50 protein-coding genes and 2 tRNA genes (1 of these 52 running past the window's edge) are annotated in these 57671 nt (G+C 39.9%); 36 read left to right on the top strand and 16 right to left on the bottom strand.

What is annotated here, in order from left to right; translation table 11 throughout:
* From ACTH6U_RS10760 to suhB, 5 genes are all read right to left on the bottom strand, one after another.
* On the bottom strand, positions 1-168 hold the beginning of the coding sequence (locus tag ACTH6U_RS10760) for a fimbrial protein (protein WP_441832172.1). 909 nt of this gene lie to the left of the window's left edge; the window shows 168 of its 1077 coding nt (coding positions 1-168); the start codon lies at positions 166-168; its stop codon lies off the left edge, out of view.
* 11 nt (positions 169-179) lie between these two features.
* On the bottom strand, positions 180-2690 hold the full coding sequence (locus tag ACTH6U_RS10755; RefSeq protein WP_441832171.1) for a fimbria/pilus outer membrane usher protein: 2511 nt from the start codon (positions 2688-2690) through the stop codon (positions 180-182).
* Between the two features lie 14 nt (positions 2691-2704).
* Positions 2705-3397, bottom strand: a complete 693-nt coding sequence (locus ACTH6U_RS10750; RefSeq protein WP_294110588.1) for a fimbrial biogenesis chaperone — start codon at positions 3395-3397, stop codon at positions 2705-2707.
* 49 nt (positions 3398-3446) lie between these two features.
* The gene (locus ACTH6U_RS10745; protein ID WP_294110589.1) at positions 3447-4034 is read right to left on the bottom strand and encodes a fimbrial protein; all 588 of its coding nucleotides are present in this window, start codon (positions 4032-4034) and stop codon (positions 3447-3449) included.
* 573 nt (positions 4035-4607) lie between these two features.
* Positions 4608-5411 carry an inositol-1-monophosphatase gene (gene suhB / locus ACTH6U_RS10740; RefSeq protein WP_294110591.1) on the bottom strand — a complete coding sequence of 268 codons (804 nt, stop codon included), beginning with the start codon at positions 5409-5411 and terminating at the stop codon, positions 4608-4610.
* 126 nt (positions 5412-5537) lie between these two features.
* Between suhB and trmJ the strand changes: the two genes are divergently transcribed.
* The 22 genes from trmJ to rluF all read left to right on the top strand — a co-directional run bounded on the left by trmJ (position 5538) and on the right by rluF (position 33051).
* On the top strand, positions 5538-6269 hold the full coding sequence (gene trmJ / locus ACTH6U_RS10735; RefSeq protein WP_336431048.1) for a tRNA (cytosine(32)/uridine(32)-2'-O)-methyltransferase TrmJ: 732 nt from the start codon (positions 5538-5540) through the stop codon (positions 6267-6269).
* Positions 6270-6376: 107 nt separating this feature from the next.
* Positions 6377-6874, top strand: a complete 498-nt coding sequence (iscR, locus tag ACTH6U_RS10730) for a Fe-S cluster assembly transcriptional regulator IscR (RefSeq protein ID WP_294110596.1) — start codon at positions 6377-6379, stop codon at positions 6872-6874.
* A gap of 236 nt (positions 6875-7110) precedes the next feature.
* A complete protein-coding gene (locus ACTH6U_RS10725; protein WP_441832170.1) occupies positions 7111-8325 on the top strand; it encodes an IscS subfamily cysteine desulfurase in 1215 nt (404 codons plus the stop codon).
* A 23-nt stretch (positions 8326-8348) separates the two neighbouring features.
* Positions 8349-8735, top strand: a complete 387-nt coding sequence (iscU, locus tag ACTH6U_RS10720) for a Fe-S cluster assembly scaffold IscU (RefSeq protein WP_294110601.1) — start codon at positions 8349-8351, stop codon at positions 8733-8735.
* A 211-nt stretch (positions 8736-8946) separates the two neighbouring features.
* Complete coding sequence (gene iscA / locus ACTH6U_RS10715) at positions 8947-9270, top strand: iron-sulfur cluster assembly protein IscA (protein WP_294110603.1); 324 nt, start codon at positions 8947-8949, stop codon at positions 9268-9270.
* A 162-nt stretch (positions 9271-9432) separates the two neighbouring features.
* Positions 9433-9954 carry a co-chaperone HscB gene (gene hscB / locus ACTH6U_RS10710; RefSeq protein ID WP_294110604.1) on the top strand — a complete coding sequence of 174 codons (522 nt, stop codon included), beginning with the start codon at positions 9433-9435 and terminating at the stop codon, positions 9952-9954.
* A 12-nt stretch (positions 9955-9966) separates the two neighbouring features.
* Positions 9967-11817 (top strand): Fe-S protein assembly chaperone HscA, encoded by a 1851-nt coding sequence (gene hscA / locus ACTH6U_RS10705; protein ID WP_441832169.1) that lies wholly within the window; start codon positions 9967-9969, stop codon positions 11815-11817.
* 2 nt (positions 11818-11819) lie between these two features.
* Positions 11820-12155, top strand: a complete 336-nt coding sequence (gene fdx / locus ACTH6U_RS10700; RefSeq protein WP_294110606.1) for an ISC system 2Fe-2S type ferredoxin — start codon at positions 11820-11822, stop codon at positions 12153-12155.
* A 354-nt stretch (positions 12156-12509) separates the two neighbouring features.
* Positions 12510-12710 (top strand): Fe-S cluster assembly protein IscX, encoded by a 201-nt coding sequence (gene iscX / locus ACTH6U_RS10695; RefSeq protein WP_336431049.1) that lies wholly within the window; start codon positions 12510-12512, stop codon positions 12708-12710.
* 173 nt (positions 12711-12883) lie between these two features.
* A complete protein-coding gene (gene pepB / locus ACTH6U_RS10690; RefSeq protein WP_294110609.1) occupies positions 12884-14179 on the top strand; it encodes an aminopeptidase PepB in 1296 nt (431 codons plus the stop codon).
* 131 nt (positions 14180-14310) lie between these two features.
* Positions 14311-14763 (top strand): enhanced serine sensitivity protein SseB C-terminal domain-containing protein, encoded by a 453-nt coding sequence (locus ACTH6U_RS10685; protein WP_294110611.1) that lies wholly within the window; start codon positions 14311-14313, stop codon positions 14761-14763.
* Between the two features lie 229 nt (positions 14764-14992).
* Complete coding sequence (locus ACTH6U_RS10680; RefSeq protein WP_294350069.1) at positions 14993-20032, top strand: MG2 domain-containing protein; 5040 nt, start codon at positions 14993-14995, stop codon at positions 20030-20032.
* 67 nt (positions 20033-20099) lie between these two features.
* Positions 20100-22421 carry a peptidoglycan glycosyltransferase PbpC gene (gene pbpC, locus ACTH6U_RS10675; protein WP_441832168.1) on the top strand — a complete coding sequence of 774 codons (2322 nt, stop codon included), beginning with the start codon at positions 20100-20102 and terminating at the stop codon, positions 22419-22421.
* A 237-nt stretch (positions 22422-22658) separates the two neighbouring features.
* On the top strand, positions 22659-23084 hold the full coding sequence (gene ndk, locus ACTH6U_RS10670) for a nucleoside-diphosphate kinase (protein ID WP_294110618.1): 426 nt from the start codon (positions 22659-22661) through the stop codon (positions 23082-23084).
* Positions 23085-23361: 277 nt separating this feature from the next.
* Entirely contained in the window at positions 23362-24543 is a 1182-nt protein-coding gene (locus ACTH6U_RS10665) for a bifunctional tRNA (adenosine(37)-C2)-methyltransferase TrmG/ribosomal RNA large subunit methyltransferase RlmN (protein WP_336431050.1), read from the top strand.
* 196 nt (positions 24544-24739) lie between these two features.
* Positions 24740-25708 carry a cytoskeleton protein RodZ gene (gene rodZ, locus ACTH6U_RS10660; RefSeq protein ID WP_441832167.1) on the top strand — a complete coding sequence of 323 codons (969 nt, stop codon included), beginning with the start codon at positions 24740-24742 and terminating at the stop codon, positions 25706-25708.
* 160 nt (positions 25709-25868) lie between these two features.
* On the top strand, positions 25869-26990 hold the full coding sequence (gene ispG / locus ACTH6U_RS10655) for a flavodoxin-dependent (E)-4-hydroxy-3-methylbut-2-enyl-diphosphate synthase (protein ID WP_294110623.1): 1122 nt from the start codon (positions 25869-25871) through the stop codon (positions 26988-26990).
* Positions 26991-27252: 262 nt separating this feature from the next.
* On the top strand, positions 27253-28530 hold the full coding sequence (gene hisS, locus ACTH6U_RS10650) for a histidine--tRNA ligase (RefSeq protein WP_441832166.1): 1278 nt from the start codon (positions 27253-27255) through the stop codon (positions 28528-28530).
* Positions 28531-28540: 10 nt separating this feature from the next.
* On the top strand, positions 28541-29164 hold the full coding sequence (locus ACTH6U_RS10645) for a YfgM family protein (protein WP_441832165.1): 624 nt from the start codon (positions 28541-28543) through the stop codon (positions 29162-29164).
* Between the two features lie 20 nt (positions 29165-29184).
* Positions 29185-30357, top strand: a complete 1173-nt coding sequence (bamB, locus tag ACTH6U_RS10640) for an outer membrane protein assembly factor BamB (protein ID WP_294110629.1) — start codon at positions 29185-29187, stop codon at positions 30355-30357.
* A gap of 140 nt (positions 30358-30497) precedes the next feature.
* On the top strand, positions 30498-31976 hold the full coding sequence (der, locus tag ACTH6U_RS10635; RefSeq protein WP_434719248.1) for a ribosome biogenesis GTPase Der: 1479 nt from the start codon (positions 30498-30500) through the stop codon (positions 31974-31976).
* Positions 31977-32190: 214 nt separating this feature from the next.
* Entirely contained in the window at positions 32191-33051 is an 861-nt protein-coding gene (rluF, locus tag ACTH6U_RS10630; RefSeq protein WP_294110633.1) for a 23S rRNA pseudouridine(2604) synthase RluF, read from the top strand.
* A 190-nt stretch (positions 33052-33241) separates the two neighbouring features.
* Here rluF and ACTH6U_RS10625 read toward each other — a convergent pair whose 3' ends face one another.
* Positions 33242-34375: a M4 family metallopeptidase gene (locus ACTH6U_RS10625; protein WP_441832164.1), complete on the bottom strand. Its 1134-nt coding sequence runs from the start codon at positions 34373-34375 to the stop codon at positions 33242-33244.
* A 159-nt stretch (positions 34376-34534) separates the two neighbouring features.
* Complete coding sequence (gene hemF / locus ACTH6U_RS10620; RefSeq protein WP_294110637.1) at positions 34535-35452, bottom strand: oxygen-dependent coproporphyrinogen oxidase; 918 nt, start codon at positions 35450-35452, stop codon at positions 34535-34537.
* Between the two features lie 136 nt (positions 35453-35588).
* Between hemF and ACTH6U_RS10615 the strand changes: the two genes are divergently transcribed.
* The 8 genes from ACTH6U_RS10615 to cysM all read left to right on the top strand — a co-directional run bounded on the left by ACTH6U_RS10615 (position 35589) and on the right by cysM (position 43299).
* Positions 35589-36020, top strand: a complete 432-nt coding sequence (locus ACTH6U_RS10615; RefSeq protein WP_294110639.1) for a GNAT family acetyltransferase — start codon at positions 35589-35591, stop codon at positions 36018-36020.
* A gap of 91 nt (positions 36021-36111) precedes the next feature.
* On the top strand, positions 36112-36750 hold the full coding sequence (locus tag ACTH6U_RS10610; protein ID WP_441832163.1) for an RpoE-regulated lipoprotein: 639 nt from the start codon (positions 36112-36114) through the stop codon (positions 36748-36750).
* Positions 36751-36965: 215 nt separating this feature from the next.
* Positions 36966-37862: a Dyp-type peroxidase gene (locus ACTH6U_RS10605; RefSeq protein WP_294110642.1), complete on the top strand. Its 897-nt coding sequence runs from the start codon at positions 36966-36968 to the stop codon at positions 37860-37862.
* Positions 37863-38220: 358 nt separating this feature from the next.
* Positions 38221-39243: a sulfate ABC transporter substrate-binding protein gene (locus tag ACTH6U_RS10600; RefSeq protein WP_441832162.1), complete on the top strand. Its 1023-nt coding sequence runs from the start codon at positions 38221-38223 to the stop codon at positions 39241-39243.
* Positions 39243-40073 carry a sulfate/thiosulfate ABC transporter permease CysT gene (gene cysT, locus ACTH6U_RS10595; RefSeq protein WP_294110646.1) on the top strand — a complete coding sequence of 277 codons (831 nt, stop codon included), beginning with the start codon at positions 39243-39245 and terminating at the stop codon, positions 40071-40073. The genes ACTH6U_RS10600 and cysT overlap by 1 nt, the downstream gene beginning before the upstream one ends.
* Complete coding sequence (gene cysW, locus ACTH6U_RS10590) at positions 40073-40933, top strand: sulfate/thiosulfate ABC transporter permease CysW (protein WP_441829939.1); 861 nt, start codon at positions 40073-40075, stop codon at positions 40931-40933. Before cysT ends, cysW begins: the two co-directional genes overlap by 1 nt.
* A gap of 2 nt (positions 40934-40935) precedes the next feature.
* Positions 40936-42024, top strand: coding sequence for a sulfate/thiosulfate ABC transporter ATP-binding protein CysA (cysA, locus tag ACTH6U_RS10585; protein ID WP_441832161.1), 1089 nt, complete (start codon positions 40936-40938; stop codon positions 42022-42024).
* Between the two features lie 390 nt (positions 42025-42414).
* Positions 42415-43299 carry a cysteine synthase CysM gene (gene cysM, locus ACTH6U_RS10580; RefSeq protein ID WP_434719242.1) on the top strand — a complete coding sequence of 295 codons (885 nt, stop codon included), beginning with the start codon at positions 42415-42417 and terminating at the stop codon, positions 43297-43299.
* A gap of 146 nt (positions 43300-43445) precedes the next feature.
* On the opposite strand, the gene crr is transcribed toward cysM, so the two are convergent.
* The 5 genes from crr to cysZ form a co-directional block, all read right to left on the bottom strand.
* Positions 43446-43955, bottom strand: a complete 510-nt coding sequence (crr, locus tag ACTH6U_RS10575) for a PTS glucose transporter subunit IIA (protein ID WP_294110655.1) — start codon at positions 43953-43955, stop codon at positions 43446-43448.
* 302 nt (positions 43956-44257) lie between these two features.
* Positions 44258-45985, bottom strand: coding sequence for a phosphoenolpyruvate-protein phosphotransferase PtsI (gene ptsI / locus ACTH6U_RS10570; RefSeq protein WP_294110657.1), 1728 nt, complete (start codon positions 45983-45985; stop codon positions 44258-44260).
* 137 nt (positions 45986-46122) lie between these two features.
* Complete coding sequence (gene ptsH, locus ACTH6U_RS10565; protein WP_294110660.1) at positions 46123-46380, bottom strand: phosphocarrier protein Hpr; 258 nt, start codon at positions 46378-46380, stop codon at positions 46123-46125.
* A 356-nt stretch (positions 46381-46736) separates the two neighbouring features.
* The gene (cysK, locus tag ACTH6U_RS10560; protein ID WP_294110663.1) at positions 46737-47690 is read right to left on the bottom strand and encodes a cysteine synthase A; all 954 of its coding nucleotides are present in this window, start codon (positions 47688-47690) and stop codon (positions 46737-46739) included.
* Between the two features lie 431 nt (positions 47691-48121).
* A complete protein-coding gene (cysZ, locus tag ACTH6U_RS10555) occupies positions 48122-48886 on the bottom strand; it encodes a sulfate transporter CysZ (protein WP_294110665.1) in 765 nt (254 codons plus the stop codon).
* 218 nt (positions 48887-49104) lie between these two features.
* Between cysZ and zipA the strand changes: the two genes are divergently transcribed.
* The 4 genes from zipA to ACTH6U_RS10535 all read left to right on the top strand — a co-directional run bounded on the left by zipA (position 49105) and on the right by ACTH6U_RS10535 (position 53934).
* Complete coding sequence (gene zipA / locus ACTH6U_RS10550) at positions 49105-50145, top strand: cell division protein ZipA (protein WP_294110667.1); 1041 nt, start codon at positions 49105-49107, stop codon at positions 50143-50145.
* 57 nt (positions 50146-50202) lie between these two features.
* Positions 50203-52239, top strand: a complete 2037-nt coding sequence (gene ligA, locus ACTH6U_RS10545; RefSeq protein ID WP_441832160.1) for an NAD-dependent DNA ligase LigA — start codon at positions 50203-50205, stop codon at positions 52237-52239.
* Between the two features lie 225 nt (positions 52240-52464).
* Complete coding sequence (locus ACTH6U_RS10540) at positions 52465-53649, top strand: NupC/NupG family nucleoside CNT transporter (RefSeq protein WP_294110670.1); 1185 nt, start codon at positions 52465-52467, stop codon at positions 53647-53649.
* A 69-nt stretch (positions 53650-53718) separates the two neighbouring features.
* The gene (locus ACTH6U_RS10535; protein ID WP_294110672.1) at positions 53719-53934 is read left to right on the top strand and encodes a DUF3820 family protein; all 216 of its coding nucleotides are present in this window, start codon (positions 53719-53721) and stop codon (positions 53932-53934) included.
* A gap of 11 nt (positions 53935-53945) precedes the next feature.
* On the opposite strand, the gene ACTH6U_RS10530 is transcribed toward ACTH6U_RS10535, so the two are convergent.
* Positions 53946-54362 (bottom strand): MarR family winged helix-turn-helix transcriptional regulator, encoded by a 417-nt coding sequence (locus ACTH6U_RS10530; protein WP_294110674.1) that lies wholly within the window; start codon positions 54360-54362, stop codon positions 53946-53948.
* Between the two features lie 134 nt (positions 54363-54496).
* Here ACTH6U_RS10530 and ACTH6U_RS10525 point away from each other — a divergent pair, with 134 nt between their 5' ends.
* Entirely contained in the window at positions 54497-55249 is a 753-nt protein-coding gene (locus ACTH6U_RS10525) for an SDR family NAD(P)-dependent oxidoreductase (RefSeq protein ID WP_441832159.1), read from the top strand.
* Between the two features lie 80 nt (positions 55250-55329).
* On the opposite strand, the gene ACTH6U_RS10520 is transcribed toward ACTH6U_RS10525, so the two are convergent.
* The 3 genes from ACTH6U_RS10520 to gltX form a co-directional block, all read right to left on the bottom strand.
* Positions 55330-55405, bottom strand: a tRNA-Ala gene (locus ACTH6U_RS10520).
* Between the two features lie 65 nt (positions 55406-55470).
* Positions 55471-55546: transfer RNA gene (locus ACTH6U_RS10515), tRNA-Ala, on the bottom strand.
* A gap of 192 nt (positions 55547-55738) precedes the next feature.
* Positions 55739-57160 carry a glutamate--tRNA ligase gene (gene gltX, locus ACTH6U_RS10510; protein WP_294350066.1) on the bottom strand — a complete coding sequence of 474 codons (1422 nt, stop codon included), beginning with the start codon at positions 57158-57160 and terminating at the stop codon, positions 55739-55741.
* 84 nt (positions 57161-57244) lie between these two features.
* Between gltX and ACTH6U_RS10505 the strand changes: the two genes are divergently transcribed.
* Positions 57245-57439, top strand: coding sequence for a hypothetical protein (locus ACTH6U_RS10505; RefSeq protein ID WP_441829673.1), 195 nt, complete (start codon positions 57245-57247; stop codon positions 57437-57439).
* The last annotated feature ends 232 nt before the right edge of the window (positions 57440-57671 follow it).

Below are 57671 nucleotides of genomic sequence, written 5' to 3'. Positions count from 1 at the left end.
GGTTCTGCTATTTTTTGTTACTGTGGTTGATGTGCTAGTGAGTTCTGTGGATAAATCGAATGAGAGTGCTGGAGCTGTCACCGTAGAAACTGGCCTACAGCTTGCTGATGCATATTGGCTCGTCGCTAACAGAGCAGATATTAGAAGCGCAAGTGTTATCTTTTTCATTGCTTTTTCCTTTATCGACAGAAGTTACGGTTTTTAGTCATCGTATTAATTGGGTTATTGATGACGCACTCATTTTTACCATTAGGGCCAAGTTTGATATGTAAGCTTGAAGGTAACTGCTCGCCTTTTAGATAAAGCACACCTGATTGCCCAACATAGCCAATATTTTGTTTTTGGTTATCAGTGACTTCTGTACCAAAGGGCAAACTGTCCCCATTAGCAAGAGATGCTCTTAATAAATAAGTTTGGCGGGTATCGGTTTCTAGTTTGATATAGTTAACGGCACCTTGATAGGGACTGACATTTCCCATATTTCCTATAACGTCAGCACCTGAGGTGGTATCTGTATCGGAAAGCGTATAAGTATTGGTTCGATAAGGTGTTGAATTTGCAAGCAGAACGACGCCTTGCTGGTTAGTCAGTGCAGTTTTATCGGAATTGACCATCATATGGTTCGCCATTGGAGCATCAATAATGGTGTAGGTTTGCCCTGTTTCCCCTGAAAAAACAATATGTTCAGGGATGGCGATAACAGTTCCTCTCGCCCCTAACCCTGCTTGTCGGTAGTTATTAGCTTCAGTATAAGATCCTGACACTGTACTGTATGGGTGCTTATAACTGATATTAGTCCCAATTAAATTATTTCCGCCTGTTTGGTTTGTTGCCGTAACGGTATAATTTATTTGGTCATTTCTACCGGTAATTCCACTCAGACTCATTGCAGTTTGCTGATAGTGTGCATCAGTAAAATAAGTCCCCATACTGATGTTGGCACGCTTCTCAAATAGATCTATAGGGACGTTGATATTCACGTAATAGCGAGTTTCTTCATTGTTATCATTATTACGAATGCGAGAAGCTGACAAACTGTATGAAATATCATTAAAATTATTGGAATAACCTATTTGATACTCTCGGCTATTACCGTCTGTATTCCAGTAATCACGATGAGTGCCTGAAACAAAAATAGAACCTAATTCATCACTTAATCGTTGGTTTAGATTGATAGTAAAGGTGTTTTTAGCGCGTGAACCCCGCAATGCATCAAGGTTTGTTAATGACAAATCAGTACTGTTGTTATTATTAGGTTGATTAGAAAGCGCTTCTTGATAATTTTTCCAAGCTTGGTAATTATCATGGGAATATATTGAATCAATAAAACTATAGTAACCGCTAGTCGAATAGCGGTAAGTCGCAATCGATAAATTTGTTGAAGTGGCATTAATGTATTTGCTATAGGCTAAGCGGTAGCTTTGTCCATTTTTGTCACCTGAATCAAGTTGGGTATTAGCATGGGTTACATCAGCTGAAATTGCACCAAAACTGAAATTCCATCCACTTCCAATCACCGCTGAATGATAATTTTCACTCATGAGTGCACCAGTGTACAGAGTGACTAAATTATTTAAACCGTAATGAATTTCACCTTGGACAAATTTCGGTTGATAGTGCGTATTATCAATTTTAGTTTGCCCCGCTAATACATTGTAATTATAAATACCTTCTTTAAGCATGTCAGGGACTGTGGAATAAGGAATGGTAAATGATTCAGTGCGCCCATCAGCTTCTTGAATACTGACCGATAAATCGCCGCTACCTGCACTTGGTTGAATATCATCGAATAAAAACTCACCCGGCGGTACATTTTCTTGAAAAACTAAATTTCCATTTTGATAGACACTGACTAGCGCGTTTGTTTGAGCAACTCCTCTAATCACTGGTACAAAATTTTGGCTTGAATTTGGTAACATTCCCATTTCGGTTGCCAGAGCGATACCTCGGATACGAATGCTATTAAAAAGGGCCGCTGGTGTATAGAAGTCACCGATTTTTAACCCAGAATTAATTGTGCTAATCGGTCTGTAGGCATAACGCGTATTATTTTTCCATTTTTTTTCGCCATGGCTACTATCGCTATAATTAGATTCATCTCTAAATTGCCAAGCACCTAAATTAACACCTGAATTTAGAGTGGCATAAAAGTTATCATTATTAATTTTTTGGTTTTTCTTTTCTTTATAACTATAGTAATTAGCATTATAAGCAAAAATAATAGCGGGAAGTCCATAATTCCAAAGGCTAGGGTCCACATAGCTTGCGTCAGATTGTTTCACTGCAATTTGAGGAACTGAAATATTGAGCTGTAGATCATTCACGTTAAGTTTGTAATGAACATTTGAAACTAAATCATCAATAGGAACCCACTGTGTTTCCTTTGATTGCTCCAAAACCGTAGCTGCTAAATTTAAACCTAGCTTTTGAATATCATTAGCAATAAGACTAATTTTTTTTCCATTATCCTTTACGTCAACAAGAAATTGACCTTTCCATGATTGATTAACATAAACATCGACAAGTTGTTTACCTGATGGAATATTGCTATCCATGGTGAATCGTGAAATATCTCCTTGTGCAGATTTTCCAACCAATAAGGAAGTTTCAAATTCATCCGCTATAGAATTTTTTATATTACTCTGTAACCCTATTAGGATTAGAATATAGAGATAGTTTTCTTTTTTCACGATGATTTCTTCTTTTAAAGTTTGATATCTTTGTATTTGAAAACACCATAATCATCAACGTAACTAATAGTAATATTATTATTTTTTAATTTATTTTTTAATGGAATTTCTTGGCTTGATAATGGCGCAATCATTGCTGAATCAACGAGCGAAATATCTTTATTTTCATTTGTTGTTATTGACGCTAAAGTAAAGTGATATTGAGAGTTATTTTTTACTAAGACAGTATTATTAATTAATTGAAAAATTACTTTTTCAATAGACTCACTAGGTAATTCAGTTAATCCTTTTGGACGATAAAATAGTTTAATTCTTGAACGTGTTGCTAACTGTATGGCATTTTTTCCTTTTGCTGCATCAGCAGTTTTCGGTATATCTAGTACATTAAGATAAAATACACTTTCAACATTATCAGGGAGTTGGTTTTCCATCTTTTTAATCTTTAATTGTTGCCCTTGTGATCCTTCAATTTTTACGATGGGCGGATAAAGATAAAAGGGAGAATCAGATGTTTCAGGGGTAGAATCTATGTCTCCGTTGTCTATCCACGATTGAACCAAGGAAGATGTCTTACTGTTATTTGCTAACTGTATAGTCACGCTATCAATATCTTCAGGATAAATTATTCGAGTGCCTGTAATGACTACATTAGCGAGCACATATTGGGAAAATAAAATCCCTATTAGGAATAACAAAAAGTTTTTCATAATTAATATCCACAAAAAAGTCAGACTCATATGAGCCTGACTTTTAAAGTTAGAGATAAGATACAGTATAAATAACATTCGACTGTAAAAGACCTACTTTTGCAGCAGCGGTATTCGTTTTGTAATAACTCGCAATCAAGTTTAAAGTTTCACTATTAGGTGCGGCTAGATTACCAACAAGGCCAGTATCAAATACTGTATTTAGTGGAATAGCGACAGTTGGGGTTGCCGTTTTGGATAAACTAAAGCCTACGTTCTTAGCTACAGTTGTATCATTTTCATTCACTGAGGTATTTACTAAATATAATCCGGACGATGAGATATTGCTGGAGGAATAAAAATGAACTTTCAGATTGCTTGCTGGAAGTCCTGCTGGAGCGCAATCAGAAAATGTTAATGAAAATTGTTTTTGATTTTTCGTAATTACTGAATTGGCCGTAGTTCCCGCATCTGTAATAGTTATTGGATCTAATACAACGGTAAAGTCAGCGCTATTACCACCATTGATGGTACAGGTTGTGTCACTAATTGCTCCAGAAAGTGAAATGACGCCACCAGCACTATTTGTTATTGCAAGTGCTGAACCTGATATAACAGTTAAAGAAAGTAATGAAAGACGCAATATATATCTAGACATAGTTAACCCCATTAATGTTAGGGAGTAGAATATAAGTTCATATGTTTTTAAGTCAATAGACTGAGTGAATAGTCAGTCTTATTTGATGTTAGATATAGTTTTAAATTATTTCAAATATAAATTTAAAAAATAATTAATGAGATTTGAGTCTTTTTTATCTTTATGAAAATTATTATTTTTATTTTTTAAAAATAATTTTTATATTTTTGATTTACTCGTTTTGTTTGTTATTTATTTTAATTGATAACGATATGAAACTTTATTTGTTTATTTATGTGAGTGTAATTATTATTTTTATCAGTGTCGTTATTGTTTTTTTTGAAATTAGTTTGGTTAATTTTTTTTAATTTTAAATTAAATTTAATTATTAACTGAATTTTAATAAATAAAATTATTGATTAATTGTTGGGTGATATTTAACCATGTGAAGATCAGCTAAAATTAGATTGGTTGAGTTGTTTATACTGAATTGCAATATCAATTAAATGATTTTTCGTGAATAGGTTATAAAAAAGGTTATTAAGGGAGAATTAAAGAGATGCTGATATCTTTTCAGCACCTCTTTTGATTTGATTAGCGTTTTAGCGCTTCAGATAATTCGTCTTTCATGACATTCAAAATGTCACGAACAATACGTGGGTTACCTGCAATGATATTACCAGAAGCCAAATAATTATGGTTACCAACGAAGTCTGTCATAATACCGCCAGCTTCACGCAAAATAAGTTCTCCGCCTAAGAAATCCCAAGGCTTCAACCCAATTTCATAGTAAGCATCGACACGGCCAGCTGCAACATAGCATAAATCAAGTGCTGCAGAACCTGTACGACGGAAATCTGCACATTTTTCGAACATCTTATTCATGATATTCATAAATGGCGCGGTATGTTGTTTATGTTTGAATGGGAAACCAGTGGCAATGATTGTACCGTCAAGATCGCGAGTTGCTTCAACACGTAAGCGGTAGCCGTTAAGTTGAGCACCCTGGCCACGTACTGCGCTGAATAATTCGTTACGCATAGGGTCATAAACAACAGCAACCTCTGTACGGCCTTTGACGCGTACGGCGATAGAAACTGCAAAGTGAGGTAGACGTTTTGTGAAGTTAGTAGTGCCATCCAGTGGATCTATTACCCATTGAGTATCATCATCTTTACCTAATAATTCACCACTTTCTTCTGTGATGATAGTGTGATCTGGGTAAGATTTGCGAATGATATCAATAATAAGTAACTCAGATTCTTGGTCAACGTTAGTCACGAAGTCATTGACGCCTTTTTGAGTCACTTTAATGTTGCTTGGCATTTCATAGTTTTTTGCTATGTGATTACCGGCCTTACGTGCAGCACGTATGGCAATATTAAGCATTGGATGCATGGGCTTTTTCCACTGGAATGTTAAAGAACGAAAAACTTGAGTGCGCGGATTATATAGATGTTCGTCACAATAAGCAATTTTGTGTTAAACTATGCCGATAAATTTTTCATAAAAAATGTGTAAACCATGTTAGATAATATTCGTATCGTTCTTGTTGAAACCTCACACACTGGCAATATGGGCTCTACAGCCCGTGCAATGAAAACCATGGGGCTTTCTAATCTGTATTTGGTCAATCCACTTGTTCAACCAGATTCTCACTCAATAGCGCTTTCAGCAGGGGCGAGTGATGTTATTGGTAATGCGACAATCGTAAATTCTCTCGATGAAGCCTTAGAAGGTTGTAAATTAGTTATAGGGACAAGTGCGCGTTCTCGTACACTTTCTTGGCCGATGGTTGAACCTCGTGAGTGTGGAGTAAAAGCGGTCAATCAGGCTAAAGAGTCTCCTGTCGCGATTGTTTTTGGCCGTGAGCGTGTTGGGCTAACCAATGAAGAGCTACAAAAGTGTCAATATCACCTTTATATACCAACGAATCCTGAATATGGTTCGTTAAATTTAGCGATGGCAGTGCAATTAGCCAGTTACGAAATTCGTATGGCTTATTTGGCATTGGATGAAAAAAATACGGTAAAATCAGAAGATGATGAGGTAGAATATCCGCCATCAGAAGATGTTGAACGTTTTTATGTTCATCTTGAAAGTGTATTAAATGAATCTGGCTTTATTCGTAAAGCTCACCCAGGTTTAATTATGAGTAAATTGCGACGTCTCTTTACCCGTGCACATATTGAAACACAAGAGCTACATATTCTTCGGGGTATTCTGACTTCGATGGAAAAATGGGCGAAAAAGTGAGGCTAAAACCGTGAAATAATACTTGAGTAAATTAGTCAGGTAAATAGTTGACTAAATTAGTCAGGAATGACACAATTGTTTCATATTTTACCACGGAGCATTATGCTATGAGACTCACTTCCAAAGGGCGTTACGCAGTAACTGCGATGCTAGATGTCGCGTTACATTCTCAGACTGGCCCAGTACCTTTAGCTGATATTTCTGAGCGTCAGGGAATCTCCCTCTCTTATCTTGAGCAACTTTTCTCTCGATTACGTAAAAACGAACTCGTTTCTAGTGTCCGTGGACCCGGTGGCGGTTATCTCCTTGGTAGAGAGCCCGATCAAATTTTTGTTGCACAAGTTATTGCTGCCGTTGATGAGTCTGTCGATGCAACTCGTTGTCAAGGTAATAAAGAAGGCTGCCAAAATGGCGACCGTTGTTTAACGCATGCTTTATGGCGTGACTTGAGCGATCGAATTACCAGTTTCCTCAGCAGCATCAGTCTTGATGAGCTAGTAAAAAATCAAGAAGTGATGGTCGTTGCTGATAGACAAGATAATGAAAAGCGTAAAACAATGCCTAACGGTATTACGCTTGATTCTATTATTAATGTACGTGCTTAATTAATCTGTTTTTTATTGTTTAAGCTATAACATTGCTGCTTTATTCGCGAGTTATGGCTATCTAACATAAGTTGTAGTTTGAATTATTGGGAACAGATTTAAATTAATTGATATACAAAATATAACAAATTGCAGTCGATACAAAAAGTGGTAGAAATTTGCATAAATAGCTGATTTCACCCAGTATCTTTAGAAAATTAAAGGCAAGTCATCTTGACCTTTGGAGTATGTGAGCAATGAAATTACCAATTTATCTCGATTATTCAGCAACGACGCCAGTTGATCCTCGCGTTGCTGAAAAAATGATGCAATGTCTAACAATGGATGGGATTTTCGGTAATCCGGCGTCTCGTTCCCACCGTTTTGGTTGGCAAGCAGAAGAAGCCGTTGATATTGCACGTAACCAAGTTGCGGAATTAGTCAATGCTGACCCCCGCGAAATCGTTTTTACATCAGGTGCAACTGAATCTGATAACCTGGCGATTAAAGGTGCTGCTAATTTCTATAAAAAGAAAGGCAATCATATTATTACCTGCAAAACTGAGCATAAAGCCGTTTTGGATACTTGTCGTCAATTAGAACGAGAAGGTTTTGAAGTGACTTATTTGGCACCTCAAAGTAATGGTTTGATTAACCTGAAAGATTTAGAAGCTGCTATTCGTGACGAAACCATTTTAATTTCGATTATGCATGTTAATAACGAAATTGGTATTGTTCAGGATATTAGCGCTATTGGTGAATTATGCCGTAGTCGCGGTATTATTTTCCATGTGGATGCTACGCAAAGTGTTGGTAAATTACCGATTGACCTTGCAACATTAAAAGTTGATTTGATGTCATTCTCTGCGCACAAATTGTACGGACCTATGGGGATTGGTGCATTATATGTGCGTCGTAAACCACGTATTCGTCTTGAAGCGCAGCAACACGGTGGCGGTCATGAACGTGGTATGCGTTCAGGTACTTTACCGGTTCACCAAATTGTCGGTATGGGTGAAGCATATCGTATTGCAAAAGAAGAAATGGCTGAAGAGTCCACACGTTTGCGTGGATTGCGTTTACGTTTATGGAACGGTATTAAAGATATTGAAGAGGTTTATCTCAATGGTGATTTAGAAAATGGAGCCCCTCATATTCTAAATGTAAGCTTCAACTATGTTGAAGGCGAATCGTTGATGATGTCATTAAAAGATTTAGCCGTATCATCAGGCTCCGCTTGTACTTCCGCAAGCCTCGAACCTTCTTATGTACTTCGTGCTTTAGGGATGAATGACGAACTCGCTCACAGTTCAATTCGCTTCTCCTTAGGTCGCTTTACGACAGAAGAAGAAATTGACTATGCAATCACATTGATTCATGGCGCAATTGACCATTTACGCGCGCTTTCTCCTTTATGGGATATGTTCAAAGAAGGCGTAGATATCAGTAGTATCGAATGGTCTCACCATTAATCAGATGATTTCAGGAGTTTAAAATGGCTTACAGTGAAAAAGTTATCGATCATTATGAAAACCCACGTAACGTTGGTTCATTCGACAATAGTGATCCAAGCGTTGGCAGTGGAATGGTAGGTGCACCTGCTTGTGGTGACGTCATGAAATTACAGATTAAAGTAAATGATGCCGGTATCATCGAAGATGCACGTTTTAAAACCTATGGTTGCGGTTCAGCTATTGCATCAAGTTCACTAGTGACAGAGTGGATGAAAGGTAAAAGTTTGGATGAAGCAGAGTCAATCAAAAATACAGCGATTGCAGAAGAGTTAGAATTACCACCAGTGAAAATTCACTGCTCAATTTTAGCTGAAGATGCGATTAAAGCTGCTATTGCAGATTACAAAAGCAAACGCCAAAGTAAATAACGTATATTAGCTTATATGGGTTGCTAGCATAAATGCGATAAAAAATAAAAACATGCAGCTCAGTAACTGGTAACTATACTCAAAACAATTCAAGTTTCATGTCTGCGCTTATAGCGGTGTAATTTGAAGTATAAAGAGTGATAATAATTTAAAGGCGGATGCTGCATAATAGCGGGCATCTGCCTTATTTGTTTTAAATGTGAGGTTCGCAATGTCTATTTCTCTTACAGAAAGTGCAGCGCAACGTATTCAATCTTTCTTACAAAATCGTGGTAAAGGTGAAGGATTACGTTTAGGTGTAAGAACTTCTGGTTGTTCAGGTATGGCTTATGTACTTGAGTTTGCTGATATAATCAATGAAGAAGATACCGTTTTTGAAGACAAAGGTGTGAAAGTTATTGTTGATGGTAAAAGTATTGTTTACCTTGACGGTACCGAGCTGGATTTTGTTAAAGAAGGCTTAAACGAAGGATTTAAATTTAATAATCCTAACGTAGGCAGCGAATGCGGATGCGGTGAAAGTTTTCACGTATAATCCCTTCTAATTAGCATAATTTTCGACCAATATATCTAAGGTAGCTAAATAAATTATTGCTCAGTGATACACAATGAGTGAATCTTTAATTAGCATGATAAACAGACTGATTTTATCATTAGATTAGCTGTATTGGTCAATGGTTCGAGATATTGAGCACTTATGGATTACTTTACTCTTTTTGGACTAAGCCCTAACTATACTCTTGATAACGAACAGCTAACGCGTCGCTTTCAAGATTTACAGCGTCAGTATCATCCCGATCGTTTTGCGACCTGCTCTGAGCAGGAGAAAATGCAATCTCTTCAACAAGCTGCAACTATTAATGCGGCGTATCAAACTCTTCGTCACCCACTTAAACGCGCAGAATACATGCTTTTACTTCAAGGCATCGATATCAATAATGAACAACATACAATGCATGATACGGCATTTTTGATGGAGCAATTGGCGCTGCGAGAAGAACTTGATGATATTGAGAATAGCTCAAAAGTGCTTGAGTTATTGACTATATTTATAAAAAACGTCAAACAGATGCAGCAAACACGTAGTGCCTTAATGGTGACTCAACTCAACGCCATGGATTGGGAGCAGGCTGCCGATACCGTACGCAAATTACGTTTTCTCGATAAGTTACAGCAACAAGCTGAGCAGCTCGAAGAACGGTTACTCGACGATTTTTAAGAGAAAACGATCATGTCTTTATTACAAATCAGTGAACCTGGAATGACAGCCGCACCGCACCAACGTAAGCTTGCTGCGGGTATTGACCTTGGTACGACTCACTCATTGATAGCGACAGTTCGTAGTGGTCAAGCAGCGGTTTTACCTGATAATCAAGGCCGCTATTTGTTACCTTCTGTTGTAAATTATCAAATCGATAGCAAACAAGTTGGTTGGGAAGCAAAACAATTAGCTGAACAAGATCCCGTCAATACCATTATTTCAGTGAAAAGAATGATGGGGCGCTCCTTGGCTGATATCCAGCAACGCTACCCTGAACTTCCTTATCAGCTAACATCAAGTGAAAAAGGTTTACCTTTTATTCAGACCATTACAGGTCAAGTTGATCCTATTCAAGTTTCTTCTGATATTTTGAAAACATTAGCGAAAAGAGCAGAAGAAACACTGGGTGGTGAGATGGATGGCGTGGTAGTGACTGTGCCTGCTTATTTCGATGATGCACAACGTCAGGGTACCAAAGATGCGGCTCGTTTAGCGGGTCTTCATGTTCTGCGTTTATTAAATGAACCTACCGCTGCCGCAATTGCTTATGGACTTGATTCAGGGCAAGAAGGTGTTATTGCTATCTATGATTTAGGTGGTGGTACTTTTGATGTCTCCATTTTACGTTTAAGCCGTGGCGTATTTGAAGTGCTCGCGACCGGTGGCGATACGGCACTCGGTGGCGATGATTTCGACCAAGTATTAGCCCAGTGGATTGCAGAACAAGCAGGCTTATCGATACAAGACGATCATCAATTTAATCGTCAGTTATTAAATATTGCGACTGAAACTAAAGTGGCTTTAAGTGATGCAGACAAAGTAGTTATTAACTTGGCTAATTGGCAAGGTGAAATTCGTCGTGAGCAATTTGATGCGCTGATTGAAACTTATATTAAACGCACGCTGATGGCTTGTCGTAGAGCGTTAAAAGATGCACAAGTTGAAATTGATGAAATACTGAATGTCGTCATGGTCGGTGGCTCAACTCGGGTTCCTTTAGTGAGAAATAAAGTCGGTGAGTTTTTTGGTAAACAGCCATTGACCTCAATTGATCCCGACAAAGTAGTGGCTATCGGTGCTGCCATTCAGGCAGATATTTTAGTGGGTAATAAACCGGATAGCGATATGCTTTTGTTGGATGTCATTCCGCTGTCCCTCGGTCTTGAAACCATGGGGGGATTAGTTGAGAAAGTTATTCCACGCAATACCACGATCCCTGTTGCTCGAGCGCAAGAATTTACTACTTTCAAAGATGGTCAAACGGCAATGAGCGTTCATGTGGTACAAGGTGAGCGAGAAATGGTCGCAGATTGTCGCTCTCTTGCACGTTTTGCTTTGCGTGATATCCCTGCGATGGCCGCAGGTGGCGCCCATATTCGAGTCACTTTCCAAGTGGATGCCGATGGGCTGCTTAGTGTGAGCGCAATGGAAAAGTCGACAGGTGTCGAAGCATCTATTCAAGTTAAGCCATCTTATGGATTAACTGACAATGAAATTTCAAACATGATTAAAGATTCAATGAGTAACGCGCAAGATGACCTTAATGCGCGCCGCCTTGCGGAACAAAAAGTTGAAGCGGCAAGAGTGCTTGAAAGTTTAACGAGTGCATTAGAGCAAGACTCACATTTACTGACGCCTACAGAAGAGTCAGAAATTGATAATGCAGTCGATGAGTTAATTAAAGCGATTGAAGGTGTTGACCCAATCGCAATTGAAAATGCCATTAAACAACTGGATAAGCAATCGCAGGAGTTTGCGGCCCGTCGAATGGATTCATCTATTCGCCAAGCGCTGTCAGGCCATTCTGTGGATGAGATATAATTATGCCTAAAATAGTTTTTTTACCTCATAGTGATTTATGTCCAAACGGTGCAGTTGTTGAAGCACAGCAGGGCGAGTCAATCTTAAATGTTGCGCTACGCAATGGAATTGAAATTGAACATGCCTGTGAAAAATCATGTGCCTGTACAACGTGCCATTGTATCGTTCGTGAAGGCTTTGATTCATTAGAAGAAAGTAGTGAGCTAGAAGATGACATGTTAGATAAAGCATGGGGTCTTGAGCCTGAAAGTCGATTAAGCTGCCAAGCGGTTGTGACGGATGAGGATTTAGTCGTGGAGTTGCCTAAATATACTGTTAATCATGCTCGTGAGCACTAAATGCTCGTCATATTTCGTGCTGTAGCGTTGTTGGCTGCTTTCGCTAATCTTAGTCACATACTTATGTATGCTCCTAAGCCTTAGCTCAATTGCCGCCTAGCTACAACCCGAACTATTTAGAGCATTAATTACTAGTTATATTTCGTGCTGTAGCGTTGTTGGCTTCTTTCGCTAATCTTAGTCACATACTTATGTATGCTTCTAAGTCTTAGCTCAATTGCCGCCTAGCTACAACCCGAACTATTTAGAGCATTAATTATTGATATATTCTTAAAATAATCTTGCTGCATATATCATTGCAATGATGCTAAGACGACTATCAAACTGTTACTAACGAATGATTTAGGGGAAAACATGAGCTTAAAATGGTCTAATAGCCGCGAAATTGGCGAAGCACTCTATGATGCATTTCCCGATATCGATCCGAAAACCGTGCGCTTTACTGATATGCACCAATGGATTTGTGAGTTAGACGAGTTTGATGATGATCCACAGAAGTCTAACGAAAAAATCCTTGAGGCCATTTTATTGGTTTGGTTGGATGAATTTGAGTGATATCGCAAATGAGAGCAAAAGCCGAACTACTGTTAAAACAGAGTTCGGTTTTTTATTTAATATCAGCACTATCTTGATATCCCTAGCGCTATTTATCAGTTAATGTAATCACATCGCCGATAGAATTATAGGCTTTTCGGCTGCCTGCAAAAATGGATAAAGAGAGAGAAATAATGACTAAACAAATTATGCCAGTAATGATTTCTTGTGAACCCGCAGCGCCTTGTTGGGGCGAGGGTGCACTACTCAGTTCTGGCAACAATGGGATGACTATTCATCTAAAACATCCAGGTAAATTATGTGCAGTGCAAAGTGCGGGCCGTAAACTAGATGGTCAAGGTATTCGTAATGTTTCGCTAGTAGGCGAAGAGTGGGATTTAGAAAAAAGTTGGGCATTTTGGCAAGGTTTTCGTGCACCCAAAGGTGCGAGAACGATTGAATGGCCAGTATTACCAGAAGCGGAACGCAAAGAGCTAGAAAACCGTATCCGTACGATTGACTGGGTACGTGATGTGATTAATGCCCCAGCAGAAGAATTAGGTCCAGAGCAATTAGCGAAAAGGGCCATTGACTTGCTATGTACCGTTGGCGCACAAGATATTAGCTATCGTATTGTTAAAGGTGATGATTTAGCTCAGCAAGGTTACGCAGGTATTCATACCGTCGGTCGTGGTTCCAGTCGTGCACCTGTCTTTCTTGCTTTAGATTACAATCCGGGTGCTAATCCTAACGCACCCGTATTTGCTTGCTTGGTCGGCAAAGGAATTACATTTGACTCGGGCGGTTACAGTCTTAAGCCGTCTTCATCGATGAATTCAATGAAAGCCGATATGGGTGGCGCGGCGACACTTGCAGGTTCATTAGCCTTAGCAATCAGCCGTGGTTTACAAAAACGTGTAAAAATGTTCCTGTGTATTGCTGATAACATGGTCAGTGGTAATGCATTCAAATTAGGCGATATTATTCGTTACCGTAATGGTAAATCTGTTGAAATCATGAATACGGATGCGGAAGGTCGTTTAGTACTGGCTGATGGTTTGATTGATGCAAGCAAAGAAAAGCCAACACTGATTATTGATGCAGCAACATTGACTGGTGCAGCAAAAACAGCCGTTGGTGGTGATTATCACGCAGTTTTAAGCTTCGATGATAAATTAGTTTCTGAATTAATGAATGCTTCTGATGAAGAATTTGAACTATTCTGGCGCTTGCCATTAGCTGAATTCCATCGCCAACAACTACCGTCAGGTTTTGCTGATTTAAACAATATTGCGGCTCCTTCTCATAGTGCTGGCGCAAGTACTGCGGCAGCATTTTTATCGCATTTTGTTGAAAATTATCGCCAAAATTGGGTGCATATTGATTGTTCAGCAACGTACCGTAAATCACCTGTTAGCTTATGGGCGGAAGGTGCAACCGGTATTGGTGTGCGCACTATCGCTAATTTATTAGTGAGTAAAGCTAAATAAGTCAGTGGTATTTAGCCGTTATAGGCATGAGTTATAGGGCATGGGAAGGCAACTTTTCATGCCTATTTTTTACGTGAATGAAATTGCGAGTATAATACGTAAAATTATTTCTAAATTGCAGAGGATTGGCAATGTCGCAGCAATCAAATGATAAAGCATCTAACTTAGAAAGTGAGATTGAATATACGGAATTAACCGTACCAGAAGGCTCGGCTCTTAAATTAAGTGTGCTTGAGCAAGAGCCTGAAGCGTTAACAACTGCGTTAAGTGAATTCTTTAAACAACATAAAGTCATCAGACGAGCCTTTATTGTTTCGGCGCTCGAAAATGAAGATGGCGAAGAAATGACGATTTTAATGGTTGCATTAGAGTTTGTCGCGGGTGCTGAAAATATTGATGCCATTATTCATGATGCAGGAACACTGGCTTGTGAATATTTAGCAGATGAAGAATCAATTGATTTTTGCTTAGTTAATGAAGAAGAAAAAGGTCTCAGTCACTTTATTACTCAGCATGTTCAACCTTTCTATCAGCGCCGTTTAGGTAGCTTTTTGCGTGATACCATTCCAATTAAAAATACGTAATTAATTCCCTTCTTAAAATAAAGACTGGTTTTTACTGGTCTTTATTTTTCCGTTTTGTCTGATAGGTGTTTTTATAACATTCTGTTAAATTACGTCGATAATTGAAACAATATCGACGGTCTTGGTATATTGATAATATTAAGTTAAATCTAAATCTCTTAAATGTTCAAACAATCAGTTTGAGCTCAATAAACATAATAATTTTAACTCGTTAAAGGATGGGACGGTAATGAAACAACAATCAAGTTGGGCTTCATTGACGGGTCTAAAAACCAAAAAGCGTTATATTGCACTCGCATTAGCATCTGTTGTGGCATTAGCGGGTTGTGATAATACGGAAGAGACCACTAAAAAAGACACCAATGTTTCTTCAACAGCAAGCGAAAATCAAGTCAAAACAGCACCCGTTGCGGAACAAAAGAAATCCGCACCAAAGCTCTCTACTGAAGAGATGGTGAAAAAATACGCAGGAAAAGATCTGGAAATTCTTGATGCTTCTGAGCTACAGCTTGATGGCGCTAGTGCTATGGTTGTCACTTTCTCAGTACCTATTGAGCCTAACCAAGATTTCGGCCAATTTTTAAATCTTGTTGATGTTAAAGCTGGAAAATTAGATGGTGCATGGGAACTTTCGGATAACCAATTAGAGTTACGTTTCCGCCACTTACCACCATCTAAAGAGCTGAACCTATCCGTTATTCCTGGCATTAAAGCGGTTAACGAACGCACGATTACAGCAAACTTTGATAAAAAATTCCAAACTGCACAAATTATTCCAACGGTTGGTTTTGCAAGTAAAGGTTCTTTATTACCAAGTAAAGTTGCACAGGGATTGCCTGTCATTGCACTTAATGTTGATAAAGTCGACGTTAACTTTTTCCGTGTTGATGAAAAACAATTGCCACAATTTTTAGCAACTTGGCAATATCGCAGTAATTACGAATATTGGTATTCAGATGAATTTCTCGATAAAGTTGAGCTTGCCTATACTGGACGTTTTGACCTTAATCCAGATAAAAATACCCGCCAAACTGTTTTATTACCGCTTAAAGATATCAAAGAATTACAGCAAGATGGCGTGTATCTAGCCATCATGCAAAAAGCGGGTAGCTATAGTTATCAGTTCCCTGCGACTGTTTTTACTCTCAGTGATATCGGCGTTTCATTACATAGTTATCAAGACCGTGTTGATGTCTTCACGCAATCCCTTGCAAAAGGTTCCGCCATTAAAGGTGTTGAGCTGCGCATTCTTGATGATAAAGGACAGTTAGTAACGAAAGGCACGACTGATGGTGACGGTCATGCACAATTAGAAAAATTAGCAGGTGGAAAGTTATTACTGGCAACCCATGAAGGGCAAACCAGTATGATTGACTTAACACAGCCTGCACTTGATTTATCTGAGTTTGATATTTCAGGCCCTGCTGGTTTTGCAAAGCAATTTTTCACCTTTGGACCGCGTGATCTTTATCGTCCGGGGGAGTTATTGTTAGTCAATGGCTTGCTGCGTGATGGCGATGGTAATCCAGTTAAATCACAACCCGTTAAAGTTGATGTATTAAAAACGGATGGGCAAGTTGTTCGTAGTTTTGTTTGGCAGCCGCAAGAGAAACAAGACGGCTTGTATCAATATCAATTTGAAATCCCTAAAAATGCAGAGACGGGGGGTTGGTCACTCCGCTTTGATTTAGGTGATGGCTCTCCTTTGCGTTATTACAAATTTAATGTTGAAGATTTTATGCCAGAGCGTATGGCACTTGATATTACGACGAGTGATACCCCAATTTTGAATACTGAATCAGTTGATTTTGATATTCAAGGTCGTTATCTCTATGGTGCACCTGCGGCAAATAATGAGCTGCAAGGGCAAGTTTTGCTCAAAGCAAACCGTGAAGCCGTTGCTAAATTACCCGGCTTTGAATTTGGTGCCATGAATGAAGAAGGTTTACCTCGTAAACTGGATGAGTTTGACCTAACGTTAAATGATAGCGGTGAAACCGTTATCTCACTGCCAAAAAGTAATTGGGAATCTACGCGTTCACCTATTTCTGCAATCTTACAAGCGAGCTTATTAGAAGCGGGTGGGCGACCAGTGACCCGTCGCGCTGAACAAGCGATTTGGCCTGCGGATAAGCTAGTCGGTATTCGTCCATTATTCGCTAAAAAAGAAATTTATGATTACCGTACTGACCGTTATGTAAAACGTCATAATGTTGATGAGAATTCATTAGCAGAGTTTGAATTAGTCATGGCCGATGCGGCGGGTAATAAACTCGCGGCTGAAAATTTAACAGCACGTTTAGTGTACGAGCGCCGTGATTATTACTGGAGTTGGTCTGAAAGTGGTGGTTGGTCATCAAATTATGATCAAAAAGATTTAGTGATGGCAAATGAAAATATTACGATTGCTAAAGATGGTACCGCCAAGATTGCTTTCCCTGTGGATTGGGGCACATTTCGTTTAGAAGTGTTGAATCCTGAAAATCAATTAGTCAGCAGCATTCAGTTCTGGGCGGGTTATTCATGGCAAGATAACACTGGCGGTAGTGGTTCTGTTCGTCCTGATCAGGTCAAATTAAGCTTGAATAAACCGGCCTATTTACCGGGCGAAAAAGCGAAAGTTCGTATTGAATCACCAAAAGCGGGTAAAGGTTATATTTTACTCGAATCTAGCGATGGTCCGCTGTGGTGGCAAGAAATCGACGTGCCTGAAAACGGCTTAGATATTGAAGTACCTGTGAATAAAGAGTGGGCGCGTCATGATCTCTATATTTCTACCGTTGTTGTGCGTCCAGGGGATGATTCAAAAGAAGCGACCGTAAAACGTGCTGTTGGTGTGTTACATCTTCCAATAGCCGATGAAAATCGTAAAATTGCCTTGGCATTAACCTCGCCAAATAAAATGCGTCCGAATCAAGATCTCACGGTAAAAATTAAAGCGACTGCACAAGATGGAAAACCACTGCCTGAGAAAGTCAATGTGATACTTTCTGCGGTGGATACGGGCGTCTTGAATATTACTGATTTTAAAACACCAGATCCGTACGATGCTTTCTTTGGTCGTAAGCGTTATAGCGTTGACCAATATGATGTTTATGGTCATCTGATTGAAGGCCAAGGTAAAGTGGCTAACTTACGTTTTGGTGGTGATGGTGAAGATGCCGCAATGGAACGTGGGGGGATGAAGCCGCTGACTGAAGTACAAATCATTGCAGAGCAAGCGCAGCCTGTCACATTAGATAAAAATGGCGAAGGTGAAATTACTCTCGCTATTCCTGATTTTAATGGTGAATTGCGTTTAATGGCCCAAGCATGGAATGGAAAAGATTTTGGTCATGCCGATAGCAAAGTAACAGTAGCAGCGCCACTAGTGACACAAATGTCAATGCCACGCTTTATGGCGGGTGGTGATAAGTCCTATTTCTCTCTTGATCTCACTAATATGACTGAGAACACTCAGAATGTATCAGTGACCTTTAAAGCAACAGGAATGGTGAAACTTGATGGTGTGACCAGCCGTGAAGTTGAATTGCAAAAAGGTAAACGCACCACGTTAACATTGCCAGTAAAAGCTGATTATGGCTTTGGTGAAGGTGAAGTGACCATGACCGTTAATGGTGTGAAGATCAAAGGTGAAGCGAGCAAAGACTACAGTAATAGCTGGAAAGTTGGGGTTCGTCCTGCTCAGCCTGCGGAAACCATCTCTTTTGCTACGACGATTGAACCCGGTACTGCATGGTCGTTGCCAGCCAACGAAATCTTAGGTTTGCAACCGGATACGCTTGAAGGGCAAGTGCTACTAAGTAGTCGTCCTCCGATACAAATCTCTCGTTATATCAGAGAATTATTTGCTTATCCGTATGGTTGCCTTGAGCAAACCATTAGTGGGTTATATCCGTCTTTATTCTCTACACAAGCAGAACTGAAGAAATTAGGTATTAATTCTCAAACTGATGCAGATCGTCATAAAGCGATTGAAATTGGTATTCCTCATTTGTTAAGTATGCAACGTGGGGATGGCGGTTTTTCCTTATGGGACAGAAATGGTTCAGAGGAATATTGGTTAACCGCTTATGCTGCTGACTTTTTAAATAAAGCCAATCAACGTGGTTTCACCGTACCACAGGATGCGTTGAATAATGCGAATACGCGTTTGTTGAGCTATTTGCAAGATGCAAATCAAATTAATTACCCTTATACCGATAACCAAGCTGGTGCCCGTTTTGCAACTCAAGCCTATGCAGGTTTAGTGCTAGCAACTCAACAAAAAGCACCGCTTGGTGCACTTCGTCAGATTTATGGACAAAATAGTAATGCCACCAGTGGATTACCATTAGTTCAATTAGGTGTGGCGTTGAATTTGATGGGCGATAAAGCGCGCGGTGAAAGTGCGATTATTGATGGTCTGAAAAAACAACGCAGTGGTTATAGCTATGTGGGCGATTATGGTTCTGTGGTTCGTGATGATGCATTGATCATTGCATTACTAAATGAATACAATTTGATGCCTAAATCACGTGATCAAAAATTACAATCGTTGGCGAATAATTTGACCTCACAGCGTTATTTCTCAACTCAAGAAAATAATGCGCTGTACTTAGCGGGTCGTTACTATGTCAATGAAACTGAAACACCATGGAAAGCGCTGATCAATGGACAAGAGCCTCCGATGGTTTCTGATAAACCCGTGAGTGAGTTCTTGACCAAAGAGCAGATACAAAATGGTTACAGTATTGAAAATAGCGGCACTAATACACTTTATACTCGCTTGAATGTGGTTGGTTATCCACAGAGCTCACCAAAACCGAGTTCAAATGTACTTGGTGTTCAACGTAGTTACTATGATATGAAAGGTAATCGCGTTTCACTTGATAGACTAAGAAGTGGTGAAATGGTGGTGGTTAAATTGGATGTTACTGCATCTCAAACCGTACCCGATGCACTAGTTGTTGATTTGCTACCTGCTGGTTTAGAGTTAGAAAACCAAAACTTAGCGAATAGCAGTGCGAATCTCAGTGAGTCAGCACCAAACTTACAAGAGATGATTGATGATATGCAACAATCACAAATTCGTCATATGGAATATCGTGATGACCGCTTTGTGGCCGCTGTTGAAGTTCAACAGTATAAACCAACGACCTTGGTTTATTTGGCGCGTGCGGTAACGCCGGGTGTGTACAGCATTCCAGTACCGCAAGTGGAATCCATGTATGTACCTGAATGGCGTGCAACAGGCTATTCAGATGGTAAATTAGAAATAGTGCGTTAATCTTCACCTTAAGCCCTTATATTGTATGATATAAGGGCTTTCTTCCTAACTAGCGGTACATTCATCAATGAAAAAATGGTTACGTCGCACTGGATTGACTCTCGTGTTTCTGGTGATTTTGTTGCCTTTATTATTTTTGGCAGCAGATAAAATTTGGCCATTGCCAATTAAACAAGTTGAAATGGCGCGAACCGTTGTCGCGGCTGATGGGACACCTCTTTGGCGCTTTGCCGATAAAGACGGTATTTGGCGCTTTCCGGTTAAACTGGATGAAGTATCACCTGAATTTATTGAAGCGCTACTGACTTATGAAGATCGCCATTTTTATCGTCATCCGGGCGTGAATCCCTTTTCACTGGTGAGAGCAACTGGGCAGTTTATCAGTTCAGGACGAATTGTCTCTGGCGGCAGTACTATCTCTATGCAAGTGGCTCGGTTAATTGACCCGCATGACCGCACGCTTTTGGGCAAATTGAAACAGTTGTGGCGTACTGCGCAACTTGAATACCATTATTCAAAAGATGAAATTCTTGAAATGTATCTCAATCGGGCGCCTTATGGTGGAACGATTGAAGGAATTGGCGCAGCAAGTTGGGTTTATTTGAATAAATCTCCCGCTAAATTGACCTCCAGTGAAGCGGCATTATTTGCTGTTTTACCTCAAGCCCCTAGTCGTTTAAGGCCAGATCGTTACCCTCAACGGGCTCAAATTGCACGTGATAAAGTCTTAGATAGGCTTGTCGAGTATCAAGTTTGGAGTGCTGAAAAAGTTGCAGACATCAAACAAGAGCAAATTTGGCTAGCTCCACGCAAAAATCCACATTCAGCGCCTTTGTTGGCTCGTCGAGTTGTAAAAGATACTCAGGAGCCTGTCATTGAAACAACCATTGATGCGAGTTTACAAAGCCAATTGGAAGAGATGGCGTTAAATTGGAAAAATCAGCTACCTAAACAAACCTCCCTCGGCATATTAGTTGTTGATCATACTGATATGAGCGTGAAAGCGTATATTGGTTCGATAGATTTTCAAGATGACAGCCGTTTTGGCCATGTTGATATGATAAGTGCTTGGCGCTCACCCGGTTCAACATTGAAACCATTTTTATATGCATTAGCAATGGATGATGGGCTTATTCATGCGGAATCATTATTACAAGATGTTCCTCGGCGTTTTAACGACTATCGTCCTGGTAATTTTGATAGTGGTTTTAATGGTCCCGTTAGTGTGAGCGATGCCTTAGTGCGTTCGCTAAACTTACCTGTTGTGCAATTACTGGATGTTTATGGGAGTAAACGATTTACGGCGCAGTTACGTAATGTTGGTACTGAGTTACGTTTTCCTATGGGGAGCGAGCCCAATCTATCATTAATCTTAGGCGGTACTGCAACAAGAATGGATGATTTGGTCGCTGCATATAGTGCATTTGCTCGCCAAGGTAAGGTTTCTCCTCTTCGTTTTAAACCGACAGATACATTGCGTGATAGAACATTAATTTCACCGGGAGCGGCTTGGATTATTCGTCGCATTATGGGGGGAGAAGCGCGACCAGTACCGGATATGAATTTATCGGGACAATTAAATTTGGCGTGGAAAACCGGTACCAGTTATGGTTATCGCGATGCTTGGGCTATTGGCGTTAATCCTCGCTATACCATTGGTGTTTGGGTTGGACGTCCTGATGCGACGCCAGTGGCAGGGCAGTTTGGTTTTGCCACAGCAATTCCAATTATGAATCAAGTCAATAATATGTTGTTGGCGAGAATATATCAGTCCCACGAGCCGTTACCGAAAGATACTAAACCTGCTAGTGTGAGCCAAGCGGTTATTTGCTGGCCGGGTGGAACCGCGTTACTTCAAGATGATAATAATTGTCGCCAGCGCCGTTTGAGTTGGATTTTGGATAATACAATTCCGCCAACGCTAATGGCAAGAGACCAAGAATCATTATTGGGATTAAGACAAAAAATCTGGGTGAACGACAAAGGTTTACAAGTTGCGGCTGATTGCCCAAATGCGACAGAAAAAGAGGTCCATCTGTGGCCAATTACTGTTGAATCATGGCTTCCAGCAAGCGAGAAACGAGAAAACCGTTTACCAAAACCAGATTTAGCTTGCCCTCCACTTAAACTTGAAATGCCGCCATTGCATATTTCGGGTATTCGAGATGGCGAGGTGTTACAGCGATTACCGGGCAAAACCAGTTTAGACTTGCGCCTAGTGACTCAAGGTGGTCAGGGGAATAAATGGTGGTTTTTAAATGGCGAGCAAGTCAATGAAACTGAACATAATGGCAGTATTTTACTGACGTTGGATAAGGTCGGAAACTATCAGATTTCAGTATTAGATTTGAGCGGACAGGTGACAGCATTAAACTTTAGAGTTAAGTAGTAGACAAAAAGTGTGACTTAGTCAAAAAAATAGTATTTTTTGCTACGAAAAGTTTAACAAAATGTTGATATGACTGTAGGAAATTGTAACTGTAACCCCTATAATCAACGCCTTATTTTCTGCTTCCTTGGATCAGGAATAGAAATAATATTAAAACTAAAACAGACTCATATTTTTATACTCTTGATATAAAAAGAATAAAAAATTAAAGTCAAATAAAACGCTAAGAGGTTATTTATGACGGTTCAACGTACATTTTCAATTATCAAACCAAATGCAGTGAAGAAAAATGTGATTGGTGCAATCTATCATCGTTTTGAAAGCGCTGGCTTTTCTATTATTGCTGCTAAAATGATGCATTTGACGCGTGAACAAGCGGAAGGCTTTTACGCAGAACACAAAGGTCGTCCTTTCTTTGACGGTTTAGTTGAGTTCATGACTTCAGGTCCAATCATGCTGCAAGTTTTAGAAGGTGAAAATGCAATTCAACGTCACCGTGATCTGATGGGCGCAACAAACCCAGATAACGCTTTAGCCGGCACTTTACGTGCAGATTACGCTGATAGCTTCACTGAAAATGCAACACACGGTTCTGATTCTGAAGAGTCAGCAGCACGTGAAATCGCCTATTTCTTCGCTGAAGATGAAATTTGCCCACGTTAATACATAAATTTAGCGTGTAATAATTGTAATGCATTAGCATTATGATTATAAAGTTTGTACAATGCTCGCCCTGTTAATCTATTTATAGGTTAACAGGGCAGTTTGTTTTTTATAGCAACTCGAATTATTTAGCGTGCTATTAGTGTTTTTCGTTAAATTGAAGGCTCTATTACTGCCAAATGCTCCTATAATTTTTGTTATAAAATACGTTCTATTTATTTATATATGCTGTGCTATTATTAGCGTCGCCGAAAGTGTAATAACGAGGCAATACACCATGTCCAATACGACTACCAGCGCACAATGTGCCACTTCTTCTGCTATTTCTGTCACGCCAGAAAAAAACAATCAAAAAATTAATCTACTTGATTTAAATCGCAAAGAAATGCGTGAATTTTTTGTTCAATTAGGTGAAAAACCCTTTAGAGCTGATCAAGTGATGAAATGGATTTATCACTACTGCTATGATGATTTTGAGCAAATGACCGATATCAACAAAGTGCTTCGTACTAAGCTACAGGCCATTGCTGAGATTCGTGCGCCTGAAGTTTCTGAAGAACAACGCTCATCTGATGGCACCATCAAATGGGCAATCGCCGTTGGCGATCAACAAGTTGAAACGGTTTATATCCCTGAGGATGACCGAGCAACCCTATGTGTATCATCACAAGTGGGTTGTGCTCTTGAATGCAAATTCTGCTCAACGGCTCAGCAAGGATTCAATCGTAATTTACGTGTTTCTGAAATTATTGGCCAAGTATGGCGTGCGGCTAAAATAATTGGCTCATTAAAATCCAGTGGTCGTCGTCCAATTACTAACGTTGTAATGATGGGAATGGGTGAGCCATTACTTAATCTGAATAATGTAGTGCCTGCCATGGAAATTATGCTTGATGATTTTGGGTTTGGTTTATCTAAACGCCGAGTGACAATATCGACATCAGGTGTTGTTCCTGCTCTCGATAAACTCGGTGATATGATTGATGTGGCATTAGCGATATCGTTACATGCGCCTACAGATGATATCCGTGACGATATTGTGCCTATTAATAAAAAATACAATATCGAAACTTTGTTAGCGAGTGTTAATCAGTATCTGACTAAATCGAATGCAAACTCAGGCCGTGTAACCATTGAGTATGTCATGTTAGATCATGTCAATGATAGCGTTGAACAAGCCCATCAGTTAGCTGAGTGCTTAAAAAACACGCCAAGTAAAATTAATTTGATTCCTTGGAACCCGTTCCCTGGCGCACCTTACGGGCGCAGCTCGAATAGTCGTATCGATCGGTTTTCTAAAGTATTGATGGAATATGGATTTACAACAATAGTACGCAAAACTCGTGGTGATGATATTGATGCTGCTTGCGGACAATTGGCTGGCGATGTTATCGATAGAACGAAGCGGACATTGAAAAAACGCTTAGTCGGGGAACCTATTGAGGTAAAAGCAGTCTGACTTATAGATAATATCTAATCAGTGAGTTAGGTTATGATTCGGGGTATTTTATGGTTAGGCAAAATACCCTTATTCACCTACAATAGTTGGAGCAATAAATTTAATTGTTGCTTCATAGCTATGATGAACTAAGACGAATAAAGCGCTGTAAAGTTTGCTTTATATTTTTTCAACTTGGAAATAGTGCTATCAGCAAATGACTATCGAAAATAATAGCGAACAAACTAATGTCACTGTAGGACAATTATTATCACAAGCGCGTGAGCGTAAGGGCTTATCTCAAGAAACTGTTGCGGAGAGGCTTTGCCTGAAGATCAGTACAGTAAAAGAGATAGAACAAGATATTCATCCAACCGGTGTAGAACCTACTTTTTTACGTGGCTATATTCGATTATATGCTCGTATGGTGAGTATTCCCGAAAGTGAAATACAGGTTTTATTAAAAACAGATGAGCCTATCCAAGTTTCAAATGTTTCCCCAATGCAAAGTTACTCTCTGGGTAAAAAACGCAAAAAACGCGAAGGTTGGTTAATGAAACTGACTTGGTTGATTGTTATTGTTTTGATAGCAATGGTTGGTTTTTGGTGGTGGCAAGATCATAACGCTCAAAAAGATGAGCTGGTTACAATGGCAAATCAAAGTGATTTGATTTTATCTCAACAAAGTAGCGATACAAATCCGGTTGAGTTATCAAGTCCATCTGTAGATACGCCAGTGGCTAATCCTGTTACTAATCCGGTCGTTAATAATGATACTGTTGATGGCGCCGCCGTTACATTAACTCAAGATCAACCTTTGAGTATTCAAGATACCGAAGTGCAGCCGGTTAGAACGATCCCATTGCCAAATACACAGCAATCAACGCCTGCTGTTAATCGAATTCAATCTGCTGAAACTGTCGATGCTGCACCTGTTAGCACGAGCGCATTGGCATTGAATTTCAGCGGACCCTGCTGGTTAGAGATCCGTGATGCGAATAATAAAATCGTTTTCAGCGGAACTAAAAATAGCGGTGATAAATTAGAGTTAAATGGTACACAGCCTTTTCGCTTAAATATTGGCGCGCCAGCGAATGTGACTATTCAGTTTCAAGGTAATACCGTTGATCTTAGCCGATTTATTAAAGCCAACCGTCCAGCTAGATTAAAACTACCAGAAGCTTAATTGGTAAGAATAATGCAAAGAAGCAGACTATATCCTAAAACCTCTTTTGTGATAGTTTATAGTTTGCTTTCTTGTGTATAGTGGAATGCGTAAGAAGTAAAAACCATACATTATACTAAAGTATTAAAGAGCACATGGACGTTTGGAGAATTAACAAAAAATGCATACTGAATCACCGATAAAAAGACGCAAATCCACCCGTATTTATGTAGGCAATGTGCCTATTGGCGATGGCGCACCTATCGCCGTTCAATCAATGACGAATACGCGCACAACAGATGTTGATGCGACTGTTCGTCAGATTCAAGCGTTAGAGCGTGTTGGCGTTGATATCGTACGTGTTTCTGTTCCGACGATGGATGCCGCAGAATCATTCAAACTCATTAAGCAACGTGTTAACGTACCATTAGTGGCTGATATTCATTTTGACTATCGTATTGCCTTAAAAGTTGCGGAGTATGGTGTTGATTGTTTACGCATTAACCCCGGAAATATCGGTAGCGAAGAACGTATTCGCCAGGTTGTTGACTGCGCTCGTCATTATAATATTCCAATCCGTATTGGTGTAAATGGCGGCTCATTAGAAAAAGATATTCAAGAAAAATATGGTGAACCGACCCCTGAAGCGTTGGTTGAATCAGCAATGCGCCATGTTGATATTTTAGATAGACTGAATTTTGACCAATTCAAGATTAGTGTTAAAGCTTCTGATGTTTTCTTGGCTGTCGGGTCTTATCGCTTGCTAGCAACTAAAATCGATCAGCCTTTGCATCTAGGAATTACTGAAGCAGGCGGCGCACGTGCCGGTTCTGTAAAATCAGCTATTGGCCTTGGTATGTTATTGTCAGAAGGTATCGGTGATACTTTACGTATTTCATTAGCCGCAGATCCTGTTGAAGAAGTTAAAGTGGGCTTTGATATACTGAAATCGTTGCGTATTCGCTCCCGTGGTATTAATTTTATTGCCTGCCCAACTTGCTCGCGTCAAGAATTCGATGTAATTGGCACGGTGAATGAATTAGAGCAGCGTTTAGAAGATATTATTACGCCAATGGATGTTTCTATTATTGGTTGTGTGGTGAATGGCCCAGGTGAAGCTGAAGTCTCAACGCTGGGTGTTGCCGGTGCAAAAACGAAAAGCGGTTTCTATGAAGACGGTGTTCGTCAAAGAGAGCGTTTTGATAACAATAATATTATCGATCAGCTTGAGGCCAAAATTCGCGCTAAAGCGGCGATGCTTGATGAAAGTAATCGTATAGAAGTTAATTTGCTCGAAAAATAGTATTGGACAACTGGCTCGAATGAGCCAGTTTTTATATACTCGTTATGCTTCAAGTTGTAGTGTAGTTATTCGCATTCAACTTGAGTTATTTTTTGAGTGTAACGGCGTTTTTGATTGGCCGATTTTTGAAATTTTAAGTGCTAATGGTGTAAATCAACAGAATAATCCCGATTGCAGGGACTAAATACAGTTTGTTGATTGAACCTGAAGATACTTCGCTCTTATAATCGAACTTATGTAATTCTGAAAATAGAGAAATAAAGTGGGAAAAAATATCCAGGCCATTCGTGGCATGAATGATTACTTGCCAGCTGATACCCGAGTATGGCAAAAAATCGAAGCAACATTGAAAAATATTTTACAGGGTTATGGTTTTAGTGAAATTCGTACCCCGATTGTAGAGCAGACCCCGCTATTTCGTAGAGCGATTGGTGAAGTTACGGATGTCGTTGAAAAGGAAATGTATACTTTCAATGATCGTAATGAAGAAAGTCTGACTTTGCGGCCTGAAAATACTGCCGGTTGTGTACGCGCAGGTATTGAGCATGGTTTGCTGTACAATCAGGAACAGCGTTTATGGTACTTGGGGCCAATGTTCCGTTATGAACGCCCTCAAAAAGGCCGCTATCGCCAATTCCACCAATTAGGTGCAGAAGTTTTTGGTTTAGCCGGTCCAGATATAGACGCAGAAGTTATTTTAATGACTGCACGCTGGTGGAAAGCATTAGGGATTAGCGATCACGTAACGCTTGAACTGAACTCAATTGGTTCACTTGAAGCACGTGCTAACTACCGTGATGCATTAGTTGCATTCCTTGAGCAGCATAAAGAAACGCTCGATGAAGACTGTAAACGTCGTATGTATACTAATCCCTTGCGTGTCTTGGATTCAAAAAATCGTGATGTGCAAACACTATTAAATGATGCACCGGAGCTATTTGACTACCTCGATGCGGAATCACGTGAACATTTTGACGGCTTATGTAAGCTGTTAGATAGCGCTGGAATTCAATATCGGGTGAATCAACGTTTGGTTCGTGGCCTAGATTATTATAATCGTACCGTGTTTGAGTGGGTGACAACTGCACTTGGCTCTCAGGGGACGGTTTGCGCAGGTGGTCGTTATGATGGTCTGGTTGAGCAACTTGGTGGTCGTGGAACACCTGCTGTTGGCTTTGCTATGGGCATGGAACGTATGGTTCTACTGGTTCAAGAAGTTAACCCAGAATTTATCGCAGATATGTCAGTGGCTGATGTTTATTTGGCTTCATTTGGTGAAAATAGCCAACAAGCTGCATTGTTAGTGGCTGAAAAAGTACGTGATGAGTTGCCAACACTGCGTTTGATGACCAATCATGGCGGCGGCAACTTTAAAAAACAGCTTGCAAGAGCCGATAAGCAAGGTGCTAAAATCGCACTTATTTTGGGTGAAGACGAAATTCAAAATAGCCAAGTGACAATCAAAGATTTGCGCACGGGCAACCAAGAAACCATTTCACAGCAATTAATGGCATCGCGTTTAGCTGAGCTGTTAGGTTAAGGAGAGACAAGTGGAAGTCTATACAAACGAAAATGATCAAGTCGATGCGATTAAGCGTTTTTTTGCTAATAATGGTGTTGCATTAGTGGTTGGCCTTGTCATCGGTGTGGGTGGCGTATTTGGTTGGAATTACTGGCAATCTCATAAAACTAACGTTTTGCAAGAAAGTGCTCAAAAATATGAAGCTGTTAGCACTCAGTTGCATTCAGGAACTGTTCAAGGAATTGAAGCCGCACAAAAATTTGCGGCGGAAACAGATGATGTTTATAGCGCAATGATGGGGCTTGAACTTGCTCAGATTTCAGTGGATAAAGGCGATTTGGCTAATGCACAAAAAGCATTAACTGATGCTTTATCGAAAGCTAAAACCGTCGATATGCAAGATTTAATTAGTTTTCGTTTAGCCAGAGTCCAATTGGCTCTTGGTAATCTAGACCAAGCGATGACGTCGATTGAAAATATTAAAGGTAAGTCATGGCAGGCTGCTGCACAGGATGTCCGTGGTGATGTTTTGCTCCAAAAGGGTGATAAAGCAGGCGCGAAAGCGGCGTACACTCAGGGGTTAGAAAGTGATGGTTCTCAATCTCTCAGAGGCATTTTAACTCTGAAATTGAACAACGTATCTAATTCATAAGAAGAAAGGAAACGACAAACATGCAGTTGCGCAAAACTCTCTTGATTGGCCTAGTCGCTTCAGCTTTACTTGCCGGTTGTTCTAGCGAAACTGATTCTATTATCATGGCTCCGCTACCTCAGGTTGAAAATCAATTTACCCCATCTATCGTTTGGGATAAATCAGTGGGTAATGGTACTGAACAATTTTATTCAGAGCTGTCACCAGTATGGGATGGTACTGCTGTCTATGCCGCCGATCGTAAAGGTCTAGTTAAAGCACTAGAGCTTGATAGTGGTAAAGAAATTTGGTCTGTTGATCTCTCTAAGCGTACAGGTTTCCTTTCTGCGAATTTATCTGCGCTGTTATCCGGTGGCTTGACTATCTCTAATGATAAAATTTTCATTGGAACTGAACGCGGTACCGTCATTGCTTTGAATAAAGAAGATGGTCAGGTCGTTTGGGATGTTCCAGTCGCAGGTGAAGCATTATCTAGACCTGTGGTGAGCAATGATCTCGTGATGATCCACACCAGTAATGGACAATTGCAAGCGTTAGATGAAAACAGCGGTGAAATTAAATGGACAGTGAACATGGATACGCCTTCATTGTCTTTACGCGGTGAATCAGCGCCTGGTGTCGCCTTCGGTGCCGCCATTGTTGGTGGTGATAATGGTCGAGTTAGTGCTGTATTACTTTCACAAGGTCAGCTGATTTGGCAACAACGTATTTCTCAAGTAACAAGCTCTACCGAGATTGGCCGCTTGGATGACGTTGATATGAGCCCAATTATTGATGACGGTAAAGTTTATGCAATCGCATATAACGGAACATTAGCGGCTTTGGATATGCGTTCAGGTCAAATTCTGTGGAAACGCGAATTAGGCTCAGTGAATAACATGGTGCTTTCGGGCGAGAATCTTTATCTTGTTGACCAGAACGATCGCGTATTATCCGTACGTAAGAGTGATGGTGTGACTCTGTGGACACAAGAAGATTTGCTAAACCGTGGTTTATCAGCACCTGAAATGTTTAATGGTTATTTAGTGGTGGGTGACAAAGAAGGTTACCTGCACTGGTTGGATATGGCTACTGGCGGTTTTGTCGCGCAAAACAAGCTAAACAGCTCTGGTATTCATAGTCGCCCAGTTGTTGCTAGTGATAAATTAATGGTTCAGGCAAGAAACGGAACGGTTTATCTGTTAACGCGTTAATTTCCTGACAAGTTGTCAATTTATCGATAAAATTAACGGTTCCTGAATCAAGGAACCGTTTCGTTTTTTTGTTTTCTGAGTGTGCTTGTACTTATGCGTCAGAATTCTTTTAGTTAATTAAAGTTGTGAGGCATCTAAGAATGATACCCGTCGTAGCGCTGGTTGGGCGTCCAAACGTAGGAAAATCCACGTTATTTAACCGATTAACCCGTACCCGTGATGCACTTGTAGCGGACTTTCCCGGTCTGACTCGTGATCGTAAATATGGTCGTGCCGAAGTAGAAGGGCATGAATTTATTATTATCGACACAGGGGGTATCGATGGTACAGAAGAGGGCGTAGAAACGCATATGGCTGCGCAATCGTTACAAGCGATTGAAGAAGCCGATGTCGTCCTATTCATGGTCGATGCGAGAGCAGGATTAATGCCTGCTGATGAAGGTATTGCAAAGCATTTACGTAGCCGCAAGAAAAAAACTTATCTCGTTGCAAATAAAACTGATGGTATTGATGCAAACACAGTTATCGGTGATTTTTATTCACTGGGTCTTGGTGAAATTCATCCAATAGCCGCTTCCCATGGCCGCGGTGTGACTCAATTGATTGAGCAATCATTAAAACCTTTCATCGAAACTGAAGATGAAGATGTTGAGCTCACCGATGAAGAAGAAAATGCTGCCTACTGGGCTGCGCTGGAAGCTGAAAATGAGCTTGCAGAAGAGGAAGAAGATGATTTCGACCCAACAACATTACCGATAAAATTGGCAATTGTTGGGCGTCCTAATGTGGGCAAATCTACCCTCACAAACCGTATTTTAGGCGAAGATCGTGTTGTTGTCTTTGATATGCCAGGCACGACTCGCGATAGTATCTATATTCCGATGCAACGCGACGAGCGCGAATATATATTGATTGATACTGCGGGTGTGCGTAAACGCGGTAAAGTGACTGAAACAGTTGAAAAATTCTCAGTAATTAAAACGCTGCAAGCTATTGAAGATGCAAACGTTGTTTTACTGGTTATTGATGCACGAGAAGGTATCTCAGACCAAGATTTGTCTTTATTAGGTTTTATTCTTAATGCCGGCCGTTCTTTAGTGATTGCAGTCAATAAATGGGATGGTATGAAGCCTGAAGATCGTGACCATGTCAAAGATATGCTTGAGTTACGTCTTGGTTTTGTTGACTTTGCACGTATCCATTTTATCTCTGCATTGCATGGTAGTGGTGTGGGTAATCTGTTTGAATCAGTGCAAGAAGCTTATGAGTCAGCGACACGTCGAGTTGGAACCGCATTGTTGACACGCATTATGAGCATGGCAGAAGATGAACATCAGCCGCCGCTTGTTCGTGGTCGTCGTGTAAAATTAAAATATGCGCATGCGGGGGGACATAACCCACCAATCGTCGTTATTCATGGTAACCAAGTCACTGATCTACCTGATAGTTACAAGCGTTATTTGATGAATTATTTCCGTCGGTCTTTAAAAGTGATGGGTACACCGATTCGCATTCAATTTAAAGAAGGCGAAAACCCATATGCAAACAAGAAAAATAAACTAACGGCAACTCAGCTACGTAAGCGTAAGCGCCTGATGCAGCATATGAAAAAACGCTAGTTTTAAAAGCGAATGCGAAGGTAATTAATTACTTTCAGCAAGCTACTAAAAAGCCGTAACAAATTCATGCTGTTACGGCTTTTTACTATATTTAATGAGTTATGTTTTTCTTGCAGTTCTGAAAGTATAGTCAGTCATTCAAAAATCGAGCACCAACCCATTTAAAATAGATAAAGATAAAATTTATATATGGTGCTAATAATTGAGGGTAACAATGGAAATTAATGCTTCTACTCGTCTTAATAAATATATTAGTGAGAGTGGTATTTGCTCTAGACGTGATGCTGACCGTTATATTGAGCAAGGTAATGTTTTTATTAATGGTAAACGCGCAGCCATTGGCTCACAAGTTTTTAGTGGTGATGTGGTTAAAGTTAACGGACAACTGATTGAGCCGCGTGATGAAGATGATTTAGTGCTAATTGTGCTGAATAAGCCAGTGGGCATTGTGAGCACTACCGAAAGTGGTGAAAAAGATAACATTACCGATTATGTGAATCATAGTACTCGTATTTTTCCAATCGGTCGATTAGATAAAGATTCTCAAGGTTTGATTTTTCTAACAAACCATGGGGATTTAGTGAATAAAATCTTACGTGCTGGTAACTCTCACGAGAAAGAATATATTGTGACCGTGAATAAACCGGTTACTGATGATTTTATTACTGGCATGGGCGCTGGTGTACCTATCCTCGGTACGATGACCAAGAAATGTAAAGTTAAAAAAGAAGCTCCGTTTGTTTTCCGGATCACTTTAGTTCAAGGTCTTAATCGTCAAATTCGTCGGATGTGCGAACATTTTGGTTTTGAAGTGACGAAACTTGAACGTGTTCGCATCATGAATGTGAAATTGACGGGTATTCCAGTGGGTGAGTGGCGAGATTTGACAGATGACGAATTGGTTGAATTATTTAATTTAATTGAAAAATCAGAGTCTGATGTAAAGCCAAAAAAACAAGCTAAGCCAAAAGTTCAGGCTAAACTCAATACCCAAGCAGCTAAACCTAAAGCTAAACCAGATACATCATCGCAGAAAAAATTTACCCAACCGGGGCGTAAAAAGAAAAAACGTTAATCTGGAAATAGATTAATAAGAGTTGTTTACTGAAAGGCTGAAGAAAAGAAATAGAAATTGAATTTCTTAGATGTAGGCCTTTTAATATCTAAATCTATTTTAATTTAAAAGTCAGCCAAATTTACGGCCGACAAAGAAAAATAGATGATTAATTGAGGCTATTTATTATTTAAAACTAATACGTTAGAACTTAGATATTCTCTAGTTGTAACCCAACATCAAGCCAACTTTGACGCGTTTTTACTGCGATATCTACACCAAACAGGTTTTTAGCTGCTCTAATTGTAGCATTAGCAAACTGTTTAAATGTTGAGGTTCGAGTAACTAGAGGGTCAGAAACTGCCGCAATCCAAATCTTCCCTGCTACATCCCATGAATTTCCACCGAGCTCGCATGCTAATAGATAGAATGCTTTATTGGGTATCCCTGAATTGATATGGACACCACCGTTATCAACAAAAATAGAGAGTTCCATATAATCATTCATATGACCGACTTGCGGGTCATAATTGAGATTATCTATGTGGTAAGCTGTACCGGGTTCCTTTAATGAGCGTAATGCGGGGGCTTTGACTTTATCAAGGAAAAGATTTTCGCCTAATAGCCAATTAGACTCGTTTGCACTTTCGTTATTAACAAACTGTTTTACCATGATGGCAATAACATCCGCTACCGATTCATTCAGTGCACCAGATTGAAATACATAATCGAAATCTGCTTGAGAACTAATATAACCATGGGAAAGTTCGTGGGCTACTATATCAATATCATTGTAGAAAGGGCCAAAAGTTTTACCATCACCATCCCCAAAGAAAATAGCTTGAGAATTCCAAAATGCATTGGCGTAATTTGAACCATAATGAATGACCGCATTAATATCAGTATCACATCCAAACATTTTATCTATGTTTAATTTCTCTTCAAAAAATGAACGAATGATCCCGATGGAATGAAAAACATGGTGCGCAGCCATGCTAGGTGCAACGGTATCTTCTTCTTGCATAACAATGGAGAAATCTTGATGAGGCATGTGCTGATCTGTTGGCATTTTATCACGGCTGCAAATAGGTAGATCAGAATGGTTGTGATATCTATCTTCCCTGCGTTTTTTAGCATCTCTAATGATTCGATTATAGCTTTTAGTGTTACCACTAGCGCAGGAAAATAAACTTCTCTGGTATGCCGCATCTTCTTCTGAATAAGTGCGACTCATAATTTCATTAATATGGTTAAGTGTATTTTTTAAATGTATGCACTGAGTTTCTTTATAGAAATTAGAAACTAAACAAGGTGATAACAGTGAACGTCCAAGAATTTTACTCATAATTGACTCCATTTCATGTGGGTGAAATGGAATCATAAACTGCTAATGAGATAAATGTAACTGGTTGATAATTAAGGTTTTTAAGTAATTACTGCTAATTTATATTAGAGTTATAATCTCGACTCGTTACTGTTTTATTACATAAACTTGTGCCATTAGTTATTTGTCTAGCCACTCTTTTCCCAAAACTAAAAAGTCTGTATACAACTTGGCTTCTGGGCTGTCGGCTTCAGGATGATAATCATATTCCCAGCGGACTAATGGTGGCATGGACATCAAAATAGATTCAGTACGGCCTCCACTTTGTAAACCAAATAAAGTTCCTCTATCCCACACTAAGTTAAATTCTACGTAGCGGCCACGGCGATATAATTGAAATTGCCGTTCTCTATCACCCCATGAATGGGTTCGACGTTTTTCAACAATAGGTGCGTAGGCTTGTAAAAAACCATTTCCAACATCACGGGTGAAATTGAAACAAGTCTCAAAGTCATCCTGATTTAAGTCGTCAAAGAATAGGCCGCCAACACCGCGTGGCTCATTACGATGTTTTAGATAAAAATACTCGTCGCACCATTTTTTATATTTAGAATAAATATCAGCGCCATAGGGTGTACAGAGGTCTCTGGCAACGGTATGCCAATGAATGACATCTTCGTTGAAACCATAATAAGGCGTTAAATCAAATCCCCCACCAAACCACCATACAGGCTCACAACCTTCTTTTTCGGCAATAAAAAAACGCACATTGGCGTGAGTGGTTGGAATATAAGGATTTAGGGGGTGAATGACTAAAGAAACGCCCATTGCTTGATAACTACGACCTGCAAGTTCAGGGCGATGAGCGGAAGCGGAGGCGGGGAGTTTTTCACCTTTGATATGCGAAAAATTTACACCGGCTTGCTCAAAAATTGCACCATTCGTCAAGACACGGCTACGTCCACCACCACCTTCAGAGCGTTCCCATGTTTGTTCTAGAAAAGTTTCTTTACCATCGAGTTCAGTGAGTTTTTGGCAAATCGTCTCTTGCAAGCTTTGCAAAAAGGATTTTACACGAGCAATATCAGGGTAATTCATTGTTTTTTAATAGAACCATCAGCAAAAAATAATGGGTAAAGTATACCCTTTTGAACTAAAAAAGGCATATTGAATATTGATTGTGTTTAAAAAGCAGTGATAATGACAGAAAGCTCAGTTTAATTGGATAATTATTATGGAAATACGTATTTTCCGCCAAAGTGATTATGAAGAAGTCATTACGTTGTGGGAACGCTGTGATTTGAATGAATCTACAGGGGATCCTGAACTTGATATTGAGCGTAAATTACAATGTGGCGCAGATCTTTTTTTGGTTGCTGAAGTGACAGGTGAAGTGGTTGGTACCATTATGGGAGGCTATGATGGCATTCGCGGAACGGCTGTTTATTTAGCGGTTCATCCCGAGTACCGTGGTCGTGGGATCGCAAACGCGTTGGTAAGCCGTCTCGAAAAAAAATTAATCGCACGAGGCTGTGCAAAAATTGAATTATTGCTGAATGAAGAATTTGATGAGGCAACCTGTATGTTTGAAAAAATGTTGTATGAAGAAGAGCAGCCTGTGCGTCTGATTTATTCTAAAAAGTTATCTCATGACACCGATTTTTAAGTGTATTGACCTTATATAGAGATATTTTCTTGAATGTTTCTTTAAATAGGTTGTCACAGTATGGATTACACAACCGATTTAAGAGGATGCTATGTCTCAAAGTACAATGTCCCAAAATACAATGGAAAATGTCAGTATTATGGCAAAAATGTTAAAGGTAACCCTACTCGTGGGCACTGTATTATTGTCAGGTTGTGCAGGTACAAGTGCTTTTTCGCCATCGACTTGGTTTACGTCACCATTGACTTGGTTTAGTAGTCCATTGGTCGTGTCAGATTCAGGTGTCGGTCAAGTGACGAGTATGACGCCAATGAAAATGGATATTGTTAAAGAGCAACTTGATGACCGCTATACAATGAGAAGTGGGATGCAAATGGAAAATGGCGATGTGGTGACTATTTTCCAAGGTATTGATGATGAAAAAATTAAAATTGAAGTCATCGGGCCAGAGAATGGGTATGTTTCACGCATTATCATTAGCGACCCTGATGTAGTGACTGAATGGGATACTAAAGTGGGTACTTCATTTAGCGATATTTATGATAAAGCTTTTGGAGTTTGCGTACTTGGCGCCAGAATGAATGATATACCTACGGTTGAATGTACCGCAAAGCAAAGCAAAAAAGTGGTTTATCGATTTAGTGGTAAGTGGCATGGACCTGAAAATTTAATGCCTTCAGATAGTGACCTTAAAGACTGGCAAGTTTCACAAATTATTTGGACCAAGTAATTATCTTCTTTTGCAAAATGCCGTAAGCGAATCAAACGTTTACGGTATTATCTTTTTAATATTCCTCATCATTTTCCCTTCCTCAATATTCAGCCTTATAATAGAGGTTAAATTTCTATCAAGTCTTGCGCTAAAACAAGGTGAAAATAGCAATTAATAGGATAATATAGGTTATATAGCGTTAGATAACATATTCATTTTACGAGGTTTATAGCATGTCGCATTCCCAAAGTGGTATTTTGAAAGAACATAGTCGTTTCGGTATATTTATTGAAGCAATGGTTGAAGGCTCTCTGGACGATGTGAAATTAGCCTGTAAGCATTTCGTTGATGAACTGACGAAGTTACAATCAAAGTACCCAGATGACCGCCTTGGTGCCGTCATTGCGTTTGGCTCAGAAGTTTGGAAGCAACTTGGGCAGGCACAAAGTGCCCCTGAATTAAAACCATTTAGAGCGCTAGGCAAAGGGTTAGCACCAGCAACCCAAAGAGATTTATTTATCCATATTCAGTCATTACGCCATGATATTAATTTTTCATTGGCCCAAGCCGCATTAAAAGCATTCGGAAAATCAATTCAAGTTGTGGAAGAAATTCATGGTTTCCGTTGGGTGGATGACCGCGACTTAAGTGGCTTTATTGATGGCACTGAAAATCCGCAAGGAGAAGAAATTGCTGAAGTGACATTAATTGATAACGGCAATGATAAAGGCGGAAGCTATGTATTAGTGCAACGCTATGAACATGACTTGAAGAAATGGGATCGTTTTTCAGAGCACGAACAAGAAAAAATGATTGGTCGTACAAAACATGATAGCGTCGAGTTAGATGAAGACGTGCGTAATGTGACTTCTCACGTTTCTCGTGTGGTGATTGAAGAAGACGGTGAAGAGTTGTCAATTATGCGCCACAGCCTGCCATACGGTACTGCAAGTGGTAAGCATGGACTCTTTTTTATTGCCTATTGTGCAACGCTACATAATATTGAAAAACAATTACTCAGTATGTTTGGGGAACAAGACGGCAAATACGATGATCTGTTAAGAATGACGAAAGCTGTATCCGGTAGCTATTATTATGCGCCGTCGATAGAGGCGCTGACCTCCCTCTAAACTCGTTATATTTCAAATTGTAGCTTTTATTCATCCAAGTCGCATATTTGAGCATGCTTCTTGGGTGAATTTATTGTTACTTCGTTACAGCTCAAATTATTTGAAGTAATTTCTTAAACATATTTTCGATAAAAATAGAAAGCTAAATGAAAGGATCTTATTTATAACTCATTCAAATGAGCAGTATTCATATTGCTAACCTATTAAACTAAAAAGAGATGTTACTGCTTATTTCAATAATTTCTTTGATATTCTAATTTGATATATTAAATGGTGATTGATAACTACACAGTTATAACTAAAGCATATACAGTATTCTTCATCCTGTAGTTTTGGTTTAGTCACGAGTAGGTATCTAATGAAAAAAATGATTATCAAGAAAACAGCCTTAGCGAGCTTGGCGACATTTGCGCTCTTTGGTAGCTCACAACTTATTGCAGCCGAATTGCTGAACAGCTCTTATGATATTTCTCGTGAATTATTTGTCGCGCTAAATCCTGATTTCGAAAAACAATGGAATGAAGCGCATCCCAATGACAAGCTGACTATTAAACAATCTCATGCGGGCTCATCAAAGCAAGCTTTAGCTATTTTACAAGGCTTGAAAGCTGATGTGGTGACTTACAATCAAGTGACTGATGTCCAAATATTGCATGATAAAGGAAATTTGATCTCGGCAGATTGGCAGGCTCGTTTACCGAATAATAGCTCACCATACTATTCCACAATGGCTTTTTTAGTACGTAAAGGAAACCCAAAAGGGATTAAAACTTGGGATGATCTTGCGCGCGAAGATGTCAAACTTATCTTCCCTAATCCAAAAACATCCGGTAATGGGCGTTATACCTATTTAGCTGCATGGGGAGCATTTAACCAAGAGAATGCAGGTGACGTCAAAAAAACACGCGAACAAGTTAAACAATTTTTGAAAAACGTTGAAGTCTTTGATACTGGCGGTCGTGGTGCAACTACCTCCTTTATTGAACGAGGACTTGGGGATGTATTGATTAGTTTCGAATCAGAAGTGAATAATATTCGAACTCAGTACGGTGAGTCTGATTATGAGGTGATTGTTCCACCTGTCGATATTTTGGCTGAATTCCCGGTTGCTTGGGTCGATAAAAATGTGCAAAAAAATGGCTCGGAAGACGCCGCTAAAGCTTATCTGAATTATCTTTATAGCCCACAAGCACAACAAACAATTACTCGTTTTAATTATCGAGTTAACGATAAAACGGTAATGGCTGCGAATAAAGCTAAATTTCCTGAAACTAAGTTATTTACGGTCGAGTCGCAATTTGGAAGTTGGCCAAAAGTAATGGACGTACATTTTTCAACGGGCGGGGAGTTCGATGAACTAATGGCTCAAGGACGGCGTTAATGAGTAAGTCAGGAAAGCGTTTTCTGCCTGGATTTGGCTTAACACTTGGTAGCAGTTTACTTTATACCTGTTTGATTTTACTACTGCCACTGAGTGCATTGGTTATTCAGCTATCAGAAATGACATGGCAACAATATTGGGCGGTGATTAGTTATCCGCAAGTTGTCGCGGCCTATAAAGTTACTTTGCTGGCGGCACTGGTTGCAAGTCTATTTAATGCTGTTTTTGGCATGTTGCTGGCGTGGATACTAACGCGTTATCGCTTTCCTGGTCGATTATTTCTTGATGGTTTGGTCGATTTGCCTTTTGCTTTGCCTACCGCAGTTGCAGGGCTGACTTTGGCAACATTATTTGCAACGTCAGGTTGGTATGGTCAATACCTTCATCAGTTTGATATTAAAGTGGTGAATACTTGGTTAGGTATTGCTGTCGCGATGGCATTTACCAGTATCCCTTTCGTTGTTCGGACAGTGCAGCCTGTATTAGAAGAACTTGGGCCTGAATATGAAGAAGCCGCACAGACGTTGGGCGCTAGTCGTTGGCAGACTTTTCGGCGTGTTGTGCTACCCGAAGTTTCTCCTGCGTTACTGGCTGGAACGGTACTCTCATTTACCCGAAGTCTTGGCGAGTTTGGTGCAATTATCTTTATTGCGGGCAATATTGCATGGCAAACCGAAGTGGTTTCGCTCATGATTTTTAGTCAATTACAGCAATTTGATTACCCCGCAGCTAGTGCTGTTGCATCAGTGATTTTAGCGGTTTCATTACTCCTTCTATTTAGTGTCAATATGGTACAAAGTCGCTTTGGTAAAAGGTTAGGGGGTAAATAATGGCTCAAATCACACCGATATCGACAGCCGATAAATTACCTATTAATTGGGGTAAATGGAGTTTAATTGCGATAGGCATCTTTTTTTCTATTTTACTGTTAGTGATCCCTATTGTTTGGATTTTTATTACTGCATTTCAAAAAGGTTTAGATGCGGTTTTAATGAATTTAGGTAATGCGGATATGCTACATGCTATCGGCTTAACCGTGCTCATTGCATTAATCACAGTGCCCGTAAATTTGATTTTCGGTACTATGATGGCTTGGTTAGTGACGCGCTTTCATTTCCCAGGTAGGCAATTATTACTGACCTTAGTCGATATTCCTTTTGCAGTATCACCGGTTGTCGCTGGGCTCTTATATTTGTTGTTTTATGGCTCTAACAGTTGGTTTGGCAGCTGGTTAGAAGGATTCGATATTCAATTGATGTTCTCTTGGCCGGGTATGGCATTAGTAACAATTTTTGTGACTTGTCCATTTGTAGTTAGAGAGTTGGTTCCTTTAATGTTGAGCCAAGGAAGCCAAGAAGATGAAGCCGCAGTTTTGCTTGGTGCATCGGGTTGGAAAATGTTTTGGCGCGTGACATTACCTAACATTCGTTGGGCATTGCTATATGGCGTGGTGCTCACTAACGCAAGAGCCATCGGTGAGTTTGGTGCAGTTTCAGTAGTTTCAGGTTCTATTCGAGGTGAAACTTATACTCTGCCGTTACAAGTTGAATTATTGCATCAAGATTATAATACTGTTGGTGCCTTCACCGCGGCAGCAATCTTGGCATTGATGGCAATGCTTACCTTGATAGTCAAAAGCGCATTGCAATGGCATCTGAGCCGACAGCAATCCGAGTCAGGAGTCCATTAATTATGAGTATTGAAATTGAAAAAATTGGCAAATTCTTTGCTAAAACCGAAGTTTTAAATAATATTTCTTTGGATATTGCATCGGGTGAAATGGTGGCATTGTTAGGTCCATCAGGTTCAGGGAAAACAACTCTACTGAGGATTATTGCGGGATTAGAGCAACAAAGCCAAGGTACTTTACGTTTTCATGGGCATGATGTAAGCCGTATTCATGCCAAAGATCGCCGTGTTGGTTTTGTTTTTCAACATTACGCTCTTTTTCGTCATATGACCGTATTTGATAATGTCGCTTTTGGTTTAACCGTACTGCCAAGAAAAGAGCGCCCATCTGCACAAGCAATTAAACAAAAGGTGATGCAGCTACTAGATATGGTGCAATTGGCACATTTAGCATCACGCTATCCAGCACAGCTTTCCGGTGGTCAAAAACAGCGTGTTGCACTGGCGAGAGCCCTTGCAGTCGAGCCGCAAATTCTATTATTAGATGAACCTTTTGGCGCTTTAGATGCACAGGTTAGAGTTGAGTTGCGTCGATGGTTAAGACAATTACATGAAGAACTTAAATTTACCAGTGTCTTTGTTACTCATGACCAAGAAGAAGCCATGGAAGTGGCAGATAGAATTGTGGTGATGAGTCAAGGTGCGATTGAACAAGTCGGCACTCCAAATGATATTTGGCAGCACCCTGAAACGCGTTTTGTACTAGAGTTTATGGGGGAAGTGAATCAGTTGCATGGTCGTATTATTGGGTCGCAATTGCATATTGATAGTTATGAATTCCCACTAAACCATACCAGTGCGCATCAAGGTGATGTAGATGTCTTTTTAAGGCCTTGGGATATTTCATTGAAAACTGAAGTTGATGAACAGCATCGTTTACCGGTAAGAGTGACAGAATCTGGCCCAAGAGGGCACTTTTGGCAATTGACGGTCCAGCCGCTAGGTTGGAGTAAAGATCCTATTTCAGTTATTTGGCAAAACTCAAATACTATTCCACTTAGAGGGGAGCAGTATTTCCTCGGTAGCCAGCAAGCAAAAATCTACCAAGGTAAAACAGAATTATTATTTCCCCAATTAGCTCAAAGCGCATGAATATAAACTATTATTATCTATAGTTTCAATATATATAACACCAATAAATTGAACATTATTGGTGTTATATTCCTGAGTACCTTCCTGATTATATCCCTATCATTTACCCGTATATAAACCAATGAATTTTTATAAAGTCATTATGGTTGACGGTTCATTTAATTAATTGATATTCATTGATTTATTGGTTTTATTCCGCAAAAGAATAAGATTGGTAATATGATATTATTATTGTAATATATTATATCAATTCGCTATATCAACAATAGTAATAACAATAATCAACTCTATTTGTTAAATAATAAAAATGAATTTATTTCAGGTGTTCTGTTATTGATGTTGGGGTAGTATTTGTTATTAATTATAATAAATTAGTATAAGGAAAATGAAGTGTCAACTCTGGAACAGTTTATTGGCAATACACCATTAGTGAAACTTCAGCGTTTGACGCAAGGAATTGATGCTGAAATCTGGGTGAAATTAGAAGGGAATAACCCTGCTGGCTCAGTGAAGGATAGAGCTGCATTTTCAATGATCAATGAAGCAGAAAAACGTGGTGAAATTAAACCAGGTGATACATTGATTGAAGCGACAAGCGGTAATACGGGTATTGCATTGGCAATGATAGCCGCAGTCAAAGGGTACAAGTTAAAGTTGTTGATGCCTGAGAACATGAGTAAAGAGCGCCAAGCATCGATGAAAGCATATGGTGCAGAGCTATTGTTAGTAAATACGACGGTGGGGATGGAAGGGGCACGTGATTTGGCGAAAGAAATGGAGCAAAGGGGAGAGGGGAAAGTATTAGATCAATTTAATAACCCTGATAATCCATTAGCGCATTTTAACACCACAGGACCTGAAATCTGGCAGCAAACAAAAGGTCGTCTTACTCATTTTGTTTCAAGTATGGGAACAACGGGCACTATTACGGGTGTTAGCCGCTATTTAAAATCTCAATCTGAGCATGTGCATATTGTTGGGTTACAGCCAGCAGAAAAAAGTCAAATTCCGGGAATTCGACGTTGGTCACCGGGGTATCTACCGGGTATTTTTGACAGTGAACTGGTCGATAGCGTATTGGATATTAATCAGCAAGATGCTGAGGACACGATGAGAGCGCTAGCAAGGCTAGAGGGTATTTTCTGTGGCGTTAGCTCAGGTGGTGCAGTTGCAGGGGCTCTACGAGTCGCTAAGGCGAATCCTGGTGCAATTATTGTTGCTATCATTTGTGATAGAGGCGATCGTTATTTATCAACAGGCGTTTTTGATAGCTAATTAATCATGCGCGGCGGGCTTAAAGATAAGTGCGTAGAAGATATAATGATGATTTAAAAACGAATAAATCTAAACCATCAGATGTAATATTTTGCATCTGATGGTTTTTTAACACCGGAATCAAAAAAAACGTGAATGATAATTCACTATTTTTTAATGCGCATGATAACGGTTTCACCTACGGTTACTGAACCGCTAAGTTTAGTCAATTCTTTGATTTCATCCATGTTAGAAATCACAACTGGTGTAAGAACTGATTTGGCTTTTTCTTCTAACAGCGCTAAATCAAACTCGATTACCAAATCGCCTTTCTTCACTGTTTGTCCTTCTTCAGCGATACGCTTAAAGCCTTCGCCTTTGAGTTCAACGGTATCAATACCGAAGTGAACAAAGAGTTCTATGCCATCATCCGATTCAATGGAAAATGCATGGTTGGTTTCAAAAATTTTACCGATGGTACCATCAACAGGTGCAACAATTTTATTGCCAGCAGGTTTAATAGCAATACCATCACCGACGATTTTTTCTGCGAACACAACGTCTGGAACATCTTCAATATTGACGATTTCACCTGAAATAGGTGCAACAATCTCAATACTGCCACTGCTACTTTTGTCTTCCGAAACTAGTGATTTCAGTTTGTCAAACAGACCCATGGACCTTCTCCTAATCGTTTATATGGGACCGAACTAATGCGCTGTTCCTCGGGGCTGTTGAACTATGATGCTTATTTTTTGTTGTCGGTTATCAGGTATAGCGCTTGATTAATCAGCGAAGATGAAAATTGGCTGCAATTTACGCAATAGCTAATACAAGATGACTAACAAAAATTGCCCTTCGGGTTCGATTAAAAAGCGTTTTGCATAAATTGAGTTGTAATCGCCTAAGTAGCCCACTTCTCATCTTAATTAAAACGCCTTTACACCGAACAAAATTAACTTTTAAAAGTTAACAGCTCCTAGCATAACGTTTTTTCTTGGATAAAGGTATCAACAAGTTTCATCAATTCATCTGCCGTTGGCTGAGCAAGGGCTTGTTCAGCTAATGCTTTAGTATCAGAGAAATTTGCATTACGAATTAATTTCTTGATACGCGGAATTGAAATTGCACTCATACTAAACTCATCAAGTCCCATGCCAAGTAGCAGCAAGGTTGCACGTTCGTCACCGGCTAATTCACCGCACATACCCGTCCATTTGCCTTCAGCGTGAGAAGCGTCGATAACTTGTTTAATCAAGTTGAGGACGGCTGGAGACATTGGGTTGTACAGATGAGAAATTAACTCATTACCACGGTCAACTGCCAAGGTATATTGAGTCAGATCGTTTGTTCCAATACTAAAGAAATCAACTTCTTTTGCCAAGTGATGGGCAATAACGGCAGCAGCTGGCGTTTCGACCATCACACCAACCTCGATTGATTCATCAAATGCTTTATTTTCTTCACGTAGCTGAGTTTTAAGTAACTCAAGCTCTGCTTTTAGTTCACGGACTTCTTCAACAGAAATGACCATTGGGAACATGATACGCAGTTTACCAAATTTAGATGCTCTTAAAATAGCACGTAATTGGGCGTGTAGAATTTCTTTGCGATCAAGACAAATACGAATTGCACGCCAGCCGAGAAATGGGTTCTCTTCTTTTGGTAAATTCATATAAGGTAGATCTTTGTCGCCACCAATGTCCATGGTACGAACAATAACTGCTTGGCTACCCATCCCTTCAGCGACGGCTTTGTAGGCTTGGAATTGTTCTTCTTCTGTTGGTAGAGAGTCTCTATCCATAAATAAAAATTCGGTGCGATATAGACCAACACCTTCTGCACCATTACGTTCAGCACCTGCGATATCACGGACAGTACCGATATTGGCGCAAACTTCAACTTGGTGACCATCAAGCGTAATTGCCGGCAAGTCTTTTAATTTAACTAACTCTTCTTTTTCTTGCAGGTATTCTTCTTTGAAAGCTTTAAGTTTGTCGATATCGGCTTCAGATGGATTAAGGTAAATTTCATTATTTACACCATCTAAAATGACGTAATCGCCATTCTTGATTTTACTTGTGGCATCAGAAGTACCCACAATTGCAGGGAGCTCAAGTGAGCGAGCCATGATAGAGGTATGTGATGTACGACCACCTAAATCAGTGATAAAGCCTAATACTTTATCTAAATTTAGTTGAGCTGTTTCAGAAGGGGTTAAATCCGCTGCGACTAAAATAACTTCTTTGTCGATTGCACTTAAATCAACAATAGGCATATTTAAAATATTTTTTAGCAGACGCTTACCAATGTCACGCACGTCAGCTGCGCGTTCTTTAAGATATTCATCTTCAAGAGCTTCGAGCGCTTGGGCTTGATCTTCTATTACTGAGTATGCAGCAGCATCAGCTGTTTTTTTGTCGCCTTTGATGAGAGTCACAATTTCTTGCTCAAGCTCTTCATCTTCTAACAACATAATATGACCTTCAAAAATCTCAGCTTTTTCCGCACCAAGATTTTTTTCGGCTTTCTCTTTAATGAGGCTGAGTTGTTCGGCTGATTTGTTTCTTCCTTCAATAAAGCGTTGAATTTCTTTTTCTATCTGATCATCAGCAATTTTTTTTGTGCTAACAAGAATAGGATCTTCTTTGAGGATCAAAGCCTGACCAAAAGCAAAACCTGGGGATACTAAAATTCCTGAAATCATAATATTACCTTACTACTGGTAGAAGTTCTGATGTTGCAGAGACAACAGTAATGATAAGTGATTAAACAGATATCCCCGAATGATTACATTCAGGGAAGAGATTTAAATCTGTAAAACTGACGCTCTTGCGTGCAAGATTATTCCAATTCACCCATCAGTTTAACTAAGAATTCTACTGCTTCTTTTTCATCTTCGCCTTCGGCTGAAATCGTCACAACAGTGCCTTGAGTCAAACCTAGAGTTTGTAATTTAAACAAACTTTTCGCGCTAGCTGATTTGCCATTAGAAATCAAAGAAATATCAGAAGTGAATGCTTTGGCTTCTTTCACAAATTGCGCTGCTGGACGGGTATGTAGACCATTTGGTGCTGTAATAGTGACTTCTTGCTGGAACATATTATTTCCTCAATAGCTTTAGTTTTTTATAATTACCCAGCTATTGTAGATGAAATATGCTGGGTTTGCGTATAAGTTAGATTATTAACTCGCAAAAAGGTTTCCTATTTTATTCGATATTGACCTTTTTTCTATCTTTTACCGGAAAATCAATTGGTAACGGCTAACAAAATATCTGTCTTAAACCTGATATACAATAGCTTAAAAATTGATTAATTTCGCGGTGCAAAATAATTGGTATATGTAATACTAAACCCAGAATTATAAATCATCTCAATCCGTGCTAAACTTTGATCTCTGCCACAAAAAAAGCACCAATTAGGTGCTTTTTTAACGAATAATTAACGAATTCAATACTATTCTGCTGAAATATCTGCGAACAAGACAGTTGATAAATAACGCTCACCTGATGAAGGCAAAATAACGACAATGTTTTTGTCTTTGAACTCGGGCTCTGCGGAAAGTTTAACGGCAGCGGCAACCGCAGCACCCGAAGAGATCCCCGCTAAAATACCTTCTTTTTTCATTAATTCACGCGCGGTTTCTATTGCTTCGTCATCTGTAATCTTAAAGACCTTATCAAGTAGTGTCAGGTCTAAGTTGCCAGGAATAAAGCCCGCTCCAATTCCTTGAATCTTATGTGGGCCGGGTTTAATTTCTTCTCCAGCAAGCGCTTGGCTTATGACTGGTGAGGTCTCAGGTTCAACAGCAACGATAGTGACATTCTTACCTTTAGTTTTTTTCAGATATCGAGCAATACCCGTGACTGTACCACCAGTACCTACGCCCGCTATCACCACATCCACATTGCCGTCTGTATCTTCCCAAATTTCTGGGCCCGTTGTTTTTTCGTGGATTTCAGGGTTTGCAGGGTTATTAAATTGCTGTAATAACAGATATTTTTTAGGGTTGCTATTAACTATTTCTTCAGCTTTGGCAATCGCCCCTTTCATGCCTTTTGCTCCCTCGGTTAATATTAAATTAGCCCCGAGTGCCTTTAGTAATTTACGACGTTCAATACTCATGGTTTCAGGCATAGTGAGGGTTAATTTATAGCCCCTTGCAGCCGCGACATAAGCGAGCGCAATACCGGTATTACCACTGGTTGGTTCAACTAATTCTTTATCTTTGGTGAGAAGTCCTTTTTTCTCTGCATCCCAAATCATGTTTGCCCCAATACGGCATTTCACACTAAAACTTGGATTACGAGATTCCACTTTTGCCAAAATCTTACCATTACCAAAATGCTTTAGGCGTACTAATGGTGTGTGACCAATGGTTAACGAATTATCTTCATAAATTTTGCTCATGGGATATCCTTAAAATAAAGCGGTTAGCCTGAATATTTTTAACGTCCAAATTCAATATACCCTAAATAATTCAAATTACTGGTGAGTTACGTATGAAAATTATCCTAATTCAGCGTATCGAAGTATGCGATTTTGGTGAAAAAGTGAAAATAACACCACGGTAATTTGAAGTATAACGAGTATGATTCAACATACGTGAAGAATGGGTTAATGCAAATATGATTTGAATATAAGCTTATAACGATTCGCTATTTTATATTCAATAGTTCTATGCACATAAGCATTTGTATTGAAGTTAATGATTAATACTTGAACTATTTAGATGGCTATTTATTGATATTATTAAAGAATGATTGCTTTGAGAGCACATGTGCAGGTCATCCTACACATGTGCTAAGAAATGACTATATCGAAACTACTGTACTTAGAAACTAATAGCGTGAATAGCGCTCGCGATAGCGATCAACCCACATGAGGGTCGCACCACAAACCGCCACTGGCATGATGACTAAGTTAACAAAAGGCACCATCATGAGAAGGCTAATGACACCACCAAATTGAATGTTTTTCATGCGATCTTTGGCGAGTGCTTGTTTCATTTCACTGAAACCAACCCGATGATTATCAAAAGGATAATCACAATATTGAACAGACATCATCCAAGCTCCGAATAAAAACCACAACACCGGAGCGACAGTCTGACCGATACCTGGGATCATAAATAAAATTAGCAGGCCAATAGCACGGGGTAAATAATAACCTATACGGACTAATTCTCGCTTCATCATGCGAGGGACATCTTTTAATAGTTCCGCGACGCCAGCATCAGGTGCCGGAATACCGGTTAGCTCAGCTTCAAGCTTTTCGGATAACCAGCCATTAAATGGCGCGGCAATAATATTTGCCACGGTCGTAAAAAAATAACTGAAGACTAGTAAAATAGAGATGACAGCGACAGGCCAAATAAGATAATTAAGCCATTGCAACCAGTCAGGAATATAACTCATGACTTGTTCTATCCAGCCACCTAGTTTACTGTACAACCACCAAAAAGCGCCCCCTAAAAAAACAATATTGGCGATTAGAGGCAAAATAACAAAACGCTTAATACCGGGACGAGTGACGAGTCGCCATCCTTGAGCGAAATAATAAAAGCCAGAATGTGCTTTTTGTGGCGAAAATGTCGATTGGGTCATACTTCTTGTTCTCTCCTTTTCAGTTGACCCTGTATCATATAGATATGATTTTGTGCTGACTAGCCATTATTTGCTTAAAAAAGCAGCAAACGAAAGCAGAATATTCTCTTTATTGTAAGAAAATCGTTCTGAGGGTTGCACTTAGAGCGATTGACAAATAATCTTAAGGTAGTTTCCGCCGTAAAGGCATAATTATTCATCAACTAGAGATAGCAGCGATGCAGGATTTGCGTCTGATATTAGTGGTCGTAGGTGCGATAGCCATAGTCGCTTTATTACTGCATGGTTTATGGACCAGCCGTAAAGAGCGCTCTAAGTTATTTCGCGATAAACCCGCAAAACGTAGGAAAAGTGACGTTCAAGAGAATTCGTCAGATTATGATGATTCTGCGTTATTTACCGAAAAACAGTCAACATCAGGGGCTTCTGCCCAACCTGTTGCGTCTGAACCTGTACATCAGGTAAAAGAAGCGACTCGTGTTGAACCCAATATACAGTCACCATCAACAATTGAACGTGAAGTTGAACCTGAGCTAAAAGTTAGGCCAGAAAGCACGGTTCAATTAGCCAATCAAGCTCATGTAGAAAATAATGTGCGTGCTGAGCCTGTTGCTTCTCATGAAAATAGTAGACCTGAGCAACTGACGATTAATATGGCTGAAGAAAGGGCTGAACTTCCTGAAGTGAATATTCGTCCAGTCAATGGTGAACCGACGGAACCTTATTTTGATACGAACTTATCTCATAAGGAACCTCAGCCAGTACATCATGAACAAAATGCAGTGCATGTTGAGGCGAAAACTGAATCACAGGCAGCACCTTCAACAGCCGCATCTACAGCAAGTAGTAAGGAAACTGTTCTAGTCCTTCATGTTGCAGCGCATCAGGGACAAGAGTTACAAGGTGATGCTTTATTGCAAAGTATTTTGCAGGCAGGTTTCCAGTTTGGCGAAATGCAAATTTTCCATCGCCATGTTAGTCCGTCGGGTACCGGGCCTGTTTTGTTTAGTTTAGCTAACATGGTTAAACCGGGCTCATTTGATCCTGAAACGATGACTGACTTTACTACCCCTGGTGTTTCCATGTTTATGATGGTGCCATCTTATGGTGAAGCCGCGCAAAACTTCAAGTTAATGCTACAAGCTGCGCAGCGTATTGCTTCTGATGCAGGTGGTGTTGTGCTTGATGATGAACGAAAATTACTGACACCTCAAAAAATTGAGGTGTATCATGGTAGAATTAGAAACACGCTAAGTTAATTATACGTTTTTCAGAGACCCCCTTTTTAGGGGGTTTTTTATCGTTATTGGTGAGACATGACTACGAAACATTCTATTGAAGCTGTACAGCAATCTATCGAAGCGCTAAAACAACAATTACGCTATCACGAATATCAGTATCACGTATTGGATGCCCCAGAGATACCCGATGCGCAATACGATAAGCTGATGCAAGAACTTAAAGCACTTGAAGCTCAGCATCCTGAATTAATCACCAATGATTCACCAACTCAACGTGTCGGTGCGGCACCCTTAGCGGCCTTTGATACTGTTCGTCATGAAGTCCCAATGTTGTCATTAGATAACGTTTTTGATGAAGAAAGTTATTTATCATTTGATAAACGCATCAGAGACCGATTAAAAAATCACGATGAATTAACCTTTTGCTGTGAACTTAAATTAGATGGTCTTGCTGTAAGTTTACTCTATGAAAATGGTGAATTGGTACAAGCGGCGACTCGAGGTGATGGCAGTGTTGGCGAGAATATTACCGTTAACGTGAGAACCATTCGCGCTATTCCATTGCGTTTAACGGGGGATAATATTCCGGCTCGCGTTGAAATTCGTGGTGAAGTTTTTATGCCACAAAAAGGATTTGAAGCCTTAAATGAACTCGCACGTAAAACCGATGGGAAAGTCTTTGCTAATCCACGAAATGCAGCCGCAGGTTCATTGCGTCAGCTTGATCCTCGCATCACAGCTAAAAGGCCACTGACTTTTTATTGTTATGGTGTTGGGTTGGTGGAAGGAAATACCTTACCAGACACTCATTATGAGCGTTTAATGCAGTTCAAGGCATGGGGTTTGCCGGTGAGTGACTATGTGCAGTTGCGTGTAGGGCATCAGGCCGTATTAGATTTTTATCATGAAATTGAGCAAGTTCGCCCTCAGTTAGGTTTTGATATCGATGGCGTAGTGATTAAAGTTAATTCAATCGCGCTGCAAGAAGAGCTCGGTTTCGTATCGCGAGCACCTCGTTGGGCTACAGCATTTAAGTTTCCTGCTCAAGAGCAGATGACTTTACTTAAAGATGTTGAGTTCCAAGTTGGTCGAACAGGTGCAATAACACCCGTTGCGCGTCTTGAACCTGTGCAAGTGGCGGGGGTCATGGTCAGCAATGCAACCTTACACAATGCAGATGAAATTGAGCGCTTAGGTGTTCATATTGGTGATACTGTTGTGATCCGCCGGGCAGGGGATGTTATTCCACAGATTGTTAGTGTGGTGATGAGTGAACGCCCAGCCGATAGCCGCGCAATTGTATTTCCAACCCATTGCCCTGTTTGTGGTTCTGATGTGGAACGAGTTGAAGGCGAGGCGGTTGCACGCTGTACAGCAGGCCTTGTGTGTGGCGCGCAGCGTAAAGAAGCACTAAAACATTTTGTTTCTAGACGTGCTATGGATGTTGATGGCATGGGTGACAAAATCATTGATCAACTGGTTGAGAAAGAATACGTCAAAACACCGGCCGATCTATATCAGCTTAGCGCCGGTAAATTGACAGGTCTTGATAGAATGGGGCCAAAATCAGCTCAAAAACTTATTGATGCGCTTGAAAAATCGAAACAAACTACATTAGCGCGTTTTATTTATGCGCTCGGTATTCGGGAAGTCGGGGAAGCCACAGCAGCAAATCTTGCAGCTCATTATCATACTCTCGATGCGCTGATCGCTGCCGATGAAGATTCGTTAAAAACGGTACAAGATGTTGGCCATGTAGTGGCTAAGCATGTGGTGAATTTTTTCCGTGAAGAGCACAATCAGGCGGTGATTGCTGATTTAGTCGCTAAAGCTAATATTCAATGGCCAGAAGTTAAAGTGGTTAATAGTGAAGAAATTGATAGCCCGTTTGCCGGAAAAACGGTGGTATTGACTGGTTCAATGAATATTTTAACCCGTGATGAAGCAAAAGATAAATTGATAGCTTTAGGGGCAAAAGTTGCCGGTAGTGTATCCAAGAAAACAGATATGGTGATCGCAGGTGAAGCCGCCGGTTCTAAATTGGCGAAAGCGATTGAGCTTGGTATTAAAGTTATTGATGAAGAAGAATTGATTAATTTGCTCAATCTCTAGTTGTGAACTATATTTCTACACGGTGGCTATTGCCTTTATTTGGGTAATGGCTCACTGAGTTAATCTGATAAATCTTAATTCCGTTCTTGAAATGTGATCTGCCCCTTCTTTTTACAAAATACTCCTTCTTGGTTTTCATTTAAATGTGACATTCATCGCATTTAAATGTTACTTATTACATAGAATACGCACATAGACTGAATCTTAAATTTGTTGGAGTGGTAAATGACCTCGATCCTGCATTTCGTTTTATCCTTAGTAGTAATAGCCGCCCTTGCTATTTTAGCAAGTAGTAACCGTAAAGGGATCCGTCCTCGCTATGTGGTTCAACTACTTGTCATTCAAATTGCATTGGCATATTTGTTCCTTAAGTCGAATATTGGTGAATCCTTTGTTCTTGGTGTAGCGGGGGTATTTACCCATCTACTCGGATATGCGGCCGAAGGGACTAAATTTATTTTTGGTGGAATGATTGAAGGCAACTTAGCATTCTTCTTCTTACAAGTACTGTGCCCAATCATCTTCATTTCGGCATTGATCGGTATTTTACAACACATCAAAATCTTACCTATTATTATTCGCTTTATTGGTACCGTTTTATCAAAAGTGAATGGCATGGGTAAACTTGAGTCATTTAATGCTGTGAGCTCATTATTACTTGGCCAATCTGAAAACTTTATTGCTTATAAAGATCAGCTAAGCAGAATGTCAGAACGCAGAATGTACACCATGGCAGCAACTGCAATGTCAACGGTATCAATGTCTATCGTTGGTGCTTATATGACTATGCTAGAGCCTCGTTTCGTTGTTGCAGCATTGGTGCTTAACATGTTCGGTACCTTCGTTGTTCTATCATTAATCAATCCGTACTCACCTGAAGGTGAAGAAGATATTCAAATGATCAACTTACATGAAGGTCAAACCTTCTTTGAAATGTTGGGTGAATATATTCTTGCAGGCTTCAAAGTTGCGATGATAGTTTCTGCAATGTTGATTGGTTTCATTGCATTGATTGCAATGATTAATGGTATTTTCTCTGCTATTTTTGGTATCGATTTCCAAACTATGTTGGGTTATGTTTTCTATCCATTCGCATGGATATTAGGTATTCCAGCAGATGAGGCCCTGCAAGTAGGCGGCATCATGGCAGTTAAGATGGTAACAAATGAATTCGTGGCAATGGATGGCTTACAAGCAATCGCAGCGGGTCTATCTGAACGTTCTGTCGGTATATTGTCTGTATTCTTAGTCTCTTTTGCTAACTTCTCCTCTATCGGTATTATCGCTGGTGCAATTAAAGGTTTGGACGAAAAACAAGGTAATACAGTGGCACGTTTTGGACTGAAATTACTGTACGGTTCAACTTTAGTCAGCTTCTTGTCAGCCGCGGTAGTTGGATTGATTTTGTAAAACACAAATAAGTGTTAAAGTAAAAAACGGCGTTCATCTGAATGCCGTTTTTTTATTGTGGGAGACAAAATGGAAAAGCAAGATCTGATAGATATGGCAAATACCTATATGCCTTTTGGCAAATATAAAGGATGCATATTGATTGATTTGCCAGAGGAATATCTATTATGGTTTTATAAAAAAGGTGAATTTCCAGCTGGGCGTTTAGGACAACTGATGGAGATGGCGTTAGGATTAAAAATAGAAGGGCTAGATGGCCTTGTAAAGCCACTTAAGCGCAAGTAAGCAGTTACTGCTTACTTATGACCTAATGCGCTTGTAACCTTATTAGCGAGGGAAATAAAGAGCACTTGTTCTTCTTCGGTGAGAGCCTGTTGTATTTTCATCGCATTCTCTGTACGCCCTGTTGCTGCTCGTTGTAAAAAATCCTGTCCTGCATCTGTAAGGTGAGTGATAAATTCTCGTTTATCTTGTTTTGATTGGTATTGACTCACAAAATCATATGACTTCAAAACACGTAAAAATTTAGATAAATTTTGTCGTGAGATACCAAGTAGTTGACTTAATTGCCCCGGTGTCAAATCGCCTTTCAGACGTAATATCTCAAGTACATCATACTGACCCCAAGTGACTTGCTCCGGTGTAAAACTTATTCGGCGTGCGACAAGGGTACATTGTAGCAATGACAATGCATCTTCAAGCTTATTAGACATAATTGCCTCTCTATTATTCTTTATTTAAGTATAACGACATTGTAAACATAAAACGAGTGATTGATTAACTTTAGTTAATCAAATATAGTCAATGAAATATAATTAACTAAAGTTAATCATGTGGGGGTTAAGAAATGCAAGATTTTACGAATAAGATAGCGATGGTAACGGGAGCGTCAACAGGGGTAGGGGAAGGAATCGCACAATATTTATATCTATGCGGCGCAACAGTGATCATCACAGGACGTCACAAAGGGTCATTGATTGAAGCGGCTAAGAGAATCGATGAAAAACAACAAAAAGTTATTCCAATGGTCATGGATGTGACCGATGCTGAAGCCTTTAAGGCGACAATAAACGCCATTGAGAAGCAACTCGGTGGATTGCATTACTTGGTGAATAATGCAGGGGTTACCGGCCCTCATGGCGTATCTGTGGAAGACTACCCATTAGAAGCTTGGCATGAAGTGATTAATACCGATATTAACGGTACATTTTACGGCTTGAAATACGGTATTCCGGCTATCATACGCAGTGGTGGTGGCGCAGTTGTTAATTTATCAGCCTGTAATGGTGTCGTCGGGATAGCGGGCATTGCACCTTATACTGCGGCGAAACATGCGGTAGTAGGTTTAACGCGCTCAACGGCGCTAGAGTATGCTAAAAAAGGAGTTAGAGTTAATGCTATTGGTCCCGGTTATGTGGAGACGCCAAATATTGCTGCATTACCACAAGCCACACAGGCGTGGATGGCATCAACCCATCCGATGGGCCGTATGGCACAGCGAGACGAAATAGCTAAGACGGTTGGATTTTTATTATCCGAAGACAGTAGCTTTATTACTGGCGCATTTATTCCTATTGATGGTGGTTATACTGCACAGTGATACACATAGGATTAAATATAGAACGCAGTATTGCATCGTTAATTTTAGGGAATTTTAAATCAGGAAGGCTTATAAAATAGTGGTGGAGCTAAGCGGGATCGAACCGCTGACCTCTTGCATGCCATGCAAGCGCTCTCCCAGCTGAGCTATAGCCCCAATTTGTTGATTTTTGCTGTATTTAAATTCAGGTTTAAATACGAGCCATCTAATAGGGAATTAGATGGTGGAGCTAAGCGGGATCGAACCGCTGACCTCTTGCATGCCATGCAAGCGCTCTCCCAGCTGAGCTATAGCCCCAAACAAAATCTTTTGGACGGGAGGCATCATATTCAAGCTAGGTTGGGGTGTCAATAAAATAATGTGGTTTTTAAGTTTAATTGCTGAAATATAGAACATTTTGCAATCAAATAGAAATTAGCACTTGAAAGAATAGCAAGGAATTACCCTCTCAGTAAATGAGAGGGTAATTTGAACAATTATTGAGTAGAATTATTGTGCAGAGGCTTCGCGCTGCGCAATAAAATCTAATGCTTTATCGATACGAGCAATTGAGCGAGATTGGCCAATCGCATGTACAGTCACATCGAGTCCTGGAGATTGGCCAGCACCTGTCACCGCGACGCGCAATGGCATACCAACTTTACCCATTCCCACGTCTAATTCAGCTGCTGTTGCTTCAATGGCTTGGTGAACATTTTCAGCTGTCCAATCCGTGATCGTGGCGAGTTTTGCTTTAACAACCTCTAAAGGTTGACGAGCTACAGGGCGTAAATGTTTTTTCGCTGCGTCAGCATCAAACTCATCAAAATCTTGATAGAAATAGTGGCAAGACTCAGCCATTTCTTTCAATGTTTTGCAACGCTCACCAAGTAATTTAATTAATTCAACGAGCTGAGGACCTGTGCTGGTATCAATGTTTTGTTGCTCAATATGCCATGCAAGGTGTACGGCAACTTCTTCAGCAGGCAAGTTATTGATGTAATGGTGATTTAGCCACAATAATTTATCAGTATTAAATGCACTCGCAGATTTGCTAATGGCATCTAAGCTGAAGTATTGAGTCATTTCCTCAATAGTAAAGATCTCTTGGTCGCCATGTGACCAACCGAGTCTGACTAAGTAATTCAGTAACGCTTGTGGTAGATAACCATCATCGCGGTATTGCATCACACTCACAGCACCATGGCGTTTAGATAGTTTTTTACCGTCATCACCTAAAATCATTGAGACATGAGCATACTCAGGTACAGGAGCCCCTAAGGCTTTTAAGATATTAATTTGACGTGGGGTATTATTAATATGATCTTCACCACGAATAACGTGAGTGATTTCCATATCCCAGTCATCAATAACAACACAAAAGTTGTAAGTTGGAGAACCATCAGTGCGGCGAATAATTAAGTCGTCAAGTTCTTGGTTGCTAAATTCGATTGGCCCACGAATGGTGTCATTGAAAATAACAGAACCCTCTTGAGGATTACGAAAACGAACAACATGGGGTTCACTCGGTGTATGGTTATGTGCATGGTCACGACAGCAGCCGTCATAACGAGGCTTTTCGTTATCGGCCATTTGCTGTTCACGTAATGCTTCTAAACGCTCTTTAGAGCAATAGCAGTGATAAGCGGTGCCAGCTTCTAACATTTGGTCAATGACAGCGTTATAGCGGTCAAAGCGCTTAGTTTGATAATAAGGGCCTTCATCCCAATTTAAATTCAACCAGTTCATACCGTCCATAATGGCATCGATAGCTTCCTGAGTTGAACGTTCTAAGTCGGTGTCTTCAATACGCAGGACAAATTCGCCCTGATTGTGGCGACTAAATAACCAGGAGTAGAGGGCGGTACGAGCACCACCGACATGCAGGTAGCCTGTTGGACTTGGTGCAAAACGGGTTTTGATTTTACTCATCGAGATTGCCTTAATTGCGAAACGTGATTTTTTTACGCTTTTATATGTTCACCGATTTACAGAATAACTAAGATGTTCAAACGAATGATGTCTGGTATCAAAGATTACACATTACTAATAAATGATGTGAATTATTCTGTCGTGAAACTCATTAGCATTGCTAAAAATGTTTATCTATTCTATCACCCTGTAATGATTCCTCAATCAGGTTATCGCTTTACAGTGAAAGAAAACGATAAATTGAGTGAAAATATGCTCAAGAAGCGTGATAGAAAATAAAATCTGTCATTTTTACGATGATTGATGAGGATGTTATTGTAGATAATTGATTAAATAGGAAGCTTTGTTGGTGAATATTGAAACATCTTGCTTATTTTTGCAACGAACAGAAAAAATCTATTCAAAAACCGTTGACTCACAACGTAGTATCCCTATAATGCACCTCCATCGACGACAGGGCGATTAGCTCAGTTGGTAGAGCACCTCCCTTACAAGGAGGGGGTCAGTGGTT

The organism is Providencia sp., assembly GCF_052096715.1.
Lineage (GTDB): Bacteria > Pseudomonadota > Gammaproteobacteria > Enterobacterales > Enterobacteriaceae > Providencia.
The sequence above is the reverse complement of the archived record's forward strand: the minus strand, read 5'-3'. Positions and strand labels throughout refer to the sequence as shown.

What these genes read in the sequence shown, in the direction of transcription:
- ACTH6U_RS10750 (WP_294110588.1), bottom strand. Translation starts at nt 3,397, where the DNA reads ATGAAAAACTTTTTGTTATTCCTAATAGGGATTTTATTTTCCCAATAT.
- ACTH6U_RS10745 (WP_294110589.1), bottom strand. Translation starts at nt 4,034, where the DNA reads ATGTCTAGATATATATTGCGTCTTTCATTACTTTCTTTAACTGTTATA.
- suhB (WP_294110591.1), bottom strand. Translation starts at nt 5,411, where the DNA reads ATGCATCCAATGCTTAATATTGCCATACGTGCTGCACGTAAGGCCGGT.
- trmJ (WP_336431048.1), top strand. Translation starts at nt 5,538, where the DNA reads ATGTTAGATAATATTCGTATCGTTCTTGTTGAAACCTCACACACTGGC.
- iscR (WP_294110596.1), top strand. Translation starts at nt 6,377, where the DNA reads ATGAGACTCACTTCCAAAGGGCGTTACGCAGTAACTGCGATGCTAGAT.
- ACTH6U_RS10725 (WP_441832170.1), top strand. Translation starts at nt 7,111, where the DNA reads ATGAAATTACCAATTTATCTCGATTATTCAGCAACGACGCCAGTTGAT.
- iscU (WP_294110601.1), top strand. Translation starts at nt 8,349, where the DNA reads ATGGCTTACAGTGAAAAAGTTATCGATCATTATGAAAACCCACGTAAC.
- iscA (WP_294110603.1), top strand. Translation starts at nt 8,947, where the DNA reads ATGTCTATTTCTCTTACAGAAAGTGCAGCGCAACGTATTCAATCTTTC.
- hscB (WP_294110604.1), top strand. Translation starts at nt 9,433, where the DNA reads ATGGATTACTTTACTCTTTTTGGACTAAGCCCTAACTATACTCTTGAT.
- hscA (WP_441832169.1), top strand. Translation starts at nt 9,967, where the DNA reads ATGTCTTTATTACAAATCAGTGAACCTGGAATGACAGCCGCACCGCAC.
- fdx (WP_294110606.1), top strand. Translation starts at nt 11,820, where the DNA reads ATGCCTAAAATAGTTTTTTTACCTCATAGTGATTTATGTCCAAACGGT.
- iscX (WP_336431049.1), top strand. Translation starts at nt 12,510, where the DNA reads ATGAGCTTAAAATGGTCTAATAGCCGCGAAATTGGCGAAGCACTCTAT.
- pepB (WP_294110609.1), top strand. Translation starts at nt 12,884, where the DNA reads ATGACTAAACAAATTATGCCAGTAATGATTTCTTGTGAACCCGCAGCG.
- ACTH6U_RS10685 (WP_294110611.1), top strand. Translation starts at nt 14,311, where the DNA reads ATGTCGCAGCAATCAAATGATAAAGCATCTAACTTAGAAAGTGAGATT.
- ACTH6U_RS10680 (WP_294350069.1), top strand. Translation starts at nt 14,993, where the DNA reads ATGAAACAACAATCAAGTTGGGCTTCATTGACGGGTCTAAAAACCAAA.
- pbpC (WP_441832168.1), top strand. Translation starts at nt 20,100, where the DNA reads ATGAAAAAATGGTTACGTCGCACTGGATTGACTCTCGTGTTTCTGGTG.
- ndk (WP_294110618.1), top strand. Translation starts at nt 22,659, where the DNA reads ATGACGGTTCAACGTACATTTTCAATTATCAAACCAAATGCAGTGAAG.
- ACTH6U_RS10665 (WP_336431050.1), top strand. Translation starts at nt 23,362, where the DNA reads ATGTCCAATACGACTACCAGCGCACAATGTGCCACTTCTTCTGCTATT.
- rodZ (WP_441832167.1), top strand. Translation starts at nt 24,740, where the DNA reads ATGACTATCGAAAATAATAGCGAACAAACTAATGTCACTGTAGGACAA.
- ispG (WP_294110623.1), top strand. Translation starts at nt 25,869, where the DNA reads ATGCATACTGAATCACCGATAAAAAGACGCAAATCCACCCGTATTTAT.
- bamB (WP_294110629.1), top strand. Translation starts at nt 29,185, where the DNA reads ATGCAGTTGCGCAAAACTCTCTTGATTGGCCTAGTCGCTTCAGCTTTA.
- der (WP_434719248.1), top strand. Translation starts at nt 30,498, where the DNA reads ATGATACCCGTCGTAGCGCTGGTTGGGCGTCCAAACGTAGGAAAATCC.
- rluF (WP_294110633.1), top strand. Translation starts at nt 32,191, where the DNA reads ATGGAAATTAATGCTTCTACTCGTCTTAATAAATATATTAGTGAGAGT.
- ACTH6U_RS10625 (WP_441832164.1), bottom strand. Translation starts at nt 34,375, where the DNA reads ATGAGTAAAATTCTTGGACGTTCACTGTTATCACCTTGTTTAGTTTCT.
- hemF (WP_294110637.1), bottom strand. Translation starts at nt 35,452, where the DNA reads ATGAATTACCCTGATATTGCTCGTGTAAAATCCTTTTTGCAAAGCTTG.
- ACTH6U_RS10615 (WP_294110639.1), top strand. Translation starts at nt 35,589, where the DNA reads ATGGAAATACGTATTTTCCGCCAAAGTGATTATGAAGAAGTCATTACG.
- ACTH6U_RS10610 (WP_441832163.1), top strand. Translation starts at nt 36,112, where the DNA reads ATGTCTCAAAGTACAATGTCCCAAAATACAATGGAAAATGTCAGTATT.
- ACTH6U_RS10605 (WP_294110642.1), top strand. Translation starts at nt 36,966, where the DNA reads ATGTCGCATTCCCAAAGTGGTATTTTGAAAGAACATAGTCGTTTCGGT.
- ACTH6U_RS10600 (WP_441832162.1), top strand. Translation starts at nt 38,221, where the DNA reads ATGAAAAAAATGATTATCAAGAAAACAGCCTTAGCGAGCTTGGCGACA.
- cysT (WP_294110646.1), top strand. Translation starts at nt 39,243, where the DNA reads ATGAGTAAGTCAGGAAAGCGTTTTCTGCCTGGATTTGGCTTAACACTT.
- cysW (WP_441829939.1), top strand. Translation starts at nt 40,073, where the DNA reads ATGGCTCAAATCACACCGATATCGACAGCCGATAAATTACCTATTAAT.
- cysA (WP_441832161.1), top strand. Translation starts at nt 40,936, where the DNA reads ATGAGTATTGAAATTGAAAAAATTGGCAAATTCTTTGCTAAAACCGAA.
- crr (WP_294110655.1), bottom strand. Translation starts at nt 43,955, where the DNA reads ATGGGTCTGTTTGACAAACTGAAATCACTAGTTTCGGAAGACAAAAGT.
- ptsI (WP_294110657.1), bottom strand. Translation starts at nt 45,985, where the DNA reads ATGATTTCAGGAATTTTAGTATCCCCAGGTTTTGCTTTTGGTCAGGCT.
- ptsH (WP_294110660.1), bottom strand. Translation starts at nt 46,380, where the DNA reads ATGTTCCAGCAAGAAGTCACTATTACAGCACCAAATGGTCTACATACC.
- cysK (WP_294110663.1), bottom strand. Translation starts at nt 47,690, where the DNA reads ATGAGCAAAATTTATGAAGATAATTCGTTAACCATTGGTCACACACCA.
- cysZ (WP_294110665.1), bottom strand. Translation starts at nt 48,886, where the DNA reads ATGACCCAATCGACATTTTCGCCACAAAAAGCACATTCTGGCTTTTAT.
- zipA (WP_294110667.1), top strand. Translation starts at nt 49,105, where the DNA reads ATGCAGGATTTGCGTCTGATATTAGTGGTCGTAGGTGCGATAGCCATA.
- ligA (WP_441832160.1), top strand. Translation starts at nt 50,203, where the DNA reads ATGACTACGAAACATTCTATTGAAGCTGTACAGCAATCTATCGAAGCG.
- ACTH6U_RS10540 (WP_294110670.1), top strand. Translation starts at nt 52,465, where the DNA reads ATGACCTCGATCCTGCATTTCGTTTTATCCTTAGTAGTAATAGCCGCC.
- ACTH6U_RS10535 (WP_294110672.1), top strand. Translation starts at nt 53,719, where the DNA reads ATGGAAAAGCAAGATCTGATAGATATGGCAAATACCTATATGCCTTTT.
- ACTH6U_RS10530 (WP_294110674.1), bottom strand. Translation starts at nt 54,362, where the DNA reads ATGTCTAATAAGCTTGAAGATGCATTGTCATTGCTACAATGTACCCTT.
- ACTH6U_RS10525 (WP_441832159.1), top strand. Translation starts at nt 54,497, where the DNA reads ATGCAAGATTTTACGAATAAGATAGCGATGGTAACGGGAGCGTCAACA.
- gltX (WP_294350066.1), bottom strand. Translation starts at nt 57,160, where the DNA reads ATGAGTAAAATCAAAACCCGTTTTGCACCAAGTCCAACAGGCTACCTG.
- ACTH6U_RS10505 (WP_441829673.1), top strand. Translation starts at nt 57,245, where the DNA reads ATGATGTCTGGTATCAAAGATTACACATTACTAATAAATGATGTGAAT.